The sequence below is a fragment of the Amycolatopsis sp. NPDC057786 genome (assembly GCF_042797905.1).
GTDB lineage: Bacteria > Actinomycetota > Actinomycetes > Mycobacteriales > Pseudonocardiaceae > Amycolatopsis.
On sequence record NZ_JBHVKW010000032.1, the window covers coordinates 1 to 57,671 of the forward strand.

Genomic DNA, 57,671 nt, shown 5'->3' on the forward strand with positions numbered 1-57,671 from the left:
TAAGCTCTACTGGCTTAGTTCACTAGCACACTGTTGAGTTCTCAAGCAACACACCCCAGATCGCACCACAACCAAGCGGCCTTATCCGAAGCAGTTATTTCTTGGCTTTTGTCCGGAGCACACCCTAGCACCTGCTCGAAACTGCCGTTTCAGCGGGGGTAGAGTTACCTCTCCGGTTCGGGACCACCCACTCTACCACCATCCGGTGGGAGCTTGGTTCGTGTTCCCGGCGGCCGCTCGGTTTCCCTGGCGACGAAGAGAACATTACACGGCCCGAAACCGGCGTTCACAGGGGGGTCCCTTTTTTCGCGCCGGGGCTCTGACCTGCGTCGATCGGACTCTCCCCCGGAACCGGCTCGCCATGGGTGGCGACCACCGTCAGCACGACGAGGGCGGCGGCGAGCCCGGCGGTGATGTGGATGGGCGCCGGCGTGAACGACGCGCCGAGTACGAGCACCGCGGTCACCGGAAAGCCGATCGCGATCGGGCGGCATTCGTTGGTGGGCCCGATGTGCATCAGCCAGACGCTGACCAGATAGATCGCGACGGGCACGGTCGTCGCCATGGCGGCGGGCAGGGACGCGACGTGCCCGGTGTGGGTGTCGTAGTCGACCGCGACTTCGAGGCCGGCGCCGAGCGCGGCCGCCGAGGCGAAGATCAGATAGTGCCCGTAGCCCCAGCTCGCCACGGTGAACAGGCTCTTCGCCTTCTCCAGCCGGACGTGACCCGGTTGGTCGAAGTACAGCCACCACAGGGAGAACACCAGCACGAGACCCGCGGCGGCGAGCGAGATCAGGCTGCCGGTGTGCTTGCCTTCGTCCAGCCCTTCCTTGACCGCGGTGGTCGCGCCGAGGATGGATTCACCCAGCACGATGATCGTGAACAGGCCGTAGCGCTCGGCGATGTGGTGCGGGTGCCAGCCCGTCCAGCGCTTGCGTTCGGCGATCACCGGGACCGCGAGTTCCGCCACCAAGAACAGGAAGAACGACGGCAGCGCCAACGACTCCGGAAGGCCGAGGCGGACGACCCACAGGATCTGGACGATCGTGATGCCGACGGCGTACCGCAGCGCGGCCGGGCGGCAGTGCGGATCGGTCCGTGCGGCGCGCAGCCATTGCACGACCATCGCCAGCCGCATCAGGACGTAGCCCGCCACCACGATCCCGAAGTCGCCTTTGAAGGCCGACGAGACACCGGCGGCGACGGTCAGGCCGCCCGCGATCTGGACGAGCGTCACCAGCCGGTACGGGACGTCGTCGGTGTCGAACGACGACGCGAACCAGCTGAAGTTCAGCCAGCCCCACCAGATCGCGAAGAACACCATCCCGAAGCTGAGTACCCCGTCCCCGATGTGGTTCTCGGCGATCGCGTGGTGCAGACCGGCGGCGGCCTGCGCGACGGCGACCACGAAACACAGGTCGAACAGCAGCTCCAACGGGGTCGCGACCCGGTGCCCTTCACCGGAATCGCGCATCTTCATCGGCCGGTACCAGACCCGCAGCCGGCTCCGTCGTACAGAACTCTCCGCCATCAGTGCTCCTCGCCAAGTCGATCTGCGGAGATCTTCGCAGCCGAAAGCGGTTCACACACTCGGAGGAAACGCGCGGCGGGTGGGTCCGGGCCGGGTGCACCTCCCCAGGCGACCCCGCGCGAACCCACCCGCGCGAATGCCTCACCGGTACTCGGCTCGCCAGTGGTGTTGAGCCGGCCGCCGCCGAACGGTCCCCCGCGGACGCCGACGGCTGTCCACCGGTTCGTGACCGCGGGTGTCCATTCCTGAGAACTCCGGACTCACCACGATCGCTCCCGCCGATCGATCCATCCCCGATCGATCGACAGAAATACCACTGTCGGTAGCCAAGTCACAGCGGTGAAGGCTCCGTTAGGTGTACCCGGTTGCTCTGAGTAGCACCAGGGGATGACACCCTCAGTCACTCGGATGGAGCATTCGATCTTGCCGAACGTAGTCATCGGCACGCACGGAAGACTCAGCCGCGTTGACTGTCGGCGGCGGTCCGCTCGGCTTCCTCCCGCTCAGTGAGCACGCGCCGCTTCCGGCGCGCGCGGAGTTCGATCACGGCGAGTAAAAGTGCCGAACTGGTCAACGCGGCGGCGCACAGCATCGCGGCGGTCAGCGCCGACGGATAGCCGCCGTTCGCACCGAGTACCGCGTGGAAGACCGAGGCCAGCACGACCGTGCCGATCGCGGTGCCGATCCGTTGCCCGGTCTGCAACGCTCCCCCGGCGACACCGGCCATGGACGTCGGCACGCACTCCAGCGTCAACGTGGTGTTGGGCGAGATGACCATGCCGCCACCGACACCCGCGACGAGCAACGGCAGCGCGAACCACCACCCCGCCGCCGCGCCGGGGTCCTGACCGGCGAGAACGGCGACCGTGACCATCCCGGCGATCACCATGACCAGCCCGGTGACGGTGAGCTTGCGGCCCCACCTCGGCACCAGCCGTCCCGCGATCGCCGCCGACACGGCCGAGCCGAGCGCGAAGGAGGTGACGGCGAGCCCGGATTGCAGTGGCGTGTAGCCGAGGCCCTGCTGGAAGAAGATGGCGAAGACCAGCCACATCCCGGTGAATCCGCTGAAGTACAGCGCGCCGACGGCCGCGCCCGTCGCGTAGCCAGGGGTTCCGGTGAACAGCCGGGTGTCCAGTAGCGGCGGACGGCCGCGCCGGACCATCGAGCGTTCCCAGCGCACGAAGGCGAAACCGAAGACCACCGCGACGAGGAACAGCCACCACAGGCTGCTGAGCCCGCCCTGTTCGGATTCGATCAACGGAAGCAGGACACCGAGTACGGCGACACCCAGCAGCATGATGCCGACGAAGTCGATTTCACCCCGCAGGCTTCTGGCCGGGGCTTCCGCTTTCGGCAGCCATCTCAGGGCCAGCGCGAACGCGAGGATCCCGATGGGCACGTTCACGTAGAAGACCCAGCGCCAGCCCTCCGGGTCACCGAAGACAGCGAGGATCACGCCGCCGAGTACCGGCCCGACGGCGGTCGAGATCCCGACGGTGGCGCCGAACATGCCGAACGCGCGGCCTCGTTCCGCGCCGCGGAACAGGTCCTGGATCATCCCGCTGTTCTGCGGCGTCATCATGCCCGAGGCGAATCCCTGCAGGAGCCGCGCGATGATCAGCGTCGTCTCGTTCGGTGCCGCGCCGGCGAACGCGCTGGTCAGCACGAACGCGGCGAGAGCGAACAGGAACATGCGGCGGCGGCCGAGCGCGTCACCGAGCCTGCCGCCGGTCACCAGCACCAGCCCGAAAGCCAGCGCGTAGCCCGAAACCACCCATTGGATCCCGCCGCTCGACGCGCCGAGGTCTTTCTGGATCGACGGCAGCGCCGTGTTGACGATGCTGACGTCGAGCAGGCCCATGAACCCGGCGGCGAGGGTGACGGCGAGCGCCTTCCAGCGCCGAGGGTCGGGTTCGTAGGTACTCATCAGGTGCTGGCGGCGATCCCGGGGATGCCCTTGAGCTCACCGATCAGCATCGACGTCACCTTGACCGGATAGTCGTAGAGCGCGAAGACCGTCTGGTTCTTGCCGACCAGCTTGAGGTGCACCGGCGTCTCGCCCTTGTGCGCCAGCAGGGTCTGCTTCAGCTCACTGACCACCGACTGGTCGATCTTCTCCGCCGCGGCCAGCAGGACCAGCGGAAGATCGTCGTCGCCGTTGCCGACCTCGGACAGGTCGAGCGGCACGAGGCCGCCGCCGAAGATGGACATCTTGTCCTCGCGCCAGTTCACCCTGCCCTTGACGAGCACAGCGTTGTCCTCGATGAGGTCGGCGGAGAACATCGCGTAGGACTTCGGGAAGTACAGCACCTCGAGCGAGGCGTCCATGTCCTCGATGGTGCAGATCGCCCAGGGCTCGCCCTTCTTGTTGACCCGGCGTTCCAGTGAGGTGATCAGCCCGGAGACGACCAGCTCGCCTTCCTTCGGCGGGTCGGCGAGGATCGCGGCGATCGGCCGCGGCGCGTGTTTGCGCAGGATGCGTTCGGCACCGTCCAGCGGATGCGCCGAGACGTAGAGGCCGAGCATCTCCCGTTCGTAGGCCAGGAGCTGCTTGCGCGGATACTCCTCTTCGCCGAACTTCAGGTGCGCGAGCGGCGACGAGGACACCGCGTCCCCGGCCTCGTCGTCCCCGCCGAAGCCGAAGAGGTCGAACTGGCCCATCGCCTCCTGGCGTTTGAGCGGGACCACCGCCTCGACCGCGTCCTCGTGCACCTGGATCATCGAGAGCCGCGTGTTGCCGAGCGAGTCGAACCCGCCCGCCTTGATCAGCGATTCGATGACGCGCTTGTTGCAGGCCACCAGCTCGGACTTGTCGAGGAAGTCGGTGAACGAGGAGTACTTCCCCTTCTCCTCGCGGGTTTTGATGATCGACTCGACGACGTTCGCGCCGACGTTGCGGACGGCACCCATACCGAAGCGGATGTCGTCCCCGACGGCCGCGAACCTCAGCGCCGACTCGTTGACGTCCGGCGGGAGCACCTTGATCCCGAGGCGGCGGCATTCCGAGAGGTAGACCGCGGACTTGTCCTTGTTGTCACCGACCGAGGTGAGCAGCGCGGCCATGTACTCCGGTGTGAAGTTCGCCTTGAGGTACGCGGTCCAGTAGGAGATCAGGCCGTACGCGGCCGCGTGACTCTTGTTGAACGCGTAGCCGGCGAACGGGAGGATCGTGTCCCAGAGCGCCTTGATCGCCTCGGACGAGAAACCGCCGGGAACGAGGTCGCTCGACTTCATCCCGGCCTCGAAGCCCTCGAACTCCTTCTCGAGGACTTCCTGCTTCTTCTTGCCCATCGCGCGGCGGAGCACGTCCGCGCGGCCCATCGAGTACCCGGCCACCTTCTGGCCGATGTGCATGATCTGCTCCTGATAGACGATCAGGCCGTAGGTGTCGGCCAGGATCTCTTTCAGGGGCTCGTCGAGCTCGGGGTGGATCGGCTTGACCTTCTGCCGCCCGTTCTTGCGGTCGGCGTAGTCGTTGTGCGCGTTCATGCCCATCGGGCCGGGGCGGTACAGCGCGCCCACCGCCACGATGTCGTCGAACTGGGTCGGCTGCATGCGGCGCAGCAGGTCACGCATCGGCCCGCCGTCCAGCTGGAACACGCCGAGCGTGTCACCGCGGGACAGCAGTTCGTAGGTCGCCTTGTCGTCGACGCCGAGGGTGTCGAGGTCGATGTCGATCCCGCGGTTGGTCTTGATGTTGTCGATCGCGTCACCGATGACGGTGAGGTTCCGCAGGCCGAGGAAGTCCATCTTCAGCAGGCCGATGGCCTCGCACGACGGGTAGTCCCAGCCGGTGATGATCGAACCGTCGTCGCGCTGCCACAGCGGGATGGCGTCGGTCAGCGGGTCGCAGGACATGATGACCGCGCAGGCGTGGACGCCGGCGTTGCGGATCAGGCCTTCGAGACCGCGCGCGGTCTCGAAGATCGTCTTGCACTCCTCGTCCGTCTCGACGAGCGCGCGGACCTCGGCCGCTTCGCCGTAGCGCTCGTGCTTCGAGTCGACGATGCCCGAGAGCGGGATGTCCTTCGCCATGATCGGCGGCGGGAGGGCCTTCGAGATCCGGTCCGCGATCGCGTACCCCGGCTGGCCGAAGTGGACGCGGGCGGAGTCCTTGATGGCCGCCTTGGTCTTGATGGTGCCGAAGGTGATGACCTGTGCGACCTTGTCGACGCCGTACTTCTCGGTGGCGTAACGGATCATCTCGCCGCGACGGCGGTCGTCGAAGTCGATGTCGATATCGGGCATCGAGACGCGCTCGGGGTTCAGGAACCGCTCGAACAGCAGCTTCTGCGGGATCGGGTCCAGGTTGGTGATACCGAGGACGTACGCGACCAGCGAGCCGGCGGCGGAACCTCGGCCGGGGCCGACGCGGATGCCGACCTTACGGGCGTAGTTGATGAGGTCGGCGACGATGAGGAAGTAGGCGGGGAAGCCCTTCCCGATGATGACGTCGAGTTCGATCTCGATGCGCTCGTTGTAGTACGGGTCCGGCACGCCGTCCGGATAGCGCCACTTGAGGCCGCGCGCGACCTCTTCCCGCAGCCAGGTGCCCTGGTCGTAGCCCTCGGGGACCTCGAAGAAGGGCAACCGGTCCTTGTGCGTGTACACGTCCTTGTAGGACTCGACGCGCTCGGCGATCAGCAGCGTCGAGTCGGCGGCGCCGGGGACCTCCTTGTCCCAGTACTCCCGCATGTCGGCGGCCGACTTCAGGTAGTAGCCGTCGCCGTCGAACTTGAACCGGTTCGGGTCGTTCAGCGTCTTGCCCGCCTGCACGCACAGCAGCGCGGAGTGGGTGTCGGCCTGGTCCTTGGTGACGTAGTGCGAGTCGTTGGTGGCCAGCGGCTTGAGATCGAGCAGCTTGCCGATCTCGAGCAGGCCCTCACGGACCGACCGCTCGATCGGCAGCCCGTGGTCCATCAGTTCGAGGAAGAAGTTGTCGGCGCCGAAGATGTCCTTGTAGTCCGAAGCGGCCTGGATCGCTTCGGTGCGCTGCCCCAGCCGCAGCCGCGTCTGCACCTCGCCAGAGGGGCAGCCGGTGGTCGCGATGATGCCGTGGTGGTTCTCCGCGATCAGCTCGCGGTCCATCCGGGGCTTGCGGTAGTAGCCCTGCATGCTCGCGAGCGACGAGAGCTTGAACAGGTTGCGCAGACCGGTGGAGTTCTCGGCGAGCATCGTCATGTGGGTGTAGGCACCACCACCGGAGACGTCACCGCCCTCACCGAACTCGTCGGCGCCACGCTGGTTCGACTGGCCCCAGAAGACCGGCTTCTTGTGGAACCGGCTCTCCGGCGCGACGTAGGCCTCGATGCCGATGATCGGCTTGAGGTCGTGTTTGACCGCCTGCTGGTAGAACTCGTCCGCGCCGTACATGTTGCCGTGGTCGGTCATCCCGACCGCGGGCATGCCCAGGCGCGCCGCCTCCTTGAACAAGGGGGCGATCTTCGCCGCACCGTCGAGCATCGAGTACTCGGTGTGCACATGCAGGTGGACGAAGGAATCGTTCGACACCAGCGAAAACCTCCCCTAGGCAGACGGATCCCTGGCTGCTTGACGCGGGCCGGTCCTCCCACCTTATGCGCCGAGGTCCGACGGCGCCCGGGCGGGATGGCACCCCGGCGAGGGCCAGTCTCCCCCTCCGGCAGGCCGCCGCCAAGCACCGACGCGGTGCGGTTCGCGATGACCTCCGTTACCCCCGAACGGGGCGCCGGATCAGCTCAGCCGGGCCAGTCGCTCGTTGACCACCTCCCTGTCGAACCACTCCGGATCGAATCCGGGGCCGAGTTCCTCGATCAGGTCCTCGTCGTCTTCGTCGTACTGCCCTCTCAGCGCAGCCATGAGCAGCTCATAACCCCGCGCGTCTTCGCATTCCGCCGGTGGCGCCGCCCGCTTCCCGCCGAGGCAACTCGCCGTGCGAGGGAGGTCGACCAGCTTCTCGACACGGAGCCAATGCTCCCAATCCCCGGCGTTGTAGATCAGCCGATGCCCTGGCGCGCTCACGACCTGTCCCAGGGTCACCTCTTCGTCCAAGCGGTCACCGTCCCAGTGCCGGACGTCGGCGCTGAACCCGCCGTACGCGGTCTCGAACCGATGTTCCTGTCGTTCGTCCCTCTCGAACGCGGCCGCGAGGATCCGGTGCAAGGCGGCCAGGGTGATGTCGGAGCGGACTTCGAGCCGCCGCCAGATCGCGGGCTCCGGTTCCTCCACGGCAACCGCGATCCACATCCCGGTGGCCGGCCCGTGCGGGGGAAGCACGACCGGGAGCGGATCGGCCACCGCGGACCGGGGCACCGGCTCGTAGTCGGGGAGACCGAGCCACCGGCGAAGCTGGCCGGCGCGTGCGGGCAGATCGGGCCTGAACTTCAAACTCATCTCGACCATGCCCGGAGAGTGGTCTTCGTACCAGCGGTCCGAGTCCGCTCTGACGATCAAGGCCGCTTCGACCTGGCTCCGGAACTCTTCGGGGGTCAGCGGCGCCTGGCTCACCTCGAAGCCGTTGCGACGCACCGCAAAGAGGTCCTCGGGTTCGGGATGGAGCTCGATCACGTCGACCTCGCGATCGTTGACCACCACCTCGACCCCGACCGAGCGTTCGCCCGCCGTCAGCTTGGCGGCCAGGACGACCCGGTCCCGATCAACCCGGCCTCGGACGACACAGTCCGAAAGCTCGATCGGCCCGTGGAGCAGCTTCGGCCAGCGCTCCACCCTGGTCACGTCCAGAGGCGAACGCGGACGGCGTGAGTGCCGGCTCTTCGGTCGTTCGGCGGGCTTGCGGCCGCGGCTGACGGGGGACACAGGACCAGTATCGCCACCGGCACCGACAGTTTCGGCGTTGTGAACAGCGATGATCGAAAAATGCTTGCCGACCTGGGCATGGATGGGCAGACTGGCCAGCCGCCAAGATCACCGAACCGCCCGGAGAGTTGATGATCGACCTGCAGGCCATGAACGAACAGGTGATCGCGGAGTTCCGCGCGAACGGTCGCCACGGCGACGGTCTCCCGACTTTGCTGCTCACCACCACCGGCGCCCGCACCGGACGACGGCACGTGACGCCGATGCTGTTCCTGGCCGACGACGACCGCTACGTCGTCTTCGCCGCCAACGGTGGCGCGCACGGGCATCCGGACTGGTACCGCAATCTGGTCGCGGAGCCGTCCGTCGACGTCGAGGCCGACGGAGAGGCCTTCACCGCGCACGCGGTCGAGGTCACCGGAGCGGCTCGGGACCGCTTGTTCGCGAAGCAGGCGAAGGCGTTCCCGCGGCTGGCTGAGCATCAGGCGAAGACCAGCAGGCCGTTCCCGGTGATCGCGCTCCACCGCGTTTGACGTTCGCGGGGTCGCGGCGGCCTTGTGACACTGGCCACTCGCGCTCGGGAATCCGGTGTCCTCACGGAACTCCGTGCCCGCGAAGGTGCCCTGCACGGGTTCCCCTTACCCCGCTGAAGCGGACCTCGCAGGCTGGATCGGGGCGCTCGGCCGAACGCTTGACAAAGCGTGGGGCCGACCCCACGATCTCGTCCCATGAACCTGTCTGACAGCCAGACAGCCGGACACGGTGGTCCACGACGCGTCAGCGCGATGGAGGCCGTTCTGGCCCACCTCCGCGGTGCCATCGAGCGCGGCGAGTACCCCGTCGGCCAGAAACTGCCGTCGGAATCCGCGCTCGGCAAGGAGTTCGAGGTCAGCCGTTCGGTCGTCCGCGAAGCGTTGCGGGGGCTGCAGGCACTCGGGCTCACCGTGTCCAAAACGGGCAAAGGGACCTTCGTGACCGCCACCGGGCCGGTCGAGAACCCCACCTTCGGGACCTACTCGGCCCGCGACCTGTTCGAGGTCCGGCGGCACGTCGAGATCCCCGTCGCCGGTTACGCGGCCTTGCGCCGCAGCACCGACGACCTGGACCTCCTCGGTCACCTCGTCGAGCGGATGGACGTCGAAACCGACAACACCGCGTGGGTGGCGCTGGACTCGCTGTTCCACATCACCATCGCCCAGGCCTCGGGCAATCCGGTGTTCGGCAAGGTCATCGAAGAGATCCGGGACGCGCTGGCCCGCCAGTCGTCCTTTCTCAACCAATTGGGGGATCGTCGGACCCGCTCGAACACCGAGCACCGTGAGATCGTCACCGCCATCGCCGCCGGCTCCGAAGCCGACGCCGTCGCGGCGATGACCTCCCATCTCGAACACGTCGAGTACGCGCTCACCACCATCGTGCGGCCAGGCCACACGACGCAGCAGAACAAGGACGACTGAAATCGTGACCGAACAGACCCTCAGCGCGGACGACAGCAAATCCGCGCCGGTGCTCGCCGACGCCGGTGACGCCGGCTACGACAAGGCGCTGAAACCCCGCCACGTCAACATGATCGCGATCGGCGGCGCCATCGGCACCGGCCTGTTCCTCGGCGCGGGCGGCAGGCTCGCGCAGGCGGGCCCCGCGCTCGCGATCGTGTACGCGGTCTGCGGCCTTTTCGCGTTCTTCGTGGTGCGCTCGCTCGGCGAACTCATCCTGTACCGGCCCTCCTCCGGCGCCTTCGTCTCCTACGCCCGCGAATTCATGGGTGAGAAGGGCGCTTTCGTCGCGGGCTGGATGCACTTCCTGAACTGGTCGACGACCGGTATCGCGGATATCACCGCGATCGCGCTGTACGCGCATTTCTGGTCGTTCTTCACGCCGATCCCGCAGTGGGTGCTGGCGCTCATCGCGCTCGCGGTGGTGCTGGCGCTGAACATGGTTTCGGTGAAACTGTTCGGCGAGATGGAGTTCTGGTTCGCCATCATCAAGGTCGCCGCGCTGGTGACCTTCATGGGGATCGGGATCTTCCTGCTGGTCACCCAGCAGCCGATCGACGGCACCACGCCGGGCTTCTCGCTGATCTCCGACCACGGCGGGATCTTCCCCGCGGGTCTGCTGCCGATGGTGCTGATCGTCCAGGGTGTCGTGTTCGCCTACGCCTCGGTCGAGCTGGTCGGCGTCGCCGCCGGTGAGACGGAGAACCCGCGCAAGATCATGCCGAAGGCGATCAACTCGATCATGTGGCGGATCGGGATCTTCTACGTCGGCTCGGTGATCCTGCTGGCGATGCTGATGCCGTGGGACTCCTATTCGAAGAACGAGAGCCCGTTCGTCACCGTGCTCTCGCATATCGGGGTGCCGCAGGCGGGCAACGTCATGAACCTCGTGGTGCTGACGGCGGCCCTGTCCAGCCTGAACTCTGGCCTCTACTCCACCGGCCGCATCCTGCGGTCGATGTCGATGGCGGGCTCCGCGCCGAAGTTCACCGGCGTGATGAACAAGAACCACGTGCCCTACGGCGGGATCCTGCTCACTTCCGCGGTCTGCGTGGTCGGTGTCGGCCTGAACGCCGTCGTGCCGAGCCAGGCCTTCGAGATCGTGCTGAACTTCGCCGCCATCGGCATCCTCGGCACCTGGGCGATCATCGTGCTGTCCCATTTGCTGTTCGTCCGCAAGGCCAAGCGCGGCGAGGTCGAGCGCCCGTCGTACCGCCTGCCGTTCTCGCCCTACACCGAGATCGCGACGCTGATCTTCCTCGCCGCGGTCGTGGTGCTGATGGGCTTCGACGAGACCGGCCGGATCACCCTGTACTGCCTGCCGGTCATCGGGCTCGCGCTGGTGGCGGGCTGGTTCGGGGTCCGCAAGCGGATCAACATGGACGTCTTCGAAAAGACGAAGCTGTGATCCCGGAGCTCCGCGTTCCCGCGCACGAACCGCTGGTGCACCTCCTCCGCGACGGAATGGTCGAGGGGGTGCACCACGGTTCGGCCGTGGTGCTCGCTCCCGACGGCCGCGTGCTGTTCGCCGCGGGCGACGTCGAGGCGGCGTTCTATCCGCGTTCGGCGGCGAAACCCTTGCAGGCCACGGCGATGGCGCGGCTCGGGATCGACCTGAGCCCCGCCGGGTTCGCCGTCGCGGCGGCCAGCCACTCCGGCGAGGAGATCCACCTGGCCGAAGTGCGCGGGACGCTCGATGGCGCAGGGCTCACCACGGAGGATCTGCGGACGCCGGAGGACCTGCCGTTCGACCCGGTCGAGCGTGACACGTGGGTCGCTTCGGGACGGACGGCTTCGCGAGTGGCGCACAACTGTTCCGGCAAGCACGCCGCCATGCTCGCGACGTGCCGCCTGCACGGCTGGTCCACAAAGGACTATCTGGATCCCGGCCATCCGCTCCAGCGCGCGATCGCGGAGTGCGTCGAAGACCTGACCGGGCAACGCGTCCCGAAGGTGGCCGTCGACGGTTGTGGCGCTCCTCTGTTCGCGGTCTCGCTGCGCGGGCTCGCCCGCGCGGTCGGCAAAATCGCCGCGTCGGCGCCAGGAACGCCCGAAGGCCTTGTCGCCGAGGGGATCCGGAAGCATCCGGAACTGGTCGCCGGTACGCGTCGCGACGTCACCACGCTCATGCGCGCGGTGCCCGGCCTGATCGCCAAGGACGGTTTCGAAGCCGTCCAGGTCGCCGCTCTCCCGGACGGGACGGCGATCGCGATCAAGATCGCCGACGGTGGCGACCGCGCGCGGCGGCCGGTGCTCGCCGCCACGCTCGCGCTGTGCGGTGTCGATCCGAACGTGCTGGAACCCACTCCCGGTCTGCGCGTGACGGGCGTGCTGGCCGAACCCGAACTCGCCGCCTGAGGAGTCTTCGATGCACCGCGTGGAACACGATCTGCTGGGGGACAAGGAAGTCCCCGCCGACGCCTACTGGGGTGTGCACACCGCGCGCGCCAGGGAGAACTTCCCCATCACCGGCACCGCGATCTCCGCGTACCCGCATCTGATCGAGGCACTCGCCTCGGTCAAGGAGGCCGCGGCCCGCGCCAACGCCGATCTGGGGTTGCTGGAGCCGGACGTCGCCGACGCGATCCGCCAGGCCTGCCGTGAGATCCGCGAAGGCGCGCTGCACGACCAATTCGTCGTCGACGTCATCCAGGGCGGCGCGGGGACCTCGACGAACATGAACGCCAACGAGGTGATCGCGAACCGCGCGCTCGAACTGCTCGGGCACGAGAAGGGCGACTACGCCCGCGTGCACCCGAACGAGCACGTGAACCTCGGGCAGTCGACCAACGACGCGTACCCGACCGCGGTCAACGTCGCGACGATCATCGCCGTCCACGAGCTGGCCGAGGCGATGGTCGTGCTGGAGCGGGCTTTCGCGGCCAAGGCCGTCGAGTTCCACGATCTGCTGAAGATGGGCCGCACACAGTTGCAGGACGCCGTCCCGATGACACTGGGGCAGGAATTCGGCACCTACGCGGTCATGCTCGGCGAAGACCGGCTTCGGCTCACCGAAGCGGTGACGCTGCTGCACGAGATCAACCTCGGCGCGACCGCGATCGGCACCGGGCTCAACGCCGCGCCAGGGTACGCCGAGGCCGCCGTCGCGCATCTGCGCGAGATCACCGGCCTGCCCGTCGTGTCCGCGGCGGACCTCGTCGAGGCGACCCAGGACTGCGGCGCGTTCGTGCACCTTTCCGGCGTACTCAAGCGGATCGCGGTGAAACTTTCGAAGAGCTGCAACGATCTGCGGCTGCTCTCGTCCGGGCCGCGGGCCGGGTTCAACGAGATCAACCTGCCGCCGGTGCAGGCCGGGTCGTCGATCATGCCCGGCAAGATCAACCCGGTGATCCCCGAGGTGGTCAACCAGGTCGCGTTCGAGGTCATCGGCAACGACGTCGCCGTCACGATGGCGGCCGAGGCCGGGCAGTTGCAGCTCAACGCGTTCGAGCCGCTGATCCTGCATTCGCTTTCGGAGAGCATCACGCATCTGCGGTCGGCGTGCCTGGTGCTGGCGGAACGATGCGTCTCCGGGATCACCGCGAACGCGGACGTGATGCGGGGCTACGTCGAGAATTCGATCGGGCTGGTGACCGCGCTGAACCCGAAGATCGGGTACGCGGCGGCGACCGAGATCGCCAAGGAAGCGCTCGAGACCGGGCGTGGCGTGGCGGAACTCGTCGTCGAGAAGGGACTTCTGCCCGCCGAAGAGCTGGCGAAGCTGCTGAAGCCGGAGACGCTCGCCCGGCTTTCCTGAGACCCGCGGGGCGGTACCGGGCGGTCCGCCCCGCGCCAGTGTCAGGAAAGGGCCTTTCAGGACACCATTCGTCCTGAAAGCCCCTTTCCTGACCTGCGGGGTACGGTCGTAAGCGGAAGGTGATCCTCCGCACGAAAGGCGCCCAGCGTGCTCGACCGACTCCTCGACCGGTACCTCGGCCTCCCGCCCGCCGAAGGGCCTGCCCCCTCGGTCACCAAGGCGATCCCCGTCCCGATGCCCGACGGTGTCCGGCTGCTGGCGGATCGCTACGCCGTCCCGGGCGACGAGCCGCGGCCGGTGGTGCTGATCCGCACGCCGTACGGCCGCAAGGGCCTGATGGGCAGGATCTTCGGCGAGACGTTCGCGCGGCACGGGTTGCAGACGGTTCTCCAGAGCACGCGCGGGACCTTCGGCTCCGGCGGCGAGTTCCGGCCGTTCCACCTGGAGAAGGAGGACGGCCTCGCCACCGTCGCGTGGCTGCGCGAGCAGCCGTGGTGCGACGGCCGGGTCGCGATGGCGGGGGCGAGCTACCTCGGCCACACGCAGTGGGCCGTCGCGCCGTACCTCGACGAGCCGCTCGCAGCGCTGTGCCTCGGCGTCACCGCTTCGGAGTTCGTGTCGACCTTTTATCCCGGCGGGATCCTCGCGGTCGACAACATGGTCTCGTGGTCGGCGCTGATCGGCCGCCAGGAAGGCCGGTTCGCCGGCCTGCCGAATCCCTGGCAGACGAAGAAGACCCGCCGCGCCATGGCATCTCTGCCGGTTTCCGGCGCCGACGTCGCGGCCATCGGCAAGCAGGTGCGGTTCCTGCAGGACGTCTCCGCGCACGCCGAACCCGGCGACGACTTCTGGGCGCCGTCGGACCACAGTGCCGAAGTCGCGCGGCTGACGACCCCGGTGTCCATGGTGACCGGCTGGTACGACCTGTTCATCTCAGCCCAGCTGCGCGACTTCAAGGAGCTCGCCGCGGCAGGACGTGCACCGCGGATCACCATCGGACCGTGGGCCCACGGCGAGCCCGCGAGCCTGAAAACCCTGATCACCGACCAGATCGGCTTCCTCTCCGCTCACCTTCTCGGTGATCGCGCGCCGCTCAGGCAGTCACCCGTGCGCCTGTACCTCCAGGGCTCCGGACGCTGGCTGGACTTCGAAAGCTGGCCGCCGGAGTCCGACGCCACCCCGTACTTCCTGCGTCCCGGCAGGCTTTCCCCCGATGAACCGGTGGAGTCGAAACCGGGCAGGTTCACCTTCGATCCGGCCGATCCGACGCCGACGGTCGGCGGCCCACTGCTGTCGGGGGTGCGGAAACAGCAGGACAACAAGGACGTCGAAGCGCGGCCGGACGTGCTGCTCTTCACCGGTGACGTGCTGGAGCGCGATCTCGACGTCATCGGCGAGATCTCCGCGCTGGTGCACGTCCGGACCGACGGCGGGCACGGCGACGTCTTCGTCCGGCTATGCGATGTGGACCGTCGCGGTGTCTCCCGCAACGTCACCGACGGGATCCTCCGCCTGCGGCCCGGCACCCCGGAGTCCGATGTGGATGGTGTGGTCGCCGCCGAGATCCTGCTCGACCCGACGGCGTACCGGTTCCGGCGCGGGCACCGCCTGCGGGTGCAGGTCGCGGGCGGCGCGTTCCCGCGCTTCGCCCGCAACCACGGCACCGGTGAGCCGGTTTTCAGCGCGGTGGACGGGAAACCCGCGCGGTTCGAGATCTTCCACGACCCCGCGCGGCCGTCCCGGATCACGTTGCCGGTGTTCGCGGGCCGGTGAGGATGGACGGCACACGAGCGCGTTGCGAAAGCCACTTTCGCAACACCTCGCGACGGCGTCGCCTCACCTGATTCCCCCTCAGGCCGGCACGACCCGCTGGTGCGTGGTCAGCCTGCCGTCGTCGTGCAGCACGTGGAACAGCAGCGACGGCGGCAGGTCGTAGTCCACCGGCCCGCCTTCACCCCAGGGCCGCAGTCCGTCCCGCTCCCACGGGAACAGGATGCTCGACCCGACCGACGGCGCCGACCGAAGGGGCACGCCCGCGAACGTCGTCGACGCCGCCGCGTGAACGTGCCCGCAGAGCAAGGCGACCACGCGCGGGTGACGCGCGAGCACCTCGGCCAGCTTTTCCTCACCGTATTGGCGCATCGCGTCCACCAACGGCAGCCCGAGCGCGACCGGCGGGTGGTGGAAGGCGATGAAGGCGGGGCCATCACCGTCGCCGAGTACGCCGTCCAGCCAGGCCATGGTCTCGTCGTCGAACTGCCCGTCGGGTTTGCCGGGGATGGTCGAATCGGCCATGACGAACGTGACGTCGCCGACGGTATGCGCCGCGTTGACCGGGGCGTCGTCCGGCGCCTGGCCGAGCAGCCCTTCGCGGAACGGGCCGCGCTTGTCGTGGTTTCCGGGGCAGACGAAGAGCGGGACGCCGGTCTTGAAGAGCTCGGCCGCGCGCCGGTATTCCTCCAAGGTGCCGTGGTCGGTGATGTCACCGGTCACCAGGATCGCGTCGACCGGTGTCGCCAGGCCTTCCAGGTACCGCATGACCCGTGCGGTGCGTTCGTCGGCGCGCTCCCCGCCGTCGAGATGGTTGTCGCTCAGATGTGCCGTCACGAACATCGTGTCACCCCATGTCTTCCAGATATGCCAACGTTTTCACCCAGTTCCGCACGAGCAGTTCCAGTGCCGTCGCGAGGTCCGAGACGCGGATCGCCTCGGCGATCCGGTGGTGCTCGTCGATACTCTCCTTGGCGCGTTCGACGCCACCGAAATAACGCGCGTCATAGCGTTTCAGCAACGGCTTCGTCTGTTCGAGCAGGCGCAGCAGATGCGGATTCGTGCACCGCGAGACGAGCAGCGCGTGCCAGCGGTCGTCCAAAGTGGACAGGTCGCCCTGCCTGGCCAGTTCCGCGGTCATCTCGGCGGCGACCCGGTCAAGACCGCCGGTGAGCCCGGCGAGGTCCTGCGGCGAACTCCAGCGCAACGCCAGCGATTCGAGCTCCGCGACGAGCGGGTACAGCTGCCGGGCCTCGTCCGGATCGAACGGCGGCACGAGAAAGCCGCGGCCCGGCGCCGAGACGAGCAGCCCGCGGTCGGCCAGCCCGATCAGCGCCTCGCGCAACGGGGTCCGGCTGACGCCCAGTTCGCGGGCCAAGTGCACCTCGTTGATGCGGCTGTCCGCGGCGATGCGGCCGTCGAGCACGCGGGCGGTGATCTCCTCCGCGAGGTCGCGCCGGAGCAGGTTCCTCGTCATCAGTGCAGTATTGCATGCACTTCGACCGTACTGTATTCAGTTAGGCATGACGGACTTCGATGTGCACCGCGCCCGCGCCGAGACCCCGGGTTGCGCGGAGGTGGTCCACCTCAACAACGCCGGATCGTCGCTGCCGCCCGCGCGGGTGACCGACACCGTCGTCGGTTACCTGCGGGAAGAAGCCCTGATCGGCGGATACGAGCAGGCTTCGGCGACCACGGAGCGGATGAACGGCGTCTACGCCTCGGCCGCGCGCCTCGTCGGCGCCGACCCCGAAGACATCGCCCTGACCGACAACGCCACCCGGTCATGGCAGGCGATCTTCTACGCGCTGCCGTTCGCCGCGGGCGACCGGATCCTGACGGCGAAATCCGAGTACGCGAGCAACGTCATCTCCTTCCTGCAGATCGCGAAGCGCACCGGCGCCGTCGTCGAGGTGGTCGACAACGACGAGACCGGGCAACTGGACGTCGAGGACCTCAAGCGCCGCGTCGACGGCGACGTCAAGCTGATCGCCGTCTCCCACGTGCCGACCCAGGGCGGGCTGGTGAACCCCGCCGAGGAGATCGGCGCGGTCGCGCGCGAGGCCGGGATCCCGTTCCTGCTGGACGCGTGCCAGAGCGCCGGCCAGATCGACCTCGAAGTCGCGCGCCTCAACTGCGACGCCCTCAGCGTCACCGGCCGCAAATACCTGCGCGGGCCACGGGGCACCGGGTTCCTCTACGCGCACCCGCGGCTGCGCGAGCGCGTCGAGCCCGCGATGCTCGACCTGCATTCGGCGGCGTGGACCGCGCCCGAAACCTACGAAGTCGATCCGACGGCGAAGATGTTCGAGGTCTGGGAACGCGATCACGCCGCTCTGCACGGCCTCGGCGCGGCGATCGACTACGCCCTCGAATGGGGTATGCCCGCCATCGAAGCCCGCGTCGCCGCTCTCGCGGCGAAACTGCGCGACGCGCTGCACGAGATCCCCGGCGTCCGCGTGCACGACCAAGGCACACGCAAGTGCGGGATCGTCACGTTCAGCGTGGCGAAAACGCCGTCACAGGAAGTGAAACAGCGTCTGGCCGCGGCGAAGATCAACGTCAGCGTCACGGAAGCGACATCCGCCCAGTTCGATTTCGTCGAGCGTGGATTACCGCCGCTGGTCCGGTCTTCGGTGCACTACTTCAACACCGAGGACGACATCGCCCTCCTCGTCGGCGAAGTCGGGAAATTGGCCTAGCGGCGCGAAGGCACCGACTCGGACGGCGGGGCGTACGGCAGCCCCGTCGTCTTCGCGCGCCTACCGAGTACCAACGCCTCCCCCAGCAGGCTGACACCGATCGACAACGTGACCGGCCGCGCGTCGGGATGCGCCCCGGCCAGCGTGGCCAGGAAGCCGATCCCGAAGTTCACCACGAGCGACAGCACCCAGACGCCGAACGTCCAGCCGGTGTAGCGCAACCACAGCACGCCGTCGCGCTCGAACAGTTTCGTGGTGGTGGCGCGCACCGCTCCGAGACCGCACCCGACGACGGAACCCAGCACGAGCCAGGCTCCGTCCGTGAACGTGAAGCTTTCGAGCTTGACCAGGCCGTAGACGCCGATCGCGAGCAGGATCACAGGCGCCCCGAACACCTCACGGGCGACCAGCGGTTCCCCGCGCAACCTCCGCACGACGATCACGATCACCACGGCGACCGCCAGCGCGATCAGCAACCAGGTCCGCATGGACTCCCCCTTTGTAGCATGACCATGCCAAATAAAGTAGCAAGGTCGTGCTATAAAGGCAACGTGCCCAAGATCGTCGACCCCGATGCCCGGCGCCTGGAGATAGCCGAAGCCGTCTTCCGGGTGATCCAGCGCGACGGTGTCGCACAGGCGTCGCTCAGGAGCGTGGCCGAGGAGGCCGGTCTCGCGATCGGTTCGGTGCGGCACTACTTCCGCGGCCACGACGAGCTGATCGTGTTCGCCATGCGGTCACTCGCCGACCGGCTCGAAGCGAGACTGCTCCGGCATCTCCCCGAACTGCTCGACCCCGCGACACCGCGCTCACGGCGGCAGGAGATCACCGAAGCGCTGCTCGGCGAACTACTCCCGCTCACCGAGCAGACCAGGGCCGAAACCGATGTCTGGCTGGCGTTTTCGGCCGCCGCGAAGAATCGCCCGGATCTCGCCGAGGAGGCCGCGCGCATGTACGACGGGGTCCGCGCCCTCGTCCGGCGGGTGCTCGACGGCGCGAACGAAGCAGGCGGTCTCCTCGAAGGCCTCGACCTGGCCGTGGAGACCGAACGGCTGGCCGCGCTGCTGGACGGGCTCGCGTTGTCGACAGGCCGGACGTCGCCGGAGCTGATGCGCGCGGTGCTCCGGCGGCATCTGGAGAGCCTGCGGCGCCCGGAATGACCACGTTCTACGAGATCGCCGCCCACGATCCCGGCCGCGTCGCGGTGATCGACGTTGACGGCCGGGAGACCACCTTCGGCGAACTGTCGGCGCGCGCGAATCAGCTGACCCACGCCTTGCGGGCGCTCGGGCTCGGCGAGGGCGACGGCATCGTCGCGATCCTCCACAATGGACTCACCTACTACGAGCTCCTGCTGGCGACCTTGCAGGCGGGGATGTACTTCACGCCGGTCAACCACCGGTCCTCACCGGGTGAGATCGCCTACATCGCGGCCGACAGCGGCGCCAAGGCCGCCATCGCGGACGCGGACATCGCCGCCACGTGTACCGCGGAATTACAGGGCCTGCACCGGTTTTCGCGCGGAGAGACGCCCGGCTGGGCGGACTACGCGGCGTGGGGCGCGGACCGGCCCGCCACCACGCCCGGCCGACGGACCGCGGGCCAGACGATGCTCTACACCTCAGGGACCACAGGACGCCCCAAAGGCGTCCGGCGCGCGCTGTCCGGGCGGCCGCCCGCGCTGCACCCGATCCACGCGAACGTCCTCGAACGCTTGGACGTCCGGCCGGGGCACGGTGTGCACCTCGTCGCCTGCCCGCTCTACCACGCGGCGCCGGGCATGTTCTCGACCGCGATCCTGCATCTCGGGCACACGCTCGTACTGATGGACCGGTTCGACTCCGAGGAAACACTGCGGCTCACCGAAAAGCACCGCGTGACGAGCACACATCTGGTGCCGACGATGTTCCACCGGATGCTGCGGCTGCCCGAAGACGTCCGCGCGCGGTACGACCTGTCGAGCCTGACCTCCGTCATCCACGGTGCCGCGCCTTGCCCCAGGGAGGTCAAGGAGCGGATGTTCGCCTGGCTCGGACCAGTGGTCCACGAGTACTACGGCGCGTCCGAGGGCCTGATCACGGCCGTGCACGCGCGCGATTGGCTCACCGAGCCGGGAACGGTCGGCACGCCGCTGGACGGCGTGCGGGTCAAGGTGCTCGACGACGACGGCCGCGAGCTCCCCGCCGGCGAGACCGGGACGCTCTACTTCAGCTCCGCGCACACGAAATTCGACTATCACGGCGATCCGGGCAAGACGGCCGCCGCGCGCTCCGGGGAGTTCGTCACCGTCGGCGACGTCGGCTATCTCGACACCGCGGGGCGGGTGTTCCTGCGCGACCGGCGGACGGATCTCATCCTTTCCGGTGGCGTGAACGTCTACCCGGCCGAGATCGAGGCGCGGCTGCTGGGCCATCCCGACGTCGCCGACGTCGCGGTGATCGGCGAACCGGATCCCGAGTGGGGGCAACGGGTCGTCGCGGTCGTCCAACCGATCCAGGGGACGATCGGGGACGCCGCGCTGGCGAAGCGGCTCGAAGAGCACTGCCGAGCCGAGCTCGCCGGGTTCAAGACGCCGCGCCGGTTCGATTTCCGCGAGCGGCTGCCGCGGACCGAGAGCGGCAAGATGCTGCGGCGGACGCTTCGGGCGGACTGAACGGCCCTTTCGGGCAGTGCCGATCGCGGTACGGTTCGCTCATGCGCCGGTCCGTGACCACACTGCTCGCCACTCTCGTTCTCGCACTGGCCGTCCCCGCGACGGCCGACGCGACGCCCGGATCCGGCGTGACCGGGACGATCTTCCACCAGAGGACGGTCGGGGGCACGGACTACGTGCTGCGCGAGGTCGTCATCCAGCCCGGTGGCTACACCGGCTGGCACTACCACGACGGCACGCTGCACGCGTACGTCAAGGCAGGCACGCTGACGCACAACTCGGCAGACTGCGCGCTCGACGGCCTGTACCGCGAGGGCGCCGTCTTCACCGAGCCGAGCGACACCGTCCACATCGGACGGAACCTCGGGACGGCACCGGTGGTGCTGGAGGTGCTCTACGTGCTGCCGCACGGAAGCCCGCTGTCGCGGGACGCGCCCAACCCCGGTTGCCCCTTCTAGGCCCCGAACCAGCCGGCGACGTCGAGGCGGAAGCCCTCCGACGGTGCCATCGTGCGGAGGTCGGTTTCGAGCGCGCGAACCCTTTCGACGCCCAGCGTGGCGGCCCACTCCTTGCGCAACTCCTCGAAGATCGCCGCCGTCCGGCCGAGCGAGTCGAACCCGCGGGCGGTGAGCCGCACGACCTTGCGGCGCGCGTCCGCCGGGTCGTCGACGCGCGCGACGTAGCCGAGCTGCTCCAGCTTGTCGACGGTCTTGCCCGCCGCCTGTTTGCTGACGCCGAGCCGCCGCCCGAGCTCGCTCGCCGTCGCGCCCTCGCGGCCGATCGCCTGCATGGCGAAGCCGTACGCCGGGCGGACGTCGGGATGCCCTTGTTCGGCCAGCTCGGCGTGCATCCGGTCGATGATCGAGCGGAAGCCCGCGAACAGCAGGAGCGGCAGCTCGAAGCCGGGCGGGTCCGAAACACGGTTGCCGGGATCGACAACTTGGTTTACCTTTTCGTCAACCACGTTGACCATCTTAAGGGGAAGCCTTGTTCACCGATCACACCGTCGAAACCGCTCCCGAAGCCTCGCGTCGCTCGATGGAGGCGACCATCCGGAAGTTCGGCCACCTCCCCACCGCCGTCGCCAGGCAGGCGTCGTCACCGGAACTGCTCGACGGGTTCCTGAAACTGAGCGCGAGCTTCGAGCGGACGACGCTCGGCCCCCTCGCGCGGGAGACGGTCGTGATGACCGTGGCGACCCGTAACGGCTGCGAAGTGTGCGTCGAGATCCATACCGGCAAGCTGAAGGCTCTCCACGCGGACGACGACGTCATCGCGGCGCTTCGCTCGCAGACGCCGGTGCCCGACGAGCGACTGGAAGCCGTCCGGCGGTTCACGCTCGCCGTCCTCGACACCGCCGGCGCCGTCGAGGACGAAACCCTGCGGACCTTCTTCGGACACGGATACACCGAACGGAACGCCCTCGAAGTCGTCATGGGCATCGGGGCCTACACGATGTCGACCTTGGCGAACCGGCTCATTCGCGCCTAGTCGCTCTACGTGATCACCCCTCGCGGCCGAATCACTCCAATGGCCGCCGATCTTGATGTATCTGGGCTGTCCCGACCGTCTCTTCTCTTGTGTAGCCGAAAGTTCGCCACCCGCGGCGCGGCGCACACCGGCGGTCTGGCCTGCCGAGGGGGCAGACCAGACCGCCGAAACCGAAACGTTCCACAGGTGTTGGGGGTGCGTGAAGGCCCCCTTCCTTCGGCTCAGCCGAGGGAAGGGGGCCTTCACGTGTCTCGGCCGCATTCAGCCGACTGATTGCGGCAGCGCTGCCGCCACGATGTCAGAACCCGAGTGCCCAGCCCATCGCCGGTACGAAGCGCCGGGTGGCGGTCTCGTGTGACGGGATGGACGACACGCGTGTCCAGGCGGACGACTCTCACCTCGCTCCGCATTTGGTCGACCAACTGCGTGGCGCGTCAGACCTCGAGCGCCCAGCGCACGTAGCGCGTCGTCGTCGCGAAACCGGCGTTCTCGAAGACCCCGGACGGATCCGCGGAGTCCACGTTCACACTCGCGCGGTCGTATCCCCGCGCGGCGGCGGATCGCAGCGCGTGCCCCATCAGAGCTCCGGCGACTCCCCGGCGCCGATACTCCCGAAGCGTTCCGATCACCATGAAGTGCGCATCGCGGACACCGGTGGCCTCCGTGTCGGCGTCCCAGCTCATGGCCACCAGCACGCCTGCCGCGCGGTTGGCGTCACGAAGCAGGAAGCTGACCTCGGGCCGGAAGGTCTGATTGGTGATCTTGTTCCGCCAGAGATCGGCGGGCATCGGCACGGCACCCCAGTAGTCGCGATATGCCTCGTTCCGGACATTCCGGAAATCCTCGTCGTTCCGCTCCGACCACGGCTCGATCCGGAACCCTTCCGGAATCACCGGACCGTCGACGACACGGAGCGAGTGCTCCATGCGCTGGAAGTGGCGCACCGGCACGAAACCCCGGGAACGGACGAGCTCGGCCAAACCGGCGATGTGCTCTGGCCGGTTGACGTCCACCACGAGCTTCGCCGACGGGTGTTGCAGCTCGTGCACCACTTTGGCCGCCGCCACACCAGCGTCGACGAGCGAGCCGCCGATACCCCGGCGGCGATATCCGGGATGCACTCCGCCGTCGAGGAAGACCCGATGGACCTCTTCCGCGGACGGCTTGAAGCGGATCTTCACGTAACCGGCCATCACGTCGCCGTCGAAGGCGGCGAGACTCGCCCGCTCCAGATCCGCGTACGGGTCGATCAGCTCCTGGAGGGTGTCCTCCGCCGTGTAGTTCTCGCCGATCCCGTCGACGGCCTCCATGGCGTTGAGGAGGTCGGCCGACGCCTGGGCGTCCCGCGGGGTGAGCGGCCGCCATGTGAGGTCGTGCATGCGGCCGAAGGTAGCGCCGCGCGTGCGGGCTGTCGCCGGGTTTTCGGTGGGCGCAGTAGGGATCGAACCTACGACCGCTCGGGTGTAAACCGAGTGCTCTCCCGCTGAGCTATGCGCCCGGGAGGTGGCACCCGCGCGCGGGTGCCACCGGTGAAGACTCAGGCCAGCGAGGCCACGGCCTTCTTCCACGCCTGCTGGTCGCGCGCCTCGCCGGGCTGGTTGACCTCGGCGAACCGCACGACGCCGTCCTTGTCGATCAGGAAGGTGCCGCGGGTGGCCAGACCGGCCGCCTCGTTGAAGACGCCGTAGGCCTTCGCGACCTCACCGTGCGGCCAGAAGTCCGAAAGCAGCGGGAACTGGTAGCCCTCCTGCTCGGCCCACGCCTTGAGCGAGAACGGGGTGTCCACGGACACACCGATGACCTGGACGCCCTGGCCGTCGTAGTCCGCGAACTCGTCGCGGAGCTGGCACAGCTCGCCGGTGCAGATGCCGCTGAACGCGAACGGATAGAACACGAGCAGGACCGGCTTCTCGCCCTTGAAGGACGACAGCGTCACGGACTGCTTGTTGTAGTCGTTGAGCGTGAAGTCCGGGGCTTGCGATCCGACCTCGACGGCCATACCGGCGGTTTCCTCTCAAAGAGCGAACAGGGGCCTGCGACGACAACCCTATCGTGTCGATCGCGCGCCCGGAGAGGTCACCGCTTGGTCTTGGACGACTTCGGCGAAACCAGCCGCGTGCCCGCCCACTTGGGACCGGCGCTGATGTTGGCCGTCTGCGCCAGCCCGACCTGCGGCACCGCTTCGGCGATCTCACTCGGCTCGACATGCCCTGGCTGGCCCGTCTTCGGGGTCAGCACCCAGATCACGCCGTTCTCGTTCAGGGGAGTCCGGACCTCGATCAGCGTGTCACCGAGATCACCGTCGTCTTCGCGCCACCACAGCAGCACCACGTCGATGACCTCGTCGGCGTCCTCGTCGAGGATGTCGCCGCCGATCTGTTCCTCGATCGCCGCACGAAGGTCGTCGTCGACGTCCTCGTCCCAGCCGATCTCCTGGACCACCATGTCCGGCTTGATCCCGAGCCTTTCGGCGACGCTGCTCTGATCAGCGTCTCCCGCGGCGACCACTGCTGTCACTCCTCCAACTACGACGGAGCGTGGTGTCGCGTCGGCCGGATCGGCCGGGCGGGCACCACACTCGGGTACACGATGCCCGTTAGCGAACACTGGTGAAGCGATCCGCGCAACCGTCCACACCGGATCTTGAACAACTCGTGTCGCGGCGTACGGACATTCAGCCCACTCTCACGGGTCAATCCGGGCGCGCCTGGGCGCCTCCGAACGCCCTGCTTTAGGGTGGGGGAGAAAACGCGCGCGCGAATACAGGCGCGTGCGAGGCGTGTCGCAATCGGGTCCGCGAACGTTACCGATCAGTAGCGGTGACGAGAACGGGACCGGAGGACGACGATGGAAGGCGAACACGCCCGCGTACGAGCACAACCAGCTACCACCTTTCGCAAGGAGACCCCTTGGCCCCGCAGAACGACGGCGCCTCCGGCAAGGAGACCCCGGCACGCGTCCGCGTCATCCGTGACGGATTGGCGGCGCACCTGCCCGACATCGACCCGGAGGAGACCGCCGAATGGCTGGACTCCTTCGACGAGGCGCTGGCCAGGGGTGGTCAGCAGCGCGCCCGGTACCTGATGCTGCGCATCCTCGAGCGGGCCAGGGAACGCCACGTCGGCGTCCCGGCGCTGACGTCGACGGACTACGTCAACACCATCCCCACCGAGAACGAACCCTGGTTCCCCGGTGACGAGGAGATCGAGCGCCGCTACCGCGCCTACATCCGGTGGAACGCCGCGATCATGGTGCACCGCGCGCAGCGTCCCGGCGTCGGCGTCGGCGGGCACATCTCGACCTACGGCTCGTCCGCGGCGCTGTACGAAGTGGGCTTCAACCACTTCTTCCGCGGCAAGGACCACTCGGGCGGCGGCGACCAGATCTTCATCCAGGGGCACGCCTCCCCCGGCATCTACGCCCGCGCGTTCCTCGAGGGCAGGCTGACCGAGAACCAGCTGGACGGTTTCCGCCAGGAGTTCTCGCACGCCGGCGAGGGCGGCGGCCTGCCGTCGTACCCGCACCCGCGGCTGATGCCTGAGTTCTGGGAGAACCCGACCGTGTCCATGGGCCTCGGCCCGATGAACGCGATCTACCAGGCCCGGTTCAACCGCTACCTGCGTGATCGCGGCATCAAGGACACCAGCGACCAGCACGTCTGGGCGTTCCTCGGCGACGGCGAGATGGACGAGCCGGAATCGCGCGGCCTCATCCACGTGGCCGCCGGCGAAGGCCTCGACAACCTGACCTTCGTGATCAACTGCAACCTGCAGCGGCTCGACGGTCCGGTGCGCGGCAACGGCAAGATCATCCAGGAGCTGGAGTCGTACTTCCGCGGCGCGGGCTGGAACGTCATCAAGGTCATCTGGGGCCGCGAGTGGGACTCGCTGCTGCACGCCGACCGTGACGGCGCGCTGGTCAACCTGATGAACACCACGCCGGACGGCGACTTCCAGACCTACAAGGCCAACGACGGCGCGTTCGTCCGCGAGCACTTCTTCGGCCGCGACCCGCGGACCAAAGAGCTGGTCAAGGACCTCACCGACGCCGACGTCTGGAACCTCAAGCGCGGCGGGCACGACTACCGCAAGGTCTACGCGGCCTACAAGTCGGCGCTGGAGCACCACGGCCAGCCGACGGTGATCCTGGCCCACACCATCAAGGGTTACGGCCTCGGCCCGTCCTTCGAGGGCCGCAACGCCACGCACCAGATGAAGAAGCTCACCCTCGACGACCTCAAGCTGTTCCGGGACGCGCAGCGCATCCCGATCAGCGACGAGGAACTCGAGCGCGACCCGAAGCTCCCGCCGTACTACCACCCCGGCAAGGAATCGCCGGAGATCGAGTACATGATCGGCCGCCGGAAGGCGCTCGGCGGGTTCCTGCCGGAACGGCGCCCGAAGGCCTCGAAGGCGCTCGTGCTGCCCGGCGACAAGGTCTACGAAGGCATCCGCAAGGGCTCGGGCAAGCAGGAGGTCGCCACCACGATGGCGTTCGTCCGGCTCGTCCGCGAGCTGGCGAAGGACTCCGAGATCGGCAAGCGGATCGTCCCGATCATCCCGGACGAGGCGCGCACCTTCGGTCTCGACTCGATGTTCCCGACGGCCAAGATCTACAACCCGCACGGCCAGACGTACACGTCGGTCGACGCGAGCCTGATGCTGGCCTACAAGGAGTCCGAAAAGGGCGTCATCCTGCACGAGGGCATCAACGAGGCGGGTTCCACCGCGTCGTTCACCGCCGTCGGCACCTCGTACGCCACGCACGGCGAGCCGATGATCCCGATCTACATCTTCTACTCGATGTTCGGGTTCCAGCGGACCGGTGACGGCCTCTACGCGGCGGCGGACCAGATGGCCCGCGGGTTCGTGCTCGGCGCCACCGCCGGCCGCACCACGCTGACCGGTGAGGGCCTTCAGCACGCCGACGGGCACTCGCTGCTGCTGGCGGCGACCAACCCGGCCGTCGTGGCCTACGACGCGGCGTGGTCGTTCGAGATCGCCCACATCGTGCGGGACGGTCTGCGCCGGATGTACGGCGAGACCGGGCCGGACGGCAACGGCGAGAACATCTTCTACTACATGACGATCTACAACGAGCCATACCAGCAGCCCGCCGAGCCCGAGAACCTCGACGTCGACGGCCTGCTCAAGGGGCTCTACAAGTACGCCGACGCACCGGCGGGCGAGGGCCCGGAGGCGCAGATCCTGGTCTCGGGCGTCACCATGCCGGACGCGCTCCGCGCCCAGCAGATGCTGGCCGAGGAGTGGGGCGTACGCGCGGCCGTGTGGTCGGCCACGTCGTGGACCGAACTGCGGCGCGAGGCCGTCGAGGTCGATCACGACAACCTGCTCCACCCGGGCGACTCCCCACGTGTGCCGTACATCACGCAGAAGCTGTCCGGCACGAACGGGCCGGTCGTCGCGGTTTCGGACTGGATGCGCGCCGTGCCGGACCTCATCCGTCCGTGGGTGCCGAACGACATGCTGACGCTGGGCACCGACGGGTTCGGGTTCTCCGACACCCGCCCGGCCGCCCGGCGGAAGTTCCTGGTCGACGCCCAGTCGATCGTGGTCGGCACGCTGAGCGCGCTCGCCAAGCGCGGCGAGTTCGACCGGGCGAAGGTGGCCGAGGCGGCGCGGAAGTACCGCCTCGACGACGTCGCCGCCGCGGGTCCGCAGTTGTCGGACTCCGGCAGCGCCTGACGCTGAGACGAAGGGGCCTTTCATTGCGAGATTTGCGATGAAAGGCCCCTTCATTGCCTTCGGCGGCGGAGCGGCTAGGGTTAGACATCGGATGTTTCTGGGGGTAAGCAGGAAGGTGAGCGAGAGTGACCAAGCGTCGACTGCCGAAGCCGAGTGAGCTGAAGCAGATCCTGCGGCCGAAGCCGATCGTGCTCAATCCGACCGACCGGCGGCTGGCAGGCGCGCACACGATCGCCGACCTGCGGATGCTCGCCCGCAAGCGCACACCGCGGGCGGCGTTCGACTACACCGACGGCGCCGCGGAGCTGGAAGACAGCCTCCGCCGCGCCCGGCAGGCCTTCCGCAGCATCGAATTCCACCCCAACGTCCTGCGCGGCGTGTCCGATGTGGACACCGGCAAGGAGATCCTCGGCAAGCGTTCCGAGCTGCCGTTCGCGTTCGCGCCGACCGGCTTCACCCGCATGATGAACCACGAGGGCGAGGCCGCGGTGGCCCGCGTCGCGCAGCGCAACGGTATCCCGATGGGCCTGTCGACGATGGCGACGACGTCGATCGAAGACCTCGCGGCGGCCGCCCCCGAGGCCCGCAAGTGGTTCCAGCTCTACGTCTGGCGCGACCACAAGGCGGGCGAAGATCTGATGAATCGCGCCTGGGCCGCCGGGTTCGACACGCTCATGCTGACGGTGGACACCCCCGTCGCGGGAGCGCGGCTGCGTGACGTCCGCAACGGGCTGACCATCCCGCCCGCGCTCACCCTCAAGACCTTCGTCGACGGCGCGATGCATCCGGCGTGGTGGTTCAACCTGCTGACCACCGAGCCGCTGACCTTCGCGTCGCTGAGCCAGTTCGACGGCACGGTCGCCGAACTGCTCAATCAGCTCTTCGACCCGACCCTGAACTTCGACGACCTCGACTGGGTCCGCCAGACCTGGCCGGGCAAGCTCGTGGTCAAGGGCATCCAGAACGTCGACGACGCGCGGGACGTGGTCAAGCACGGCGCCGACGCGGTCCTGCTGTCCAACCATGGCGGCCGTCAGCTCGACCGCGCGCCGACCCCGATCGAGCTGCTGCCCGCGGTGCTCGACGAGATCCAGGGCGACGCCGAGGTGTGGGTCGACACCGGCATCCTCTCCGGCGGCGACATCGTGGCCGCGATCGCGCGCGGCGCGGACGCGGTGCTCATCGGGCGCGCGTTCCTCTACGGCCTGATGGCCGGCGGCGAGCGCGGGGTTCAGCGGTGCGTGGACATCCTGCGCGCCGAGATGGTCCGGACGATGCAGCTGCTGGGCGTCCGCACCCTCGCCGACCTCAACCCGTCGCACGCCACCATGCGCTGACCCGCACGCGTTTCGTCCTCTGGATGCGGTGGTTCGCGTCGCCAACCACCGCATTCAGAGGACGAAACGCGGGGTCAGGCGGCCGTGGTGACTCCGGCCGGCGCCGTACGGACCTGCTTCGCCGTCCGGTTCCAGCTCCACCAGCCGTGCACGACCAGCCCGGCGAACACGATGTAGACCGCCGCGGAGAAGTACAGGCCCGAGGAGAGCTGCAGCGGTACGCCGATCGCGTCGACGACCAGCCACACCAGCCAGAACTCGACGAGACCCGCGCCCTGCGCGGCGAAGGCGACCAGCGTGCCGACGAAGATCGCGGCGTCCGGCCATGGCGCCCAGGACGCGTTCAGCGCGTCGAGGACCAGTGCCATCGCGGTGGTGCCGATCGCGAACGCGCCGATCATCGCCAGGCGCTCGCGGAGCGTGCCCTTGCGGACGACGACGCCGTAGACCGGGTCGCTGCGGCGGGACCAGGCCCACCAGCCGTAGATCGAGATGGCGAGGATCGCGATCTGTCTGGTCGCGAGCCCGCCGAGATGCGCGGAGAGGTAGACCGAGAACAGCAGCACGGTGGCGCCGACCTGCACCGGCCACGTCCACAACGTGCGGCGTTGCGCCAGGAAGACCACGGCCAGCGCGAAGATCTGCCCCGCCAGCTCGGCGAAGGAAATCCATTGTCCGAGCACCGTGACACCGTTGTGCAGCAGGAAGTCCACGTCCGCGCCCCTCTCCGTCTCCCGCTCCAACATGCTCCGTTCCGGCCTCATTCCCTAGGGAGTGTGAGGTGCGGAACAGGCAGGTGGCTCGAGAGACGCTGAGGAGCTCTCACCGGGCGCGAAAAAGGGCCCTCCACCGCGTGTTCCGCGACGACGGGCCCTTCGACTCCACGCGGGCCCGGTGCCTTCCTCGATCACCGGGCCCGCGCGGATGCTCAGGAATCTACGCGACCGATGCCCACGGGCGAAGTCGGCGGCTCCGAACGGACCTCCTGCTTGGCGTCCCCGGTCTCCAGCTGACCCTGAAGGGTGGCCAGCCAGCCCTGCCAGCGGTCCTGCGCCGGCTTGATCAGGCCGCCGCCGAAGCCGACGACGATCACGCCGCCGATGGTGGCGAGGACGGTGATCAGGACCGGTCCGGTGATCGCGGTCGCGATGTTCACCTGGCCGAGTGCGGCGATGATGCCGAACGCCATGATCATCCAGTAGGCGATCGTGCCGAGCAGCCGTCCCGCGGGCCGGGTGGACAGCGCTCCGGTCACCAGGTCGCGGACGACCTTCGCGACGGCGGCCGCCACGATCACCAGCACCAGTGCCACCAGGATCCGCGGCAGGAACGCGATGATGTCGTTGAGCAGCGCGCTGACCGGATTGCTTTCACCGAATACGCCGAACGCGAGCTGCAGCGCGATCAGGAGAATGAAGTAGTACACGAGTTTGACGAGGATCCCGCCGGCGTCGACATTCGCCTGTTTGAGCGTTCCGGTGAGTCCGGTCTTCTCGATGAGCTTGCCGAAACCGATCTTCGACAGAACCAGTCCCAATGCCTTCGACACGGCTTTCGCGATCAGCCAGCCGATCAACAGGATGATCAGGAAACCGATCAATTTCGGCACGAAGGTGGCGACAAGGTTCCATGCTTGCCCCAGACCGTCTTTCAGCTGCTCGCCCACGGCGAACTCCCTCCTCTGCGCATCCGCGACCTACCCGGTGCGGCTTGCGAGGGATCGTTGACCACCAGCCCCGCACCGGCAACTCGATAACCCACGATCGAGTGAGTGAGCTAGCGGGAAAAGATCGACAAGTCCCATACTTGTTCCACCGGTGGGGACCGGGGAGACGAGGCCGTCCGGCGCAGCGAAAAACGCTCGCGCCGGGCGGCCTCGAGTTTTACGCGAACTCTTTTCGCAATTCGCCACAGTCCGTCCACTTCGGACTGGAGTGACAAAGGGCCGCAGGATGAAGGCCACCTTTGCCCGGCCGACTAGGATCGGCTGACCATGGCTGATGCGACCTCCGGACGGCGTGTGCCCAAGCACCACGGGCTGTCCGCCAAGACCCTCCGGCGGCTCGAACACGCCTCCGGCCGGCTCGCGAGCGCGAGCGTGGCGGTGATGGAGGAGCGGCTGAGCTGGTTCGCCCGTCTTCCCGCCGACCAGCGCGCGAGCGTCCTGCTGATCACCCAGGCGGGTGCCGCCGGCTTCGTCGACTGGCTTCGCGACACGAAGGAGGCCCTCTCCCTCACCACGGAAGCCTTCCGCGAAGCACCCGCCGAGCTTTCCCGGTGGGTGAGCCTGCGGCAGGCGGTCGGCATGGTCCGGCTGGCGATCGAGGTGTTCGAGGAGCAGCTGCCGGAGTTCGCCGCGAACGAGGCGGAACGCGCCGCGCTGATCGAGGGGATCCTGCGCTACGGCAGGGAGATCGCCTTCGCCGCCGCGAACTCCTACGCGGCCGCCGCCGAGGCGCGGGGCGCCTGGGACGCGCGGCTGGAAGCGCTGGTCGTCGACGGCATCGTCCGCGGCGACGCCGAGGAAGCGGTGCTCTCCCGCGCCGCCGCGCTCGGCTGGGATCCGGCCGCGCCCGCCACCGCGCTGGTCGGCACCCCGACGTCGGACGACCCGCCCGCCGTCGTGTTCGAAGTGCGCAGCCGCGCCGCGCGGGTCGGGCGCCCGGTGCTGCTCTCGGTGCAGGGCTCCCGGCTGGTCGTGGTCGTCGCCGGGCCCACCGACGGCAGCGTCAAGGACCGCGAGATCCTCACCAAGCTTTCGGTCGCCTTCGCCGAGGGGCCGGTCGTCGCCGGGCCGACGGTGCCCACGCTCGCCGAAGCACACCACAGCGCGACAGAGGCGCTCTCCGGCCTGCGCGCCGTCGTCGGCTGGCCCGGCGCGCCGCGGCCCGCGAGATCGATCGACCTGCTGCCGGAACGGGCGCTGTCCGGCGACCCCGAGGCCGAGCGCCTGCTCGTCGAGCAGATCGCGCGGCCACTGGAGGAAGCGGGCCCGGCACTGCTGCGGACGGTGGAGACCTACCTCGACAGCGGCGGCGTCCTGGAGACCTGCGCGCGGACGCTGTTCGTGCATCCGAACACCGTCCGGTACCGGCTGCGGAAGGCCGCCGAACTCACCGGCCGCCACGCCGCCGAATCGCGGGACGCGTGGGTGCTGAAGGTGGCGCTGACCGTCGGGCGGCTGGCCCGGGCCCGCGGCCTCTGGTAGCCGGCGGGACGGTGCGCGGGGTCCGCGATGTGGCATGGCGTGAAGGCTCCCTTCACCGCGTCTGATGCGGTGAAGGGAGCCTTCGGCCCCGCTGGAAAACCGTGTAGATAGGTAACTCTGCGCAGTGATAGACCTCATAGGGAAAGCTGGTTGAACCCGACAAGGCTTTTGGGTTAAGCGTGGAGATCAGGAAGGCGCTTTTGGAGGGTTCCGACAATTACGTCGGCCGGACTTGGTGAGCGTCGGCATCACGACCATGGTGGCCGAGAGTGTTCTCTAATGGGGTGACAGTTGCAGTCCTCGCCCCCGGTCAGGGTTCCCAAGCCCCAGGCATGCTCTCCCCTTGGCTCGAGCTCGACGGCGCCCGCGCGCGCGTCGAAGCCTGGTCCGAGCGAGCCGGTCTCGACCTCGTCCGCCTCGGCACCGAAGCGGACGCCGAAGAGATCCAGGACACCGCGATCACCCAGCCGCTGATCGTGGCGCTGTCACTGCTGGCGTTCGAGCAGCTTCAGCGCGAGGCCCCGGTCGCCGCGGACGCGCCGGTCGCCGGTCACTCCGTCGGCGAGCTGGCGGCCGCCGCCGTCGCCGGGGTGCTGAGCCCCGAAGACGCCGTCGCGCTCGCCGCCGTCCGCGGCGCGGAAATGGCGAAGGCGTGCGCGCTGGAGCCCACCAGCATGGCCGCGGTCATGCTCGGCGACCCGGAGCAGGTCGTCGCGTGGCTCGAGGGCCACGGCCTCGCCGCGGCGAACCGCAACGGCGCCGGCCAGATCGTCGCCTCCGGCGCCGCCGACGCGATCGAGAAGATCGTGGCCGAGCCGCTGGAGGGCACGAAGGTCCGCGCGCTCAAGGTCGCGGGCGCGTTCCACACCTCCTACATGGCACCCGCGCGTGAAGCGCTGGCGGCCCACGCTGCGAAGATCACCCCGGCGGACCCGAAGCGTCCGCTGCTGTCGAACGCCGACGGCCAGGTCGTCACCAGCGGGGCGGAGTACCTCGACCGGCTGGTCAAGCAGGTCACGAGCCCGGTGCGCTGGGACCTGACCATGGACGGTCTGGTCTCCGCGGGTGTCACCTCGACGCTCGAACTTCCGCCGGCGGGCACGCTGACCGGGCTGGTCAAGCGGCAGCTCAAGGGAACCGTGACCACCACGATCGCTCTGAAGACGCCGGCCGAACTGGCGAAGCTTCAGGGGCAGGAGGACGCTTCGTGACCGACCGATCCACTTTGCGGCAGGCGCCGGGCGCCGCCGGGACCCGCATCCTCGGTGTCGGGAGCTTCCAGCCCGAGAAGATCGTGACCAACGACGATCTCTCGAAGATCATGGACACCAACGACCAGTGGATCCGCGAGCGGGTCGGCATCGTCGAGCGCCGGTTCGCCGAGAAGGACGAGTCGCTGGTCGACATGGCGGTCAAGGCGGGCACCGCCGCGCTGGCGGACGCCGGCGTGGACCCGTCCGAAGTGGACACGGTCATCCTGCCGAACTGCACGATGCCCACCCTGATCCCGAACGCCGCCGCACAGGTGGCCGACCGGATCGGCATCACGCATCCGGCCGCGTTCGACCTCAACGCAGCCTGCGCCGGGTTCTGTTACGGCATCGGCGTCGCCTCGGACCTGATCCGCGCGGGCAGCGCGAAGAAGGCGCTCGTCATCGGCGCCGAGAAGCTCACCGACCACGTCGACCCGGTCGACCGCGCGAACGCGATCATCTTCGCCGACGGCGCGGGCGCGGCGGTGGTCGGCGCGGCCGACACCGCGCAGATCGGCCCGGTCGCGTGGGGCAGCGCGGGCGAGCACGTCGACCTCATCTACATGCGCGACGACAAGTGGATCTACCAGGAGGGCCAGTCGGTCTTCCGCTGGGCGACCACGCAGATCGCACCGATCGCCATGCGGGCGCTGGAACTCGCCGGGCTCGAACCGTCCGATGTGGACGTGCTGATCCCGCACCAGGCCAACCTGCGTATCGTCGAGGCCATCGCCAAGAAGCTGCGCGCCAAGGGCGCGCGCGAAGACATGGTCGTCGCCGACGACATCCGGTACTCGGGCAACACCTCGTCCGCGTCGATTCCGCTGGCGCTGGACCATATGCGCCAGGCCGGGACCGCCAAACCGGGCGACGTCGTGCTCGCCGTGGGCTTCGGTGCCGGACTCTCCTACGCGGGCCAGGCCTTCGTCTGCCCGTGATGAATACTTCCCCTGTGGACACCGTGTCCGCAGGGCAGCCGAAAGCATCACCGAGAAGGGAACAACCAGTGGCAGACAACGCAGAGATCCTCGCCGGCCTCGCCGAGATCGTCGAAGAGGTCGCCGGTGTGGCGCAGGACGACGTGACCGCCGAGAAGTCCTTCGTGGACGACCTCGACATCGACTCGCTGTCCATGGTGGAGATCGCTGTCCAGGCCGAGGACAAGTTCGGCGTCAAGATCCCGGACGACGAGCTGGCGAACCTGAAGACCGTTGGCGACGCGGTGAACTACGTGTCGGCCAACTCCAAGTAAGTCCGACTTCTTGATTGGCGCCGACCTTGGGGAGACTCCAATGAGCAACATCGACGTCGTGATCACCGGGATGGGCGCGACCACGCCGCTCGGCGGGGACGTCGCGTCCACGTGGGACGGCCTGCTCGCCGGGGCGAGCGGGATCCGCCGTATCGAAGCCGACTGGGTCGACGAACTCGAACTGCCGGTGAAGATCGGCGCCATGCTCGCCGTCGACCCGTCCGAAGTCCTGCCGCGGGTCCAGGCCCGGCGGCTGGACCGCTGTGAACAGGTGGCGCTCATCGCCGCCCGGCAGGCTTGGGCGGACGCGGGCTTCGAGCAGCCGACCGACGAGCATCAGGATGTGGAACCCGAGCGCCTCGGGGTGACCATCGGTACCGGTGTCGGCGGTCCGGTCACCCTGATCTCCCAGAACGACCTTCTGCACAAGCAGGGACTCCGCAAGGTCTCCCCGCTGACCGTGCCGATGCTGATGCCGAACGGCCCCGCCGCTCACGTCGGGATCGATCTGAAGGCGCGGGCCGGCGTGCACTCGCCCGCCTCGGCCTGCGCGTCGGGCGCGGAAGGCATCGCCGCCGGTTACGAGATGATCCGCTCGGGCCGGGCCGACGTCGTGGTCGCCGGTGGTGCCGAATCGTGCATCCACCCGATCACCCTCGCCGGTTTCGCCCAGGCGCGGACGGTGTCCACCCGCAACGACGACCCGACGAAGGCGTCCAGGCCGTTCGACGTGAACCGTGACGGTTTCGTCCTCGGCGAGGGCTCCGGTGTCGTGATCCTGGAGCGGGCGGACCGCGCCAAGGCCCGCAACGCGCGGATCTACGCGCAGCTGAGCGGGTACGGGATCACTTCGGACGCGTACCACATCACGGGCAACCACCCGGAGGGCGTCGGCCAGATCGCCGCCATGCGGCAGGCGATGACGATGGCCGGGGTCTCCCCTGCCGACGTCGGCCACGTCAACGCGCACGCGACCTCGACGGTCGTCGGCGACGTCGGCGAGGCCGCCGCGATCCGCAACGCCATCGGCGACCACGTCGTGGTGACCGCTCCCAAGGGCGCGCTCGGCCACCTGGTCGGCGGTGCGGGCGCGGTCGAGGGCATCGCCACGATCCTGGCGATCTACCACGGGCTCATCCCGGCGACACTGAACCTCGAAGACCTGGACCCGAAGGTGCAGCTCGACGTCGTCTCCGGTGAGGCGCGCAAGGTCGAGCTGGGCGCGGCGATCAGCAACTCGTTCGGTTTCGGCGGGCACAACACGGCGCTGCTGTTCACCCCGGCGGCCTGATTCCGGCAAGTACGTGAAGGCCCCCTTCACCGCGTCTAACGCGGTGAAGGGGGCCTTCACGTATCTCTGGGCCGGACTAGGGGTGGATGAGCCAATGCGTCATGGGATGGTCGTTCTGGCAGGTGTAGATCTGCATCTGCGTGAGATCCGCGGTCTCCCCCTTGGCGTCCAAGCACCGGATCGTGTTGTCGCCGCCGCCGACCCTGGAGTAGATGAATTTCGGCACGGCGTTGGGGACCACCAACGGTGGGATCCACCGCTGGTTGCTGTTGTCGTTGCATTCCACCTGGTTGACCGGGGCCCGGTTGGTGTTCTTGCCAACGACGTTGAGGCAGAAGCCGCTGGCCTGGTTGACGAAGTAAACGGTGTCGTGGGTGTTGGGGACGATCGCCCATTTCTGGACCGCGTTGTTGTTGCAGGGCATCTGCACGACAGCCGCGAGCTCCGCCAGTGGGTTGTTCGGATGCGGCTGGATGCACTTGTTGCTGCCGTAGTTGCGCACGCGGTAGTAGCCGTCCGCGCCCGCGGGCGGGGCGGCCAGCGCCGTCACCGCGAGCGCGGCGCTCAGCAGTCCGATGATCTTGGCCTTCATGATTCCCCTCGTCTCCCTGGGTGCCGCCGATCGCGGCCTGGTGCGTCGAGACTGGCCGGGAGTGCTGCGTCACCGCTGCGCTCGCGCTGCGGCGGAACGTTTTCGCCCCGGGCGGCGACTCTCCAAGAGGGGGTCTCATGCTGGTGCGGATTCTCGGTCCGGTGGACGTGGTGGCCGGCGGTGTGGTGCGGCCGGTGCGGGGGTCGCGGCGCAAGGCGTTGCTCGCCGTGCTGGCCCTGCGGGCGGGCGAGATCGTGAGCGTCGACCGGCTCGTCGACGTGGTGTGGGGTGCCCGGCCGCCCGCCGCGAATACGGTGCAGACCCACGTTTCGGCGTTGCGGCGGATACTGGGCGACCGCGACGCGATCGTGGCCCGCTCCCCCGGCTATGTCCTGAACGCGGCGACGGATCTGGGTGGCGCGCAACGCCTGGTCGAGCAGGCCGGGCAGGCGCCGGATCCCGCCGCGTGCCTGCGAGAAGCCCTGGCGTTGTGGCGGGACGAGCCGCTGGCCGACGTCACCGGCATGCGGTGGCTGGACGAACAGGCCGAGCGGCTCGCGTTGCTGCGGCTCGACGCCGTGGAGGCGCTCGGCGAGGCACGGCTGGCGCTCGGCGAGCACGCGCGGCTCGTACCCGAACTGGAAGAGCTGTGCCGACTGCATCCGTTCCGCGAGCACCTGCACCGGCAGCTGATGCTCGCGTTGTACGGCGTGGGACGGCAGGCGGACGCACTCGACGTGTACGACCGGCTGCGGCGGGCGCTGGACGAACAGCTGGGTGTCGAGCCGGGCCCGGCTCTGCGCGAATCGCACGCCGCGTTGCTCCGTCAGGACACCTCCCTGGATCGGCCGCCGGCCCAGCTCACCGCCGAGCCGAACAGGTTCTGCACCACCGGTTCCGGCGCACGCATCGCCTACAACGCCACCGGGCAGGGCCCCCCGCTGGTGGTCCCGCCCGCCTGGATCGCGGCGCTGGAACTGGGCTGGGAGGACCCGGGACTGCGCGCGCTCTACGCACCCTTGGTGGCCGGGCACCGGGTGATCCGCTACGACATGCCGGGCACTGGGTTGTCCGGCCCCCTTCTCCAGCCGCGGTCGCTGGACGGCGAGGTCGAAGCGCTGCGCACGGTCGTCGACGCGGCCGGGGCGGAGCGGGTGGCCCTCCTCGGTGGGTCGATGGGGGCGCCGGTGGCGCTGGCGTTCGCGGCCCGCTATCCGCACCGGGTGAATCACCTCGTGCTGTACGGCGGGTACGCCGACGGCGGTGCCATCGCGCCCGCGTCCGCCCGGCGGGCTTTCGTGGGCCTGGTCCGGGAGAACTGGGGCCTCGGCACGGAACTGCTCGCCGACGTCCTGATGCCCGACGGCGACGCGGCGGCCCGCGCGCGGTTCGTCCGCATGCAGCGCGCGACGGCGTCGGCCGAGGCGGCCGCCGGTCTGCTGACCACCTGCTACGAATTCCGCGTCACCGAACTGCTCGACCGGGTCACCGTCCCGACGCTGGTCCTGCACCGGCGAGAAGACCGGGCCATCCCCTACGAATCGGGCAGGGAACTCGCCACCCGGATCCGGGACGCCCGGTTCGTCGCGCTGGAGGGACGCAGCCACCTGCCGTACGTCGGAGACGCGGACGCGGTGGTGAACGCGATCGTGGATTTCCTCGCCTGTCAGGCCTCCTGACGCTTGACCAGATGCCGCCCGATCCACCAGGCGGCCTCCACCAGCACGATCCCCACCCCGGCACAGGCGAACGCCGACAGCGTGTACGCGCTCACGCTCGGGTCCAGCGCGAAGAACTTCTGCGTGAACGGGATCAGGAACAACGCGAGCGTCAGCACGACCATCCCGCCGATCAGCAGGATCTTCCACCACCGGTACGGCCGCGCGACGATCCCGAGCACCCACAGCGCGATCGTGATGAGCGTGATCAGCGCGGTCGTCCCCGCCTGGATCTTGTCCAGTTCGGACTGTCCGGCTCCCTTGTACACCAGCAGGTAGCTCACGAACGTCGCGGTGGCGATGACCAGCCCGGCCGGGACGGCCATCCGCATCACCCGCCCGACGAAGCCGGTGCGGGCGCGTTCGTTGTTCGGCGCCAGCGAGAGTACGAAGGCGGGCAGGCCGATCGTGAACCACGCGGTGATGGTGATGTGCCGCGGCAGGAACGGGAACGGCACCTGCGCGATGCCGACCATCAGCGCCAGCAGTACCGAGTAGACCGTCTTGGTGAGGAACAGGTTCGAGACGCGCTCGATGTTGCCGATCACCCGCCGACCCTCGGCGACGACATGCGGCAGCGTGGCGAACTTGTCGTCCAGCAGCACGATCTGCGCGACCGCGCGGGTGGCCGGGCTGCCGGCACCCATGGCGACGCCGATGTCCGCGTCCTTCAGCGCGAGGACGTCGTTCACGCCGTCGCCGGTCATCGCGACGGTGTGCCCCTTCGACTGCAGTGCGCCGACCATCGCGCGTTTCTGCAACGGCGTCACGCGGCCGAAGACGGCACGCTCCTCGACGGTGTCGGCGAGCTTCTCCGCGTCGTCCGGCAGCTTCCGCGCGTCGATGGGCTTGTCCGCGCCCGGCAGGTCCAGGGTGCCCGCGACGGCGCCCACCGAAATGGCGTTGTCGCCGGAGATGACCTTGACCGCGACGTCCTGGTGTGCGAAGAAGTCCAGCGTGTCCTTCGCGTCCGGGCGGACCTTCTGTTCCAGCACCACCAGCGCGACCGGTTCGATCTCGCCGGGGCCTTCGGCCGCGTCGACGGCCCGCTCGGCACGGCCCAGCAGCAGGACCCGCAGACCGCGCGAGCCGATCTTCTCGGCCTCCGCCCGATGCTCGCCCTCGGGCAGCAGGACGTCGGCCGCGCCGAGCACCCAGTCGCCGTCGGGGCCGAACGAAGCACCGCTCCATTTGCGCGCCGAGGAGAACGGCATGGTCGTGGAGACCCGCCAGCCCGGATCGGTCCGGTGCGCCTCCGCGATCGCCTGAAGGCTCGCGTTCGGGCGCGGATCGGCGGCCGCGAGCGCGGCGAGCACGTCGTCCACCGGGTGACCCGGCGTGATCTCCCGGACCTCGGAAAGCCGCATCGCGTTCTCGGTGAGTGTGCCGGTCTTGTCCGCGCACACCACGTCGACCCTGGCGAGTCCCTCGATCGCCGGCAGTTCCTGCACCAGGCACTGGCGTTTGCCCAGCCGGATGACGCCGACCGCCAGCGCGACACTGGTCATCAGCACCAGGCCCTCGGGCACCATCGGCACGAGCGCCGCGACCATGCCGCGCAGCGCGTCCGGCCACGCCTGGTCGCCCGCGAGCTGGTTGTAGATCGTCAGCGCGCCCGCCGGGATGAGCAGGTACGTGATGAACTTGAGGATCTTGTCGATGCCCTGGCGCAGTTCCGACTTCACCAGGGTGAACTTGCTGGCCTCCGCGGCCAGCTTCGCCGCGTAGGACTCGTCACCGATGATGTCCGCGCGATAGGTGCCGCTCCCCGCGACGACGAAGCTGCCGGACAGCACCTTGTCGCCGGGCTGTTTGACCACCGGATCGGATTCACCGGTCAGCAGGGATTCGTCGACCTCCAGCGCGTCGGCCGTCAGCGTCGGGCCGTCGACGACGATCTTGTCGCCGGGTCCCAGTTCGACGAGGTCCCCGAGCACGACGTCTTCCGGGGCGATCTCGGTGCTCTGACCGTCTCGGCGGACCGTCGGCTTCGCCTGCCCGACGATCGCGAGCCGTTCCAGTGTCCGTTTCGCCCGGAGTTCCTGGATGATGCCGACCGCGCTGTTGACGATGATCAGCCCGCCGAACAACCCGTCGATGAAGTATCCGGTCGACAGGATGAGCACGAACAGGACGCCGTAGATCGCGTTGATCCGGGTGAGGACGTTCGCCCGGATGATCTCGCCGGTCGTCCGGCTGGTCTTCGTCGAGACCGTGTTGGTCTGGCCCGCGGCCACCCGCTGGGCGACCTCTTCGCTGGTGAGCCCCCTTGAGGCGTCGGTCAGCAGGGCCGGCTGATCAATTGCCATGCCCGCGACTCTATTCCGCCCGGCGCCGGCCCGCGTCAGCCTCGGGGACCATGTCGTCCCTTACTTCAGCATCTTTCGTGTTCGGGGGTGGTGCCGCCGTCGGTCGTGTCGACGCGCCACAATCCGCTCTCCAGCCTCAGCGGCAGCACCAGCCGCCAGCGGATGCACCCCTCCGGCAGATACAGCGGCGCGTCCTCGACGTCCTGCGTGCTGGTGAACGCGACGAGCACCCGGAGCGTGGTCGGCGTGCTCGGCTCGATGCGGTAGACGAGGATGCTGCCGTCCCGAGTGGACTGATAGTCCTTCTTCCACTCCGCCGCGGTCTTGGTCTTGGCCCGCTCGCGGGTGACCACCGATGTCCACTTCGGATAGTCGCGGTCGTTGATGGAGTCGAAATACCCCTGCAGCACCTGCCGGACGCTCTGGTACTGCGGATGGGTGAAGACGTCCGGAGTCACCTCGACGACGGGCGAGCCTGGCTGCTGCTCCGGGGCGACCGACGTCGGCGACTCGCTCACGACCGGCTCGGTGGGCGCGGCCTCCGGGCGCGTGTAGAGATCACGTGCCAGCAATCCCACGCCGACGGTCAAGGAGATCACGACCACGAGAACGGGGATCAGCCACCGCTGACGAGAGAGGGGGCGAGGCTGGGCGGTCACCCTGAAAGGTTAGCCGCCCGCCTCTTCCGTCATCACCGGCGTCTACCCGACTTGGTGCAGCCAGGTGACCGGGGCGCCGTCGCCGGCGTGCCGGTACGGTTCGAGCGCTTCGTCCCAGTTGGCGGCGAGGAGCTCGTCGAGCTTGTGCGCCAGCGATTCGCCGGTGCGGACCTTGCTCACCAAGGCACGCAACTGGTCCTCGCCCACGACGATGTCGCCGTTGGCACTGGTCCTGCCGTGCCACAGGCCGAGGCCCGGAGCGAAACAGAACCTCTCTCCGTCGACCCCCGCACTGGGCTCTTCGGTGACTTCGAACCGGATCATCGGCCACGCCTTGAGCGCGGACGCCAGCTTTCCGCCGGTGCCCGAAGGCGCACGCCAACCACATTCGGCGCGGAGCTGTCCTGGACTGGCGGGCTGCGCCGTCCACTTCAACTCGACTCGGGCACCCAAGGTGCCCGAAATGGCCCACTCGACGTGCGGACACACCGCAGACGGCGACGAGTGGACGTACACCACGCCACGGGTGTTGCCACGGGTGCTCACTGCTGACCTCCGCTACTCGACGAGGGGCGTCTTCCCCTACGACCTCGCGAGCTGCGCTGGTCAGGTGGCTCGTGCCGCCTCCCGGTACGCGTGAGCACATTGTGCACCCCAACTGTGCTGTTTGGCCACATGAACACCACAAGTCGCACCTGATTGGGACGCAGGACTCGCGTGAAGGTCGCCGCCACCTCACCGCGATCACGGCCGGAGGGATCCCTCACGCGGGTGATCGAGTCAGCAGCGGGGCGTGCCACCTTGAAGTACATGAAGGCCCCCTTCCTGTACCTAGGCGCAAGGAAGGGGGCCTTCATGTACTGGGGAAGGTGTGAAGGTCGAGTTTCCTCAGCTGAGCCGAGGGAAGGGGCCTTCACGGACTTGAGGCGGGTTAACCCTGGGCGCCGAGGGACTCCGCCGCGGCGAAGGTGTCCACCAGGCCGGTGCCCTTGTCGAAGCTCGACGTGTACGGCCCCGCGGCCACGTACGGCGAGCCGTTGGCGAACTTGTACGCCGTGCCCTTGATCGCGGCCTCGATGTCACCCGGGCTCGCGTTCGGCGCGACCTGGAACAGCTGCGCGACGATCCCGGTGATCTGCGGTGCCGCCATCGAGGTCCCGCTGATCACGTTGTAGGTGCCGAGGTCCAGGAGTCCCGGGCCGTTCTTGGGCTGGAGGCCCTGCGTGCAGATCGGCTGCGTCGGGCGGCACGCCGAGAGGATGTTCTCCCCCGGCGCCGAGACGTCCGGCCAGCTGGCCTGGTCGGTCTTGAGGCCGCGCGAGGAGAAGTCGGACACCGTGCCGTCGCGGGTGCCGGTCCCCTGGTCGTTGAACGACGCCGCGGAAAGCACGCCCGGAGTCGGGTCCTGTCCCGGCGGGTTGGAGAGGTTCGCCGAACCGTCACCGCCGTCGTTCCCGTTCGCCCACACCGTGACGACGCCTTCCGCGGCGAGAGCGCGCTGCAGCTTCACCGTCGCCGAGTTCGGGTCGAAGGTGCCGCCACCACTCGGGCCGTAGGAGTTGTTGGTCACCTTGATCGGCGGGCACACCGATGCCGCGACGCCCGCGCCACAGGGCGCCTTGTGATTCTCCAGGACCCAGTTCAGCGCCGCGTCCGTGCCGAGCACGAGCAGCGCGGCACCGGTCGAGACCGAAACGATCTTCGAGCCCGGCGCCGAGCCGCCGACCTTGGTGCCGTCGGCCAGGGTCAGCCGGTTCCCGGCGGCGATGCCGGTGACGTGCGTGCCGTGGCCGCCAAGGGAGAGCGTGTCGGTGTCGACGGAGGTCGGGACGTCGACGATGCAGTTCGTCGCGGTGCCGTTCAGGCAGAGGCTCTTGAGGTTGCGCACGACCCGTGTCTTGCCGTCGGCGCCCTTGAAGGCCGGATGCGTCGGGTCGACGCCGGTGTCGATGATCGCGACCGAGACGCCCCTGCCGTCCACGGGAGCGCCACCGGCGTCCTTGAGCTGAGTCTGGGTCTGGAGGCTTCGCGTCGCCGTGGTGCCGGCGCTGCCGTGCGCCTTGAGCTTCTCGTTGCCTTCGACGTAGGTGACACCGGCGGCCCCGCGAACCGCGCGCACCTGGTCCGCCGTGCCCCGGACGGCGACGACGCCGATCTTCCGGAACGAGGTGATCTTCTCGAGCCCGGCCGCGCGGGCGGCGCGTTCGGCGGTGGCGATGTCGCCGGCGTGCACGAGCGCGGTCACTCCTGTGGCACCGGTGGCGGTCGAGAGCAGCCGGGAGAGTCCGGGGGCGACGGGCGCGAGCGGTCCCGCGGCCTGCGCGGGAGCCATCCCCGCGGCCGGGACGGCTAGCAGGGCGACGACGAGCGCTGCACGTCGACGCCAGTGGCGAAATGCGGCCATGTGTTTCTCCTGGTGACAGGGGGCAGGGAACTGTCACTTACCAACGAGTACCACCCGGACGGGTGACGGTGCTCACGCGCATTACAACTTTTCGGAGCAACATCACCGCGCCTACCTGCGACGTGTCGTCTCGTTACGCTGGATGGAGGCGCTAGTTTGTGCACCGAGACCGACGAGATGGGGAGGGGTTCGGTGCGACTCGTTCGCCTCGCTCAGCAGCCGTCCCGGGTGGCCGAGGACGTCCGCGCCGCGCTGGCTTCACTCGGCCGGGGCAGCAACGTCGTGGGCGGGGTCGCCCTGATCGGCGCCAGCCCGGTCGACGGCAGGCCCGTCGAGGCCGTCGTGGTCATGCCGAAGGGTGTACTCATCGTCATCGGCGTCGACCTGCCGGATCCGGCGCTGAAACTCGAAGCCCCGCTCGGCGGGCCGTGGAAGGCCGACGGCTGGCCGCTGGTCCACGGCGACACCTCGATCAACCCGGCCACGGACGCGCTCTCGCTGTCCGCCGCGTGCACCCACAAGATCGCGGACGTCGCCCCCGGCGCCGGGCCGATCGGCACGATCATCGCCGTCGGGCCGTACGTCGAGACGGTCGACCAGCCTGCCGCGGATCTCGCCGGCTCGGTCCGCGTCCTCTACCCGACGGCGACGACGATGCTCGCCGCGACGGTCTCCCTGGCCACCGCGCCGCGCCCCCGCTCGGTCCAGCAGGCGCGGGAGCTGATCGCCGCGCTCGCCCCGGACGCGCCGCCGATGCCCGAGGAGATGCTGCTCGGGGAAGGGTTCAGCGCCTACTCCGACGACGAGCCGACGGTGATCCGCGAGAACCCGCTCGTCGCGATCGCACAGACGGTTCCCGTGCAGCATCCGGGGAAGAGACCCACGAAATCGGCCGTCCCGCCCGCTCCGCCCGCCAAACCGGCGCAAGCCGCTCCGCCCGTTCCGCAGGCCGTGGCCGCGCAGCCCGTTCCGCCCGCCCGGCAGGCCCCGCCACCGGAAGCCGCTCCCGCCGAGCCCGGCCCGAAGACGTCGCAGCAGTCCAAGACGGTGAAATGGCTCCCGGTCGCCGCGATCGGCCTGCTGATCGTGCTGCTGGTCGCGGCCATCAGCGTCGCTTCCGGCGGTGACGACACCGCGTCCACGCAGACTCCCCCGCCGCCGACCCCGGCCACCAGTCCGCCGCCGCCGAGCAGCAGCGCGGTGGAGAACATCCAGTTCACGTCGCGGGCGTCCGCCGCGGACCAGAAATGCGCGTCGCACGCGTACGGCGACGTCCAGGCGAGCCTTCAGCAGACGAGTTGCTCCGCGGTGAAACGGGCCAGCTTCGCCAGTTCCATCGACGGCCGGTCCGCCGCGGTGACGATCGCCGTCGTGGAATTCCCGAGTACACAGCAGGCGACCGCGTTCAAGGCCATCGCCGACACCCCGGGCGGGGGCGGCATCCTCGACCTCGCCACCGAGACCAACCAGTGGCAGAGCGATGTCCCGGTGTTCGAAGGCGCCGCCTACCAGAGCAGCCTGGACGGGAAATCGGTCCGGCTGGTCCAGGTGGTGTGGGTGCCGGGACCGTCCACTCCGGACGACCCCGGCCTCGTTCGCGGCGCGAAGGCCGCGCTCGAACTGCCCGTGAACGGCTAGAGCCCGTACGCCTCCAGCAGGCGCAGCCATACCTCGCTGACCGTCGGGAACGACGGGACCGCGTGCCACAGCCTCGACAGCGGGACCTCGCCGACGATCGCGATCGTCGCCGCGTGCAGCAGTTCCGCCACGTCCTGCCCGACGAAGGTCGCGCCGAGCAGGACACCGCGTTCGGTGTCGACGACGATCCGCGCCTTGCCCGTGTAACCGTCCGCGTGCAGTGACGAACCGGCCACCGCGATGTCGATGTCGACGACGCGGTGCGGCTTGCCCTCCTCCGGCCCGGCGAGCCCGACCGAAGCGACCTCCGGGTCGGTGAACACGACCTGCGGGACGGCGTGGTGATCGGCGGTGGCGCTGTGCGCGCTCCACGCGGCGGACTCGACGGGCTTGCCCGCGGCCTGCGCGGCCACCGCGTCACCCGCGGCCCTTGCCGCGTATTTGCCCTGATGGGTCAGGGGCGCCCGGCCGGTCACGTCGCCGACGGCGAACAGCCAGCCACCGTCCACAGCGGACACCCGGCCGTTGTCGTCCGTCGTGAGCGGCGCGCCCGCTTCGAGCCCCAGCGTCTCGACGCCGAGTCCGTCGGTCGCCGGACGGCGGCCGGTGGCGACGAGCAACTCGTCGACGACCAACCGCTCCCCACCTTTCAAGGCCAATTCCTTACCACCGTCCACAGCGGACACGGAGTCGAGGCCGGAGCAGGTGTGCACGGTGACCCCGGCTTCGCGGAGGCCCGCGACGACGGCGTCGCCCGCGAACTCCGGCAGCCGGGGCAACGGACGTTCGCCCGAGATGATCAGGTGGACCTCGGCACCGAGCGTGGCGAACGCCTGCGCCATTTCGACACCGACGACACCGCCGCCCAGTACGCCGAGGCGGCCCGGAACCTTCTCCGCCGAAGTCGCCTCCCGCGAACCCCACGGGGAAACGGTGTCCAGCCCGGGGATCGACGGCGTCCGCGGGACGCTGCCCGTGGCGACGATCACGGCGTGCCGAGCGGTCAGTACGTCGCCGCCGTCGACAGTGATCTCCCGCTCACCGGTGATCCGCCCGTGGCCGCGGATCGGGACGATCCCGACGCCTTCGGCCCACTTGACCTGTCCGGTGTCGTCTCCCTTGCCGGTGAACCAGTCCCGTCGCGCGAACACCTCGGCGGGGTCGACCGCGTCGCCGACCGGGACACCGGGAACCCGTTTGGCGGCGGCGAGGAGGTTGCCCGGCCGCAGCAGCGCCTTGCTCGGAATGCAGGCCCAGTAAGAACATTCGCCGCCGAAGCGTTCGTGTTCGACGAGTGCGACCCGGAGGCCGCCCCGCGCTGCCCGTTCGGCGGCGACCTCGCCGACCGGGCCGCCTCCGATCACGATCACGTCAAAATCCTGTGCTGACATGCATTCAGCGCACACCACCGCGCAGCTTCGCGCAACCTGCCGCTATCCTCGTGTCGCTGCGTGAGTCATCAGCCGCGGGTCAGGTTTCGCCGTGCCGGTTACGCAGTAGAACGATCGAGCGCGGGAGGTTTTTCATGGCCAGGAACACTGCTGTGCATTTATTGGATGATCTGACCGGCGAGGCGGCCGAAGAAACGGTCGCTTTCGGTTTGGACGGAATCGCTTACGACATCGACCTTTCGGCCGACAACGCCACCGCACTCCGGGGAATCCTGCGTGCGTATGTGGAGAACGGCCGCCGGATCGGCGGACGCAAGCTGCGGCCGCGGGTCGTGCAGCGGCCCAAGGGCGCGCGCGTGGCCAAGTCGACCCCGAAGACCGCGGCCACCGCCGCGAAGACCGAGTCGAAGACGGCCGCGAAGCCGGGTCGCAAGCCCGCCGCCAAGGGTGTCGCGGGCCGCAAGCCCGCCGCTGCCAAGGCCGCTCCCAAGACCGCCGCCGCGAAGACCACCGCCGCCAAGGCGGAGGCAAAGGCTCCGGCCAAGACCACGGCGAAAGCCACTGCCGCCAAGGCGAAGTCGGCCCGCGGCACGGCGGCGAAGACCACCGCGGCCAAGGCTCCGGCCGGTCGCGCGAAGACCGCCGCCGCGACCAAGACCACGGCCAAGGCGGCGCCGAAGGCCACTGCCAAGGCGACGGCGGCGAAGGCCGCTCCGAAGGCAGCCGCCGCGAAGACGACGGCTGCCAAGGCCGCGCCGAAGGCCGCCGCCAAGGCTCCGGCGAAGAAGGCCGCCGAGCCGAAGAAGACCACGCGCGCCGCCCGCAAGGTGCCCGTCGTGACCTTCTCGGCCACGGAAAAGTAGTAGTCGATAAACAAAAGGGCCCCCTTCGCACAGTGGCGAATGGGGCCCTTTTGTGTCGTGAGTGATTCGGGTCCGAATCACTCACGATTCTTTTCTCTGCGCACCCTTGGCATGCCATTCCTGGTAGTGGTACCGCGTGTGCTGGAGCGAGCGGTGCTGCTCCAGCTCCGCGGCCGAGGGCTTCCGGGTGGTGAGTTCACCCAGTCGCGCGGCCGCCGCCACGCGGACCGCGGCCGTGACTTCGGCAACACCTTTGCGCAGGCCATGCTCGGCGAGCGACGCGACCGGGCTCCGATGCGAGTCGAGCGGACGGGGATCCGCGGGTGCCGAAGTGAGATACCGGCCGACCCGTTCCGCCGCGGTCGAGACGAGCAACGTGGAATGCGCGAGCAAGCCCGTTCTCGTCCGGAACACGGCGAAACCGCACAGCTTCGCGTCACCGACGAACAGGCCTCGATCACCGAGCCGCGACGGCAGCCCGAGTTCGGCCACCGTCGCGGTCATCAGTTCCCCGAGCGCTTCCAACGGTCTGACGGATTTCTCCGACAAACCGAGCCCCGGCAGGACGAGCGTGATGTTGAGATTGCCGGGATCATGGAACACGGTGCCGCCGCCGCTGGCCCGGCGCAGCACCGGGACGCCGTCGCTCGCGCAGACGTCGGCCTTGACCTCGCGTTCGATCTTCTGCCCCCGCCCCACGACCACACAGTCGGTGTTGCGCCAGATCCACAGGACCGGCGCCTCCGGTGCGGCACGCAGGAGGGCTTCGTCGAACGCGAGGTTGTCGGCCGGGTCGTCGAACGAGGCGACGACTTCCGAGGGACCGGTCACAGTGCTTTGAGTTCCTCCACGATCTCGCCCACCGACGATTTGGCGTCGCCGAAGAGCATGCTGGTCTTCGCATCGTAGAAGAGCTCGTTGTCGATACCGGCGAAGCCCGAGCTCATGCCGCGTTTGAGCACGATCACCGACCGGCTGTGGTTCACCTTGAGGATCGGCATCCCGTAGATGGGCGAGCCCGGATCGGTCTCCGCGGCCGGGTTCGTGACGTCGTTCGCGCCGATCACCAGCGCGACGTCGGTCTGGGCGAACTCGGAGTTGATCTCGTCCATCTCCTTGAGCTGCTCGTACGGGACGTCGGCCTCGGCGAGGAGCACGTTCATATGCCCCGGCATCCGGCCCGCCACCGGGTGGATGGCGTACGCGACCGTGATCCCCTTGGCCTCCAGCAGTTTCGCCATCTCGCGGACCACGTGCTGCGCCTGCGCGACGGCCATGCCGTAGCCGGGCACGACCACGACCTTGTTGGCGTACGCCATCTGGATCGCGGTGTCGGACGCGCTGGTGCTGCGGACCGGCCGGACCTCGCCGGATCCGCCGCTCGCGACCGCCGTGCCGCCGCCGAACCCGCCGGCGACGATGGCCGGGATCGACCGGTTCATCGCCTTCGCCATCAGGTTCGTCAGGATCGAGCCCGAGGCGCCGACGATCATGCCCGCCACGATCAGCGCGGTGTTGTCGAGCGCGAGCCCCATGGCCGCGGCCGACAATCCGGTGAGCGCGTTCAGCAACGAGATGACGACCGGCATGTCCGCGCCGCCGATCGGCAGCACGACCACCACGCCGAGCACGCCCGCCGCGACCAGCAGGCCGATCATCAGCAGTTCGGCGTCACCGCCGACTGCGATGACGACCGCGAGCACGATCGCGGCGATCAGCACCAGGGCGTTCACCGGTTGCTGCAGTTTGCCCAGGGTGATCGGGCGGCCGGAGATGAGTTCCTGCAGTTTCCCGAAGGCGATGTTCGATCCCCAGAAGGACACCGAACCGACGATCGCGGCGAACAACGACGCGATCGCGACATACGCGGGCTCGTGCGCGTAGCCCTCGGTGGTGCGGAACTCGACCCACGCGATGAGCGCGACCGCTCCGCCGCCGACGCCGTTGAACAGCGCCACCATCTGCGGCATCGCGGTCATCTTCACCTTGCGCGCGGACGGCACGCCGACGACGACACCGATCGCGACGCCGAGCGCGATGAGCAGCCAGTTGCTCATGCCCGGCGTCAGCAGTGTCGCGATCACCGCGATACCCATGCCGACCGCGGCGATCCAGTTGCCGCGCACCGCGGTGCGCGGACCGGTCAGGCCCATGAGGCCGTAGATGAACAGCGCGAAGGAAATGATGTAGAGGACGGCGATGAAGGTCGTCACTTGTCACCACCGTCTTCCGGCTTCTTCGCCTTGAACATCGAGAGCATCCGGTCGGTGACGAGGAAGCCGCCGACCACGTTGATCGTGCCGAAGGCGATCGCGATCACCAGCAGGATCTTGTTCAGTACGCCGTCGACCCCGAGGCCGAGCACGATCAGCCCGCCCAGCAGGACGATGCCGTGGATCGCGTTGGTGCCCGACATGAGCGGGGTGTGCAACGTGTTGGGCACCTTGGAGATGACCGTGAAACCCACGAATCCGGCGAGTACGAGGATCGCCAAACTGCCTACGAGCATCACTCGCCTCCTTCTTCTTTTCCGGCCACGCAGGCCCCGGCGACGATCTCGTCGGAGAAGTCGAGCGCGAGCTTGCCTTCCTTGTCGACGAGCAGTTCGAGCAACTCGGTGACGTTGCGCGCGTAGAGCTCGCTGGAATGCGCGGGCATCTCCGCGGCGAGGTTGAGCGGTGAGCAGATGGTGACGTCGTGCTCGACGACCTCCTCGCCCGGTTTCGTCAGTTCGCAGTTGCCGCCGGACTCTCCGGCGAGGTCGACCACGACACCGCCCGCGGGCATCCCCTTCACCGCGTCGGCGGTGACGAGGACCGGCGCCCGGCGGCCGGGGACGAGCGCGGTGGTGATCACGACGTCGAACCTCGTGATCGCCTCGGTGAGCCTGCGTTGCTGCTCGGCCTTTTCCTCGTCGGTCAGCTCGCGGGCGTACCCGCCTTCACCGACCGCCTCGATGCCGAGGTCGAGGAATTTCGCGCCGAGCGACTTCACCTGCTCGCCGACCTCCGGCCGGACGTCGTACCCGGTCGTCTGCGCGCCGAGCCGTTTCGCCGTCGCCAAGGCCTGCAACCCGGCGACACCGGCGCCGAGCACGAGCACCTTCGCCGGAGGCACCGTCCCGGCGGCGGTGGTGAGCATCGGGAAGAAGCGGGTGAGTTTCTCCGCGGCCAGCAAGACCGCGCGATAGCCCGCGACGCTGCTCTGCGACGACAACGCGTCCATCGCCTGCGCGCGGGAGATCCGCGGGATCGCCTCGACGGCGAAGGCGCGGACGCCCGCCGCTTCGAGTGCCGCTATCCCGTCGGGATCACCCCTCGGATTCAGGAAGCCGATGAGAATGGTGCCCTGCTTGAGCTTCGCGACTTCGGCCGCGCTCGGAGGCGCCACCTTCACCACGATGTCGGCATCCCACGGATCGCCGATCACCGCTCCCGCCTGCTCGAAGGTCTCGTCGGCGAGCAGCGCGCCGGCGCCCGCGCCGGGCTCGACCACCACCCGCAGTCCGCGTCCGGAAACGCGCTCGATGAGTTTCGGTACCAGCGCGATACGGCGTTCGCCTTGTCCGGTTTCCCGGACCACACCGACCGTGAGCTGCTCGTTCTCTGCCGCCACAGGCGACCTCCTCGCTGGAGAGGACCACACGAACCCGCACTTCTTACCACGCCCGGCCGACAACTTTCCTGGCTGAACGTATCCGGGCGGCATCTTTCCGTGACATCGCTCATCACGATCGATCCAGCCATCGATCCAGGTGCGCGACGTCATAGGGGGTTCGGCCGCTGGTGCCTGCGGCGAACGTGGCGATCATCGAGTCCGTGAGATCAACCGCAGCAGGCGGGTGAAGGGGACTTTCACCGCATCAGATGCGACGAAAGCGCCCTTCACCGCGTGACATGCGGTGAAGGACGCTTTCAGCCCGCCTTGCGGGGCAGCGCTTTCCGCATCACGGAACGCTGCGCCAGTTCGGCACGCCCAGAAAGATCAGCCGCAACCGCCGTTCGGCCGTGCGCCCGATCTCGTCGTCACGCGAAGGCGCCTCGAGCAGTTCCAGCACCGTCGTGAGCATGGTCGTCACGATCAGGTCGGCGAGCAGATGGAGGTCTTCGGTACTCCATTCGCGGAGATTGTCGAACCGCGCGAGGTCGACGGCGAGCTCGCTGACGAAGAGCTTGAGTTCGAACGCGATCGCCTGCCGGACCGGCCCCGTGCCGCCGTACCGCTCCCTGGTCAGGAAATGGAAGTGGTCCTCGTGCGCGCGTACGTGCTCGCGCAGGATGCGCACGGACGTCCTGATCATGTCGTTGTAGGCGGCAGGCTTGGTGCGTGCCGAACGGATCATGGTGCGCAGGGTCCGCATCGACTCCTCGACGAGCGCCACGCCCAGTTCGTCCATCGACGCGAAATGACGGTAGAACGCCGTCGGCACGATCCCGGCCTGCTTCGCCACCTCGCGCAGACTGAGCCCGGAGAACCCTCGTTCCGCCACCAGGTCCAGGGCGGCGTCCAGCAGCGCCTGCCGTGTGCGCTGTTTGCGCTCCTGCCGGGAAACGGGCTCCGTTGTCACGACGGACAGCGTAATCGCCTCCGCGGTATCACTCACGTCACATCGCCCTCCTCTCGCGTTGACAAGCGCGACCATCGCCACTTCACTATTGAGTGTACAAGCGTTCACTGAATTTGGGAGAAGTGATGACGGCACTGGTACCGCGCAGGGCCAGGCGGCTGGCCTCGCTGGCCGAGGCCCTGCTCACGCCCCATGGCATGGACCGCTACCTCGAACTCGTCGATCCGATGCTGGTCCGCCGGGAGATCCGCGGCCTGGTCACCGACGTCCGGCGGCAGACACCCGACACGGTCACGCTGACCATCCGGCCGAGCCGCGCCTGGCGGGGACATCTCGCGGGCCAGTACGTGCGGGTGACCGTCGAGATCGACGGCGTCCGCCGGACCCGCTGCTACTCACCTGCCGGTTCGGAGCACGACGGATCACTGGAACTGACCATCAAGGCCGACCCGCAAGGGCTCGTCTCGCGCCATCTGAACCGCACGGTCACCATCGGTTCGGTGCTCGGACTGTCCACTCCGGACGGTGGATTCACCCTGCCATCGCCGAGGCCCCGCCGGATCCTGCTGCTGAGCGGCGGAAGCGGGATCACCCCCGTCCTGTCCATGCTGCGCACGCTGGCGGACGAGAAGTACGAGGGCGATCTCGCGTTCCTGCACTACTCCAACGGCGCCGAGGACGCGCTCTACCGCGCCGAGCTCGCCGACCTCGCGCGCCGCCTGCCCGGACTGCGGGTGGTACACGCGTTCACTCACGCCAAGACCGGCGGCGACCTGCACGGGTTCTTCTCGAAGGAGCACCTCGCCGAGGCCGCGCCGTGGTACCCCGACGCCGAAACCTTCCTTTGCGGGCCGAAGCCATTGATGGACTCCGTCCGCGAAGTCTTCGAGGCCGACGGGCTGGGCGCACATCTGCACACCGAAGAGTTCACGCCGCCCGCGCTCACCTTCGACACCGAGAACGCCGAAGGGCAGGTGCGGTTCGCGCGCAGCGGCCGCGAGTTCGCCAACTCCGGGAAACCGTTGCTGGAGCAGGCCGAAGAGGCGGGGCTCAGCCCGGAACACGGCTGCCGGATGGGCATCTGCTTCTCCTGCACGCAGATCAAGACCTCCGGCTGTGTGCGCAACGCGAAGACCGGCGAGACCTCGAGCGAAGAGAACGAAGAAATCCAGCTCTGCATCTCCGTCCCGGTCGGGGACGTCGAGATCAACGCTTAGAAAGGAGCCCGTGATGACCGGCTTGCAGGACAAGCTCACCCCCGCCCAGGTCGAGGCGTTCGGCCGCGAACTGGACGAGATCCGGCAGCGGATCGTCGCCGATCTCGGCCAGGCCGACGTCGACTACATCCACAACGTCATCAAGACCCAGCGCGCGCTCGAGGTCGCCGGCCGCGGGCTGCTGTTCGCCGGGTTCTTCCCGCCGGCGTGGGTCGCCGGGGTGACCGCGCTCTCCGTGGCGAAGATCCTCGACAACATGGAAATCGGCCACAACGTCATGCACGGCCAGTACGACTGGACGCGCGACCCGGCGCTGAGCTCGCAGAAGTTCGAATGGGACACCGTCGCGCCGTCGGAGAACTGGCGCCACTCTCACAACTACATCCACCACACGTACACGAACATCCTCGACAAGGACCGCGACATCGGTTACGGCGTCCTGCGGATGGACACCGCGCAGAAATGGCATCCGTACTACCTGGGCAACCCGGTGTACGCGACGCTGCTCGCACTGTTCTTCCAGTGGGGCGTCATGCTGCACGACCTCGAGTTCGACCGCGTCGTCAAGGGCGAGCGCAAGTGGTCGGACAACAAGGAGGTCGGCCTGAAGATGCTCAAGAAGGCAGGTCGCCAGGTCGGCAAGGACTACGTGCTGTTCCCGCTGCTGACCGGTCCGCTCGCGCCGCTGACCCTCCTTGGCAACGCCACCGCGAACCTGACCCGCAACCTGTGGGCGTTCTCGATCATCTTCTGCGGGCACTTCCCCGCCGAGGTCGAGAGCTTCACCGAGGAGGAGACCGAGAACGAGTCGCGGGGCCAGTGGTACCTGCGGCAGATCCTCGGCTCGGCGAACATCACCGGCGGCAAGCTCTTCCACATCATGACCGGGAACCTCTCGCACCAGATCGAGCACCACCTGTTCCCGGACATCCCGGCGCGCCGCTACCCGGAGATCGCGGGCGAGGTGCGGGCGATCTGCGAGAAGTACGGCCTGCCGTACAACACCGGCCCCCTGCGCAAGCAGCTGTTCTCGGTGGCCAAGAAGATCGTGAAACTGGCCCTTCCGTGGAACGGTGAGCCCCGCACACCGGCTACCGTGGAGAGCGACAAGACCCTCCGAGCGGCTTAAGGTGTCTGACATGGTCGGTCAGTTCGAAAGCACCAAGGACGTGGTCCAAGAGGTCACCGAGTCCGCGGCCACCCATATCGGCAACATCGCGACGATCATCACCGGCGCGATCCGGGACATCGCCCGCGAGACCGGCGACTGGCTGACGGACGTCATCGAGATGCGCGAGGCGTCCCAGCGGGCGCAGGCGGACGAGACCCGCGAGGACTAGCGGCACAGGTCGCCGAAGATTACGGAAAACCCCATGGGCACGAGGTGGGTGGCCACGGCAGGCTGAAGCCGTGACCACCCACCTCGCCCTGCCTCGACGCGTCCTCAGCGCACAGCTGAGCCGCGCGTACTGGGCCGAGCTGGTGTGGGTGATCATCGGCGCGCCGCTGACACTGGCGTTCGTGGTGCTCGTGGTCGTGGGGCTGCTCCTCGGCTTCGGCCTGAGTCTGCTCACCATCGGGCTGCCGGTGCTCATCGGTGTCCTGGCTGGCGCGCGGCTGATCGGCATCGCCCACGTCGGCCTGGCGCGCGTCCTGCTCGGGACGACGGTCACCCCGCCCGCCCGGCCCGAACCGCGGCCAGGGCTCTGGAACGGCGTGAAAGGACGGCTCGGGGATCCGCTCGGCTGGCGCTCGATCGCCTACCTGCTGATCCGGCTGCCGCTGTCGTTGATCGAGTTCTTCCTGGTCGCGTCCCTCTTCGTCTACGCCGTGAGCACGCTGAGCTATCCGCTGTTCTGGTTCACCCTGAACGGCGAGGCCATGCCGACGTTCGACCTCCGCGTCGACACCTGGCCCCTCACCCTGCCGCTCGCCGTCACCGGGCTGGCCGTCCTGCTGGCGATGCCGTGGGTGGTCCACGGTCTCACCGAATTCGACCGTCTGCTGGTGCGCGGAGTCCTGGGGGCCGAGGACCTCTCCCAACGCGTGCGCGATCTCGAACGCAGCCGCGCGACCGCGGTCGACGACGCGACGCGGCGGCTGCGCCGGATCGAACGCGACCTGCACGACGGCGCGCAGGCCCAGCTGGTCGCGCTGGCGATGAAGCTCGGCATCGCGAAGGACGAGCTGGCAGGCGGCGGCGACATCGAGCAGGTCACCGCCCTCGTCACGGCCGCGCACGCCAACGCGAAACAGGCTCTGATCGAGCTGCGCGACCTCGCCAGGGGCATCCATCCCGCCGCGCTCGACGCGGGCCTCGACGTCGCTCTGTCCACTTTGGCCGCGGGTTCGGGCATCGACGCGCGGATCACCGTGGACCTGCCGGACCGGCCTTCGCCGTCGATCGAGACCATCGCCTACTTCACCGTGGCCGAGCTGCTGACGAATGCCGCGAAGCACACTTCCTCCGCGATCGAGGTCGACGTGGGTATCGTCGGCGAAGACCTGCGGCTCGTGGTGCGCGACGCCGGCGAAGGCGGGGCCCGGCCGGTACGCGGCGGAGGGCTCGCCGGGATCGCCGAGCGGCTCGCGACGGTGGACGGCGGGCTCGACATCGACAGCCCTCCGGGAGGGCCTACGGTGATCAGCGCGGATATACCGATACGGAAATAGGGGGCGGCGTGCGCGTCGTGATCGCGGAGGATTCGGCCATCCTCCGGGCGGGGCTCGTCGAACTGCTGAACCTTCGGGGGCACGAGGTCGTCGCGGCCGTCGCCGACGGGGACAGCCTGTGCGCGGCGGTGCGCGAACACCGCCCCGATGTGTCCATTGTGGATATCCGAATGCCGCCGACGCACACCGACGAAGGGCTGCGCGCGTCCATCGCGCTGCGCGCGGAACTGCCGGGATGCGCGATTCTGCTGTTCTCGCAGTACGTCGAGACGCAGTACGCGACGGAGCTCCTGGCGGACCGCGCGGGCGGTGTCGGCTATCTGCTGAAGGACCGCGTCGCGGAGGTGTCGGACTTCCTCGACGCGCTCCGGCGGGTGGCCGACGGCGAGACCGTTCTCGACCCAGAAGTGGTCAGCCAGCTGTTCACCGCCACCCGGAAGACGGACGCGCTCGCCGGGTTGACACCGCGGGAGCGTGAGGTACTGGGCTTGATGGCCGAAGGCCGGTCGAACTCGGCCATCGCGGCGGCGCTGTTCCTGTCGGCGGGCTCGGTGGAGAAGTACGTGTCGAGCATCTTCGGGAAGCTGGCGCTGCCCCAGTCCGAAGGGGACAACCGGCGGGTTCTCGCCGTGCTGCGGTATCTGGAGTCCTAAGGGCGGTCTGAAGGGGACTTTTCCCGCATCTCGTGCGGTGAAGGGCGCTTTCGCCGCGTCGCACGGGCCTGTCGGCGAATTCGCGGCCACGCGGAGGATCCCCTGGTCGGCGCGTGATCTTAAGGCGAACTCGCGTGACTGAAGGGCGAACTCGCGTGATTGGACGGCGAACTCGCGTGATTGGAAACGGAACTCACGGCGGATCCGGCCTAGCGAGGCTCCACCGGAACGCCGTCCACCTCCGGCAGGCACAACTGGACCCACGCGACATCCCGCCAGGCGCCGTGCTTGTACCCGATCCGCCGGTACGTCCCCACCGGCTCGAAGCCCAGCGCGCGATGCAGCCCGGCGCTCGCGTCGTTCGGCAGCACCATTCCCGCGCAGAAGTTCCGGAATCCGCGCGACGCCAGCTTGTCCAGCAGCGCCTGATAGAGCGCGCGGCCGCCACCCGTCCTCCGGCGGCCGAGCTCCAGATAGATGCTGACCTCACATGACCATCGATAAGAAGGCCGACCACTGAAGGGGCCTCCGTAGGCGTAGCCGGCGACGCGGCCTTCGTCGTCTTCGAGCACAAGCCATGCGTGTGAGCGCTGTGCCTTGGCGATGCGCTCGGCCATCTCGTCCGGCTTGGGCGGCTCGGTCTCGAACGAGATCACCGTGTCGGTGACATACGGCGCGTAGATCTCCGCACACGCCGTCGCGTCGGCTTCCGTCGCTTCCCTGATCACCATGGCGACCATAGT

At 68.6% G+C, this 57,671-nt stretch carries 51 protein-coding genes and 1 tRNA gene; 26 read left to right on the forward strand and 26 right to left on the reverse strand.

All coding sequences use genetic code 11. The features are described 5' to 3' along the window. Window positions 1-286 precede the first annotated feature (286 nt). The 4 genes from ACFVM3_RS18505 to ACFVM3_RS18520 all read right to left on the reverse strand — a co-directional run bounded on the left by ACFVM3_RS18505 (window position 287) and on the right by ACFVM3_RS18520 (window position 8,248). Window positions 287-1,531 (reverse strand): low temperature requirement protein A, encoded by a 1,245-nt coding sequence (locus tag ACFVM3_RS18505; RefSeq protein ID WP_378440096.1) that lies wholly within the window; start codon window positions 1,529-1,531, stop codon window positions 287-289. Between the two features lie 457 nt (window positions 1,532-1,988). After that, the gene (locus ACFVM3_RS18510) at window positions 1,989-3,461 is read right to left on the reverse strand and encodes an MFS transporter (protein ID WP_378440098.1); all 1,473 of its coding nucleotides are present in this window, start codon (window positions 3,459-3,461) and stop codon (window positions 1,989-1,991) included. Continuing rightward, on the reverse strand, window positions 3,461-7,045 hold the full coding sequence (dnaE, locus tag ACFVM3_RS18515) for a DNA polymerase III subunit alpha (protein ID WP_378440100.1): 3,585 nt from the start codon (window positions 7,043-7,045) through the stop codon (window positions 3,461-3,463). The genes ACFVM3_RS18510 and dnaE overlap by 1 nt, the downstream gene beginning before the upstream one ends. Window positions 7,046-7,246: 201 nt before the next feature. Further along, on the reverse strand, window positions 7,247-8,248 hold the full coding sequence (locus ACFVM3_RS18520; RefSeq protein WP_378440101.1) for a plasmid pRiA4b ORF-3 family protein: 1,002 nt from the start codon (window positions 8,246-8,248) through the stop codon (window positions 7,247-7,249). 212 nt (window positions 8,249-8,460) lie between these two features. Between ACFVM3_RS18520 and ACFVM3_RS18525 the strand changes: the two genes are divergently transcribed. From ACFVM3_RS18525 to ACFVM3_RS18550, 6 genes are all read left to right on the forward strand, one after another. Beyond that, the gene (locus ACFVM3_RS18525) at window positions 8,461-8,862 is read left to right on the forward strand and encodes a nitroreductase/quinone reductase family protein (RefSeq protein ID WP_378440103.1); all 402 of its coding nucleotides are present in this window, start codon (window positions 8,461-8,463) and stop codon (window positions 8,860-8,862) included. Window positions 8,863-9,114: 252 nt separating this feature from the next. Next, entirely contained in the window at window positions 9,115-9,786 is a 672-nt protein-coding gene (locus ACFVM3_RS18530) for a FadR/GntR family transcriptional regulator (RefSeq protein ID WP_378440195.1), read from the forward strand. A gap of 4 nt (window positions 9,787-9,790) precedes the next feature. Further along, window positions 9,791-11,233, forward strand: coding sequence for an amino acid permease (locus ACFVM3_RS18535; protein ID WP_378440105.1), 1,443 nt, complete (start codon window positions 9,791-9,793; stop codon window positions 11,231-11,233). After that, complete coding sequence (locus tag ACFVM3_RS18540; RefSeq protein WP_378440107.1) at window positions 11,230-12,183, forward strand: asparaginase; 954 nt, start codon at window positions 11,230-11,232, stop codon at window positions 12,181-12,183. Before ACFVM3_RS18535 ends, ACFVM3_RS18540 begins: the two co-directional genes overlap by 4 nt. A 10-nt stretch (window positions 12,184-12,193) precedes the next feature. Further along, a complete protein-coding gene (aspA, locus tag ACFVM3_RS18545) occupies window positions 12,194-13,582 on the forward strand; it encodes an aspartate ammonia-lyase (RefSeq protein ID WP_378440108.1) in 1,389 nt (462 codons plus the stop codon). A 147-nt stretch (window positions 13,583-13,729) separates the two neighbouring features. Further along, entirely contained in the window at window positions 13,730-15,355 is a 1,626-nt protein-coding gene (locus ACFVM3_RS18550) for a CocE/NonD family hydrolase (RefSeq protein WP_378440110.1), read from the forward strand. A gap of 78 nt (window positions 15,356-15,433) precedes the next feature. Here ACFVM3_RS18550 and ACFVM3_RS18555 read toward each other — a convergent pair whose 3' ends face one another. Further along, window positions 15,434-16,195 (reverse strand): metallophosphoesterase, encoded by a 762-nt coding sequence (locus ACFVM3_RS18555; protein ID WP_378440112.1) that lies wholly within the window; start codon window positions 16,193-16,195, stop codon window positions 15,434-15,436. A gap of 4 nt (window positions 16,196-16,199) precedes the next feature. Further along, window positions 16,200-16,829, reverse strand: a complete 630-nt coding sequence (locus ACFVM3_RS18560; protein WP_378440114.1) for a GntR family transcriptional regulator — start codon at window positions 16,827-16,829, stop codon at window positions 16,200-16,202. Window positions 16,830-16,875: 46 nt separating this feature from the next. Between ACFVM3_RS18560 and ACFVM3_RS18565 the strand changes: the two genes are divergently transcribed. After that, complete coding sequence (locus tag ACFVM3_RS18565; RefSeq protein WP_378440116.1) at window positions 16,876-18,054, forward strand: aminotransferase class V-fold PLP-dependent enzyme; 1,179 nt, start codon at window positions 16,876-16,878, stop codon at window positions 18,052-18,054. Here the strand turns inward: ACFVM3_RS18565 and ACFVM3_RS18570 are convergent. Then, on the reverse strand, window positions 18,051-18,542 hold the full coding sequence (locus ACFVM3_RS18570) for a DUF1453 domain-containing protein (RefSeq protein ID WP_378440118.1): 492 nt from the start codon (window positions 18,540-18,542) through the stop codon (window positions 18,051-18,053). The two genes, ACFVM3_RS18565 and ACFVM3_RS18570, sit on opposite strands and share 4 nt — an antisense overlap. A 63-nt stretch (window positions 18,543-18,605) precedes the next feature. Between ACFVM3_RS18570 and ACFVM3_RS18575 the strand changes: the two genes are divergently transcribed. The 3 genes from ACFVM3_RS18575 to ACFVM3_RS18585 are packed head-to-tail and all read left to right on the forward strand — an operon-like array spanning window position 18,606 to window position 21,165. Next, on the forward strand, window positions 18,606-19,214 hold the full coding sequence (locus ACFVM3_RS18575; RefSeq protein ID WP_378440120.1) for a TetR/AcrR family transcriptional regulator: 609 nt from the start codon (window positions 18,606-18,608) through the stop codon (window positions 19,212-19,214). Further along, complete coding sequence (locus ACFVM3_RS18580; RefSeq protein ID WP_378440122.1) at window positions 19,211-20,707, forward strand: AMP-binding protein; 1,497 nt, start codon at window positions 19,211-19,213, stop codon at window positions 20,705-20,707. The genes ACFVM3_RS18575 and ACFVM3_RS18580 overlap by 4 nt, the downstream gene beginning before the upstream one ends. A 41-nt stretch (window positions 20,708-20,748) precedes the next feature. Continuing rightward, on the forward strand, window positions 20,749-21,165 hold the full coding sequence (locus ACFVM3_RS18585) for a cupin domain-containing protein (protein ID WP_378440124.1): 417 nt from the start codon (window positions 20,749-20,751) through the stop codon (window positions 21,163-21,165). Here ACFVM3_RS18585 and ACFVM3_RS18590 read toward each other — a convergent pair. Further along, window positions 21,162-21,680: a MarR family winged helix-turn-helix transcriptional regulator gene (locus ACFVM3_RS18590; protein WP_378440125.1), complete on the reverse strand. Its 519-nt coding sequence runs from the start codon at window positions 21,678-21,680 to the stop codon at window positions 21,162-21,164. The two genes, ACFVM3_RS18585 and ACFVM3_RS18590, sit on opposite strands and share 4 nt — an antisense overlap. Window positions 21,681-21,694: 14 nt before the next feature. Between ACFVM3_RS18590 and ACFVM3_RS18595 the strand changes: the two genes are divergently transcribed. Beyond that, window positions 21,695-22,198: a carboxymuconolactone decarboxylase family protein gene (locus tag ACFVM3_RS18595; protein ID WP_378440127.1), complete on the forward strand. Its 504-nt coding sequence runs from the start codon at window positions 21,695-21,697 to the stop codon at window positions 22,196-22,198. A gap of 434 nt (window positions 22,199-22,632) precedes the next feature. Here ACFVM3_RS18595 and ACFVM3_RS18600 read toward each other — a convergent pair whose 3' ends face one another. The 4 genes from ACFVM3_RS18600 to ACFVM3_RS18615 form a co-directional block, all read right to left on the reverse strand. Beyond that, window positions 22,633-23,577 carry a GNAT family N-acetyltransferase gene (locus tag ACFVM3_RS18600; RefSeq protein WP_378440129.1) on the reverse strand — a complete coding sequence of 315 codons (945 nt, stop codon included), beginning with the start codon at window positions 23,575-23,577 and terminating at the stop codon, window positions 22,633-22,635. A gap of 47 nt (window positions 23,578-23,624) precedes the next feature. Next, a tRNA-Val gene (locus ACFVM3_RS18605) sits at window positions 23,625-23,696 on the reverse strand. A gap of 39 nt (window positions 23,697-23,735) precedes the next feature. Next, on the reverse strand, window positions 23,736-24,197 hold the full coding sequence (locus ACFVM3_RS18610; protein WP_037342406.1) for a peroxiredoxin: 462 nt from the start codon (window positions 24,195-24,197) through the stop codon (window positions 23,736-23,738). A 77-nt stretch (window positions 24,198-24,274) separates the two neighbouring features. Then, a complete protein-coding gene (locus tag ACFVM3_RS18615; RefSeq protein WP_034311133.1) occupies window positions 24,275-24,706 on the reverse strand; it encodes a DUF3052 domain-containing protein in 432 nt (143 codons plus the stop codon). A 401-nt stretch (window positions 24,707-25,107) separates the two neighbouring features. Here ACFVM3_RS18615 and aceE point away from each other — a divergent pair, with 401 nt between their 5' ends. Together aceE and ACFVM3_RS18625 are read left to right on the forward strand one after the other, a co-directional pair. After that, window positions 25,108-27,903, forward strand: a complete 2,796-nt coding sequence (gene aceE / locus ACFVM3_RS18620) for a pyruvate dehydrogenase (acetyl-transferring), homodimeric type (protein ID WP_378440131.1) — start codon at window positions 25,108-25,110, stop codon at window positions 27,901-27,903. 125 nt (window positions 27,904-28,028) lie between these two features. Beyond that, a complete protein-coding gene (locus ACFVM3_RS18625) occupies window positions 28,029-29,240 on the forward strand; it encodes an alpha-hydroxy-acid oxidizing protein (protein ID WP_378440133.1) in 1,212 nt (403 codons plus the stop codon). Window positions 29,241-29,314: 74 nt separating this feature from the next. Here ACFVM3_RS18625 and ACFVM3_RS18630 read toward each other — a convergent pair whose 3' ends face one another. Continuing rightward, window positions 29,315-29,953 carry a nicotinamide riboside transporter PnuC gene (locus ACFVM3_RS18630; RefSeq protein WP_378440197.1) on the reverse strand — a complete coding sequence of 213 codons (639 nt, stop codon included), beginning with the start codon at window positions 29,951-29,953 and terminating at the stop codon, window positions 29,315-29,317. A 215-nt stretch (window positions 29,954-30,168) separates the two neighbouring features. Continuing rightward, a complete protein-coding gene (locus tag ACFVM3_RS18635; RefSeq protein ID WP_378440135.1) occupies window positions 30,169-30,906 on the reverse strand; it encodes a hypothetical protein in 738 nt (245 codons plus the stop codon). A gap of 327 nt (window positions 30,907-31,233) precedes the next feature. Here ACFVM3_RS18635 and ACFVM3_RS18640 point away from each other — a divergent pair, with 327 nt between their 5' ends. The 5 genes from ACFVM3_RS18640 to ACFVM3_RS18660 all read left to right on the forward strand — a co-directional run bounded on the left by ACFVM3_RS18640 (window position 31,234) and on the right by ACFVM3_RS18660 (window position 36,244). Further along, window positions 31,234-32,448 carry a CdaR family transcriptional regulator gene (locus ACFVM3_RS18640; protein ID WP_126736013.1) on the forward strand — a complete coding sequence of 405 codons (1,215 nt, stop codon included), beginning with the start codon at window positions 31,234-31,236 and terminating at the stop codon, window positions 32,446-32,448. A gap of 284 nt (window positions 32,449-32,732) precedes the next feature. Further along, entirely contained in the window at window positions 32,733-33,659 is a 927-nt protein-coding gene (locus ACFVM3_RS18645; RefSeq protein WP_378440137.1) for an ACP S-malonyltransferase, read from the forward strand. Further along, window positions 33,656-34,639 (forward strand): beta-ketoacyl-ACP synthase III, encoded by a 984-nt coding sequence (locus tag ACFVM3_RS18650; protein ID WP_378440139.1) that lies wholly within the window; start codon window positions 33,656-33,658, stop codon window positions 34,637-34,639. Before ACFVM3_RS18645 ends, ACFVM3_RS18650 begins: the two co-directional genes overlap by 4 nt. 68 nt (window positions 34,640-34,707) lie before the next feature. After that, window positions 34,708-34,953 carry an acyl carrier protein gene (locus tag ACFVM3_RS18655; RefSeq protein WP_004559006.1) on the forward strand — a complete coding sequence of 82 codons (246 nt, stop codon included), beginning with the start codon at window positions 34,708-34,710 and terminating at the stop codon, window positions 34,951-34,953. Between the two features lie 40 nt (window positions 34,954-34,993). Next, on the forward strand, window positions 34,994-36,244 hold the full coding sequence (locus ACFVM3_RS18660; protein WP_378440141.1) for a beta-ketoacyl-[acyl-carrier-protein] synthase family protein: 1,251 nt from the start codon (window positions 34,994-34,996) through the stop codon (window positions 36,242-36,244). A 76-nt stretch (window positions 36,245-36,320) separates the two neighbouring features. Here the strand turns inward: ACFVM3_RS18660 and ACFVM3_RS18665 are convergent, their stop codons facing one another. Then, entirely contained in the window at window positions 36,321-36,836 is a 516-nt protein-coding gene (locus tag ACFVM3_RS18665; protein ID WP_378440143.1) for an RICIN domain-containing protein, read from the reverse strand. 137 nt (window positions 36,837-36,973) lie between these two features. Here ACFVM3_RS18665 and ACFVM3_RS18670 point away from each other — a divergent pair, with 137 nt between their 5' ends. Then, window positions 36,974-38,515, forward strand: a complete 1,542-nt coding sequence (locus ACFVM3_RS18670; RefSeq protein ID WP_378440145.1) for an alpha/beta fold hydrolase — start codon at window positions 36,974-36,976, stop codon at window positions 38,513-38,515. Here ACFVM3_RS18670 and ACFVM3_RS18675 read toward each other — a convergent pair. From ACFVM3_RS18675 to ACFVM3_RS18690, 4 genes are all read right to left on the reverse strand, one after another. Next, window positions 38,503-40,863 (reverse strand): cation-translocating P-type ATPase, encoded by a 2,361-nt coding sequence (locus ACFVM3_RS18675; RefSeq protein ID WP_378440147.1) that lies wholly within the window; start codon window positions 40,861-40,863, stop codon window positions 38,503-38,505. The two genes, ACFVM3_RS18670 and ACFVM3_RS18675, sit on opposite strands and share 13 nt — an antisense overlap. Window positions 40,864-40,928: 65 nt before the next feature. After that, the gene (locus ACFVM3_RS18680; RefSeq protein ID WP_378440149.1) at window positions 40,929-41,522 is read right to left on the reverse strand and encodes a hypothetical protein; all 594 of its coding nucleotides are present in this window, start codon (window positions 41,520-41,522) and stop codon (window positions 40,929-40,931) included. A gap of 42 nt (window positions 41,523-41,564) precedes the next feature. Continuing rightward, a complete protein-coding gene (locus ACFVM3_RS18685) occupies window positions 41,565-42,068 on the reverse strand; it encodes a DUF3145 domain-containing protein (RefSeq protein WP_091599164.1) in 504 nt (167 codons plus the stop codon). Window positions 42,069-42,453: 385 nt separating this feature from the next. Then, the gene (locus ACFVM3_RS18690) at window positions 42,454-43,926 is read right to left on the reverse strand and encodes a S8 family serine peptidase (RefSeq protein ID WP_378440151.1); all 1,473 of its coding nucleotides are present in this window, start codon (window positions 43,924-43,926) and stop codon (window positions 42,454-42,456) included. A gap of 192 nt (window positions 43,927-44,118) precedes the next feature. Between ACFVM3_RS18690 and ACFVM3_RS18695 the strand changes: the two genes are divergently transcribed. Then, the gene (locus ACFVM3_RS18695; protein ID WP_378440153.1) at window positions 44,119-45,564 is read left to right on the forward strand and encodes a hypothetical protein; all 1,446 of its coding nucleotides are present in this window, start codon (window positions 44,119-44,121) and stop codon (window positions 45,562-45,564) included. Here ACFVM3_RS18695 and ACFVM3_RS18700 read toward each other — a convergent pair. After that, complete coding sequence (locus ACFVM3_RS18700) at window positions 45,561-46,934, reverse strand: dihydrolipoyl dehydrogenase family protein (RefSeq protein WP_378440155.1); 1,374 nt, start codon at window positions 46,932-46,934, stop codon at window positions 45,561-45,563. The genes ACFVM3_RS18695 and ACFVM3_RS18700 overlap by 4 nt on opposite strands. Before the next feature lie 155 nt (window positions 46,935-47,089). Here ACFVM3_RS18700 and ACFVM3_RS18705 point away from each other — a divergent pair, with 155 nt between their 5' ends. Beyond that, the gene (locus ACFVM3_RS18705) at window positions 47,090-47,818 is read left to right on the forward strand and encodes a histone-like nucleoid-structuring protein Lsr2 (protein ID WP_378440157.1); all 729 of its coding nucleotides are present in this window, start codon (window positions 47,090-47,092) and stop codon (window positions 47,816-47,818) included. Window positions 47,819-47,899: 81 nt separating this feature from the next. Here the strand turns inward: ACFVM3_RS18705 and ACFVM3_RS18710 are convergent, their stop codons facing one another. The 5 genes from ACFVM3_RS18710 to ACFVM3_RS18730 all read right to left on the reverse strand — a co-directional run bounded on the left by ACFVM3_RS18710 (window position 47,900) and on the right by ACFVM3_RS18730 (window position 52,421). Continuing rightward, complete coding sequence (locus ACFVM3_RS18710; RefSeq protein WP_378440159.1) at window positions 47,900-48,649, reverse strand: lipoate--protein ligase family protein; 750 nt, start codon at window positions 48,647-48,649, stop codon at window positions 47,900-47,902. Then, entirely contained in the window at window positions 48,646-50,031 is a 1,386-nt protein-coding gene (locus ACFVM3_RS18715; protein WP_378440161.1) for an NAD(P)(+) transhydrogenase (Re/Si-specific) subunit beta, read from the reverse strand. Before ACFVM3_RS18715 ends, ACFVM3_RS18710 begins: the two co-directional genes overlap by 4 nt. After that, on the reverse strand, window positions 50,028-50,327 hold the full coding sequence (locus tag ACFVM3_RS18720; protein WP_007032801.1) for an NAD(P) transhydrogenase subunit alpha: 300 nt from the start codon (window positions 50,325-50,327) through the stop codon (window positions 50,028-50,030). Before ACFVM3_RS18720 ends, ACFVM3_RS18715 begins: the two co-directional genes overlap by 4 nt. Further along, on the reverse strand, window positions 50,327-51,433 hold the full coding sequence (locus tag ACFVM3_RS18725) for a Re/Si-specific NAD(P)(+) transhydrogenase subunit alpha (RefSeq protein ID WP_378440163.1): 1,107 nt from the start codon (window positions 51,431-51,433) through the stop codon (window positions 50,327-50,329). The genes ACFVM3_RS18720 and ACFVM3_RS18725 overlap by 1 nt, the downstream gene beginning before the upstream one ends. A 331-nt stretch (window positions 51,434-51,764) precedes the next feature. Continuing rightward, window positions 51,765-52,421: a TetR family transcriptional regulator gene (locus ACFVM3_RS18730; RefSeq protein WP_378440165.1), complete on the reverse strand. Its 657-nt coding sequence runs from the start codon at window positions 52,419-52,421 to the stop codon at window positions 51,765-51,767. Between the two features lie 89 nt (window positions 52,422-52,510). On the opposite strand from ACFVM3_RS18730, the gene ACFVM3_RS18735 reads away from it, so the two are divergent. From ACFVM3_RS18735 to ACFVM3_RS18755, 5 genes are all read left to right on the forward strand, one after another. Beyond that, window positions 52,511-53,602, forward strand: coding sequence for a ferredoxin reductase (locus ACFVM3_RS18735; protein WP_378440167.1), 1,092 nt, complete (start codon window positions 52,511-52,513; stop codon window positions 53,600-53,602). Between the two features lie 13 nt (window positions 53,603-53,615). Then, window positions 53,616-54,731: a fatty acid desaturase family protein gene (locus tag ACFVM3_RS18740; protein WP_378440169.1), complete on the forward strand. Its 1,116-nt coding sequence runs from the start codon at window positions 53,616-53,618 to the stop codon at window positions 54,729-54,731. A gap of 10 nt (window positions 54,732-54,741) precedes the next feature. Then, window positions 54,742-54,942, forward strand: coding sequence for a hypothetical protein (locus ACFVM3_RS18745; protein WP_093934750.1), 201 nt, complete (start codon window positions 54,742-54,744; stop codon window positions 54,940-54,942). A 70-nt stretch (window positions 54,943-55,012) separates the two neighbouring features. Beyond that, window positions 55,013-56,275: a sensor histidine kinase gene (locus ACFVM3_RS18750; protein WP_378440171.1), complete on the forward strand. Its 1,263-nt coding sequence runs from the start codon at window positions 55,013-55,015 to the stop codon at window positions 56,273-56,275. A gap of 8 nt (window positions 56,276-56,283) precedes the next feature. Further along, window positions 56,284-56,928: a response regulator transcription factor gene (locus ACFVM3_RS18755; protein WP_125673115.1), complete on the forward strand. Its 645-nt coding sequence runs from the start codon at window positions 56,284-56,286 to the stop codon at window positions 56,926-56,928. Between the two features lie 209 nt (window positions 56,929-57,137). Here the strand turns inward: ACFVM3_RS18755 and ACFVM3_RS18760 are convergent, their stop codons facing one another. Next, window positions 57,138-57,668, reverse strand: coding sequence for a GNAT family N-acetyltransferase (locus tag ACFVM3_RS18760; protein WP_378440173.1), 531 nt, complete (start codon window positions 57,666-57,668; stop codon window positions 57,138-57,140). Window positions 57,669-57,671 lie beyond the last annotated feature (3 nt).

Excerpts from the sequence above, each read along its gene's own strand:
- ACFVM3_RS18505 (WP_378440096.1), bottom strand. The coding sequence starts at position 1,531 with ATGGCGGAGAGTTCTGTACGACGGAGCCGGCTGCGGGTCTGGTACCGG.
- ACFVM3_RS18510 (WP_378440098.1), bottom strand. The coding sequence starts at position 3,461 with ATGAGTACCTACGAACCCGACCCTCGGCGCTGGAAGGCGCTCGCCGTC.
- ACFVM3_RS18525 (WP_378440103.1), top strand. The coding sequence starts at position 8,461 with ATGATCGACCTGCAGGCCATGAACGAACAGGTGATCGCGGAGTTCCGC.
- ACFVM3_RS18530 (WP_378440195.1), top strand. The coding sequence starts at position 9,115 with ATGGAGGCCGTTCTGGCCCACCTCCGCGGTGCCATCGAGCGCGGCGAG.
- aspA (WP_378440108.1), top strand. The coding sequence starts at position 12,194 with ATGCACCGCGTGGAACACGATCTGCTGGGGGACAAGGAAGTCCCCGCC.
- ACFVM3_RS18555 (WP_378440112.1), bottom strand. The coding sequence starts at position 16,195 with ATGTTCGTGACGGCACATCTGAGCGACAACCATCTCGACGGCGGGGAG.
- ACFVM3_RS18560 (WP_378440114.1), bottom strand. The coding sequence starts at position 16,829 with ATGACGAGGAACCTGCTCCGGCGCGACCTCGCGGAGGAGATCACCGCC.
- ACFVM3_RS18565 (WP_378440116.1), top strand. The coding sequence starts at position 16,876 with ATGACGGACTTCGATGTGCACCGCGCCCGCGCCGAGACCCCGGGTTGC.
- ACFVM3_RS18570 (WP_378440118.1), bottom strand. The coding sequence starts at position 18,542 with ATGCGGACCTGGTTGCTGATCGCGCTGGCGGTCGCCGTGGTGATCGTG.
- ACFVM3_RS18580 (WP_378440122.1), top strand. The coding sequence starts at position 19,211 with ATGACCACGTTCTACGAGATCGCCGCCCACGATCCCGGCCGCGTCGCG.
- ACFVM3_RS18585 (WP_378440124.1), top strand. The coding sequence starts at position 20,749 with ATGCGCCGGTCCGTGACCACACTGCTCGCCACTCTCGTTCTCGCACTG.
- ACFVM3_RS18590 (WP_378440125.1), bottom strand. The coding sequence starts at position 21,680 with ATGGTCAACGTGGTTGACGAAAAGGTAAACCAAGTTGTCGATCCCGGC.
- ACFVM3_RS18600 (WP_378440129.1), bottom strand. The coding sequence starts at position 23,577 with ATGCACGACCTCACATGGCGGCCGCTCACCCCGCGGGACGCCCAGGCG.
- ACFVM3_RS18610 (WP_037342406.1), bottom strand. The coding sequence starts at position 24,197 with ATGGCCGTCGAGGTCGGATCGCAAGCCCCGGACTTCACGCTCAACGAC.
- ACFVM3_RS18640 (WP_126736013.1), top strand. The coding sequence starts at position 31,234 with ATGGCTGATGCGACCTCCGGACGGCGTGTGCCCAAGCACCACGGGCTG.
- ACFVM3_RS18660 (WP_378440141.1), top strand. The coding sequence starts at position 34,994 with ATGAGCAACATCGACGTCGTGATCACCGGGATGGGCGCGACCACGCCG.
- ACFVM3_RS18665 (WP_378440143.1), bottom strand. The coding sequence starts at position 36,836 with ATGAAGGCCAAGATCATCGGACTGCTGAGCGCCGCGCTCGCGGTGACG.
- ACFVM3_RS18670 (WP_378440145.1), top strand. The coding sequence starts at position 36,974 with ATGCTGGTGCGGATTCTCGGTCCGGTGGACGTGGTGGCCGGCGGTGTG.
- ACFVM3_RS18675 (WP_378440147.1), bottom strand. The coding sequence starts at position 40,863 with ATGGCAATTGATCAGCCGGCCCTGCTGACCGACGCCTCAAGGGGGCTC.
- ACFVM3_RS18690 (WP_378440151.1), bottom strand. The coding sequence starts at position 43,926 with ATGGCCGCATTTCGCCACTGGCGTCGACGTGCAGCGCTCGTCGTCGCC.
- ACFVM3_RS18705 (WP_378440157.1), top strand. The coding sequence starts at position 47,090 with ATGGCCAGGAACACTGCTGTGCATTTATTGGATGATCTGACCGGCGAG.
- ACFVM3_RS18720 (WP_007032801.1), bottom strand. The coding sequence starts at position 50,327 with ATGCTCGTAGGCAGTTTGGCGATCCTCGTACTCGCCGGATTCGTGGGT.
- ACFVM3_RS18735 (WP_378440167.1), top strand. The coding sequence starts at position 52,511 with ATGACGGCACTGGTACCGCGCAGGGCCAGGCGGCTGGCCTCGCTGGCC.
- ACFVM3_RS18740 (WP_378440169.1), top strand. The coding sequence starts at position 53,616 with ATGACCGGCTTGCAGGACAAGCTCACCCCCGCCCAGGTCGAGGCGTTC.
- ACFVM3_RS18745 (WP_093934750.1), top strand. The coding sequence starts at position 54,742 with ATGGTCGGTCAGTTCGAAAGCACCAAGGACGTGGTCCAAGAGGTCACC.
- ACFVM3_RS18760 (WP_378440173.1), bottom strand. The coding sequence starts at position 57,668 with ATGGTCGCCATGGTGATCAGGGAAGCGACGGAAGCCGACGCGACGGCG.